The sequence below is a fragment of the Nodosilinea nodulosa PCC 7104 genome, assembly GCF_000309385.1.
In the GTDB taxonomy this organism is placed as follows: domain Bacteria; phylum Cyanobacteriota; class Cyanobacteriia; order Phormidesmidales; family Phormidesmidaceae; genus Nodosilinea; species Nodosilinea nodulosa.
In genome coordinates, this window is the sequence record NZ_JH976537.1 from 1,959,779 (window position 1) to 2,015,864 (window position 56,086).

Genomic DNA, 56,086 nt, shown 5'->3' on the forward strand with positions numbered 1-56,086 from the left:
GTCATTGAAGTAGGCAGGCACGGTAATCACGGCCTGGGTCACTTTCTCGCCCAGATACTTACCGGCGTCGTCCGCTAGCTTGCGCAGGATCTGAGCCGAAATTTCTTCGGGCGAAAACTGCTGACCCGCTTGGGGGCAGTCAATTTTGACGTTGTTGCCCACGTTCATAACTTTGTAGGCAACTTCGGTCGACTCGGTAGTCACTTCGTCGAAGCGTCGACCAATGAAGCGCTTGACTGAATAAAAGGTGTTGTCGGTGTTCATGACCGCCTGGCGCTTGGCAATTTGGCCAACCAGTCGATCGCCATTTTTGGCGTAGGCAACAACCGAGGGAGTGGTGCGAAAGCCTTCGGCGTTAGCAATAACGGTGGGCTTGCCCCCTTCCATGACGGCAACCACGGAGTTTGTGGTGCCCAGGTCGATTCCAACTACTTTTCCCATATTTTCTTTGCTCCGGCTTGACAGCTATATCTATAGTGCTTGCTCAAGCCATTTACCTGAAGGAGGGGATACCGAACCGTAGAAGGCGGGGTGGGGGGTGGGAGGGGAATGGGGGAGGTGAGGGGGATGAGGGAGGTGAGGGGGGTGGGGAAGATGAGGGAGGTATTCTGGCCCTGGGGTGGATTTATGAGTGGCTCTTGGGCCGATTAGTTCTTGGGCCGATTAGGATGGCTGCTCGGGCTCAGGGGAGGTGCGCGATTGAGTGGCGCTGAACGGGGATAGATCAGCTCAGCTTGATCTCAATTTATTGCAAGTAGCGATCGCCTTCGGGCGTGAGGTGGAGATTGACCACAGCCCGCTCGTACACCACAATCAACCCCTGGGCTGCCAGTCCCTCTACCAACCGCTGGCGATCGCCCACTGATACCCGCCGATGAATCTGTCCGGGGTGAATCCTGCCGCCCAAACACGATCGCAGAATTAGCAGCTCGTCTGGGGTGACAGGCCAAACCGACAGATCTAGCTTGAGCAGGGTTTTGCCGGTTAGGGTAAGGCCAAACTGGGCGATGTCGTAGTCGCAGGTAAGCCAGCCCCTGTCCTGGAGCTGCTGACAGGCTTTGACCCGCTGGCGCAGGGAACTCTGTCTCTTGACGGGCAGCGCGGTGAGGGCATCACAGGTGCCGCCAGCGGCCCTGAGCTGCCCTAAAACAGCCAGTTCCAGAGGAGATGGTGCTAGAGATGCCGTCCGGGAAGCGCTCATCGGGGCCGAAAATGATGCTGACGTCCTGAAACGATTGGCGTGGGGTGAAGTGTAATGGAAGGGGGCGGAGCGATAGCCTGGGAGACTGACTCCTTGCGATCGCAATCTAGTTCATAGTAACTAGTTTTACCATGCCGCCTGCATCTTATCCACGTGACCGCCGCCGTGTCTTTAAATTCTCAAACCTATTTAGGCCACAACCAGGAAGCCTACCAGGAGCTGCGCCTGGCTCTTCAACTAAATCTGCGGCGGCAGCTGCTGATTGCGGTGTGCGACGATGCGGCCCTGCAAGCACAGCTGGCCCAGCGATTGGAGGCCCACTTCAGTCCCCTGCCCGCCACGGTACCCCTGGCCCCGGAGGTGCGGGCGCGGCAGTTTACCCTGGTGACGCTGCGGCTGGGGGGCGATCGCCCCGATCTGGTCCGCGAAGTGCTGCTGTGGCTGAAGCAGCAGCGGCGGCTCCAGGGCAGTTTACCCACCGCGCCGGTCTTTCAAATTGTCGGTATCGAGCAGCTCACGCGCCAGTCACCCACGGTGCAGAATCGGTTTCTGGCTTCACTAATTCGGGTGGATGCGCTACTGACCCAGCTCGACTGTCGGCTGGTGGTGTGGGTGCCGCGCCCCTGGCTGGGCAAAATTCGCCAGTCGGTGCCGGGGTTTTGGCGATCGCGCAGCGGTCTATTTGAGTTCGTGGGTGAACCCAACCCCCACGCCCCAGCCCCGGCTAAGCCCAATGCCGCCCCCACGGGCAAAAGCCCAGCTGGCGAAGGCCCCGGCCTGTGGCGGGTGCTGCGCGATGACCTCGCCACCTTTGAGCAGCCCGAACCGCAGCCCGAACCGCCTAGCGCAGAGCACCCTTCGCCCGCTGACCCCGAAAAATCTGCAAAAGAGGCGGCTTCCCCCACTGCCAACCTCTCGGATCTGCTGGCCACGGCGGCGGCCAAAGTGCTCCCCCCGCAGGAATCGGCCTCGCGCTACGCTGGCCTACAGCAAGAGGGTCCAGGGCAGGGGACATTCTCAAGGGTTGTTATGCCGCCGACAGAGGCCACTGCCGCTGAGACTCTGGCGGCGCTACAGCGGCCAGCACCAGTCCCGCCTTCGATCGCCGCTCTGGCCACAGATGCCCTGGCCCCAGCTGTACCTTCACCGGAGCTGGGGTCGGCCTCGACGGCGGCTGAGCCGGGGCCTCGCTGGCCTGAGCCGGATCTGCAGCTGCCCCCCGACCTGGCCCAAGATACTGAAATAGCTAATCTATGGCGCTATATTCAGGGTTTGGTGGCCCAACAGGCCGGGCCGCTGACGCTGGCGCGCGCCTACCTGGCCCTGGGCCAGCTGGGGCGCGATCGCATGGCGGTCGATACCCCCGCCGCTGGGGTGCTGGGCTTTGCTACGGCGGTGTACGATCGCGCGATCGTCAGTTTGCCCGAGGGCAGCACCGACTGGTGTGACGCTCTCAACGATCTGGCCAGCCTCTACTGGCTCCAGGGCCAGCAGGAGGAGACCACCGATCCTGCCCCCTGGCTGCGGCACAGCGTGAGCACCTACAAAAAAGCGCTCAAGGGCAGTCAAGGAAGCATTCCCGCCGACACCCTGGGGCGCATCTACGGCAACCTGGGCACGGTTTACGGGCTGCTGGCCAACCTGGAAGATCCCGTGCCCTGTTTAGAGCAGGCGGCCGTGGCCTACCAGCACGCATTGGATTACAGTCCAGCGGCACGATCGCCCATCGACTACGCCAACCTGCAAAATAGCCTGGGAGCCATCCACTGGCGGCTGGCCCAGTACGATCGCCCCGGGCACCACCTGCCCCTGGCCATTGCCGCCTATGGCGAGGCCCTGGCCCACCGCACCGCTCAAGAGGCTCCGCTAGAGTACGCGATGATTCAGAACAACCTGGGCATCGCCTACTGGAGCCTGTCGCAGCAGCAGCAGCCGGTGTTTCTGCTCGAACGGGCGATCGCCGCCTACCAGGCCGCGCTCCAGTACCGCACTGTCGCCACCACGCCAGCGGGCTGCGCGGCCACCGCCAACAACCTGGGCACCGCCCACTGGGACCTGGCTCAACAGCCAGCGCTAGCAGGCAGGGGGCAACGTTCCGCCCAGGAGGGCGAGGGTCAACGTCCCGCCCAGGAGGGCGATCGCCGTCTCATCAACCTACAGCAGGCCGTCGCCGCCTACGAAACCGCCCTCGCCGCCGCTGAAACCGCCCTGCAAGAATCGCCTTCACAGGCCCTGGGATTTGATCTGTGGGCCACCTGCCACAGCGCTGGCGTTGTCCACGACCAGCTGGCCCAGGCTCTGTCCGAGGCTCAACTCGAAGACCGTCAGCGCCATCTGGATGCGGCCCTCGGCTACTATCTGCTGGCCTACCAGGGGTGGCACGACAGCCCCCGGCAGATGGACGTGCTGATCACCGCCCTGGTCTACAACGCCCACCTCACCTTTGAGATATTCGGTATTCCCGGTCAGCAAGCGGTGCTCTCTAAGCTGCCGGGCGAGCTGCTGCCCCAGGTGTTGCGGCGGCTTTAGGGGTAGGAGCATGGGGGCGTGGGAGCGTGGGGACGTGGGAGCGTGGATGAGGGGGTGCGTAGGAGCGTGGGGGGGTAAGGAGTGTGGATGGGGGGGGCGTAGGAGCGTGGGGGGGCGTGGCTTTGGAGTCGTCAATCCAAAATCTAAAATCCAAAATCGTTAAGAACCATCGCGCCAGCCTTCTCAAGGGCAAACCCTTGCATAACAATGGAGGGCGTACTTAACGGTTTGCAATATCCCGCCAGGGCGCTGCTCTCGCTGGCAAAAGGAAGACTATGGCCTACTACTGGTTCAAAGCGTTTCACATTATTGGGGTGGTGGTGTGGTTCGCCGGGTTGTTTTACCTGGTGCGTCTGTTTATCTACCACGTGGAGGCCGAGGCTGAGCCAGAACCTGCCCATAGCATTCTCAAGAAGCAGTACACCCTCATGGAAAAGCGCCTCTACCGGATTATCACGACCCCCGGCATGGTGGTGACGGTGGCCATGGCGGTGGGGCTGCTGGTGCTGATGCCCGAGTACCTCAAAGATGGCTGGATGCACATTAAGCTGGGCCTGGTGGCCGTGCTGCTGGCCTACCATTTCTACTGCGGGCGGCTGATGCGCCAGCTGCACCGGGGCGAGTGTAAATGGTCGAGCCAGCAGCTGCGAGCGCTGAATGAGGCCCCCACGCTGCTGCTGGTGGCGATCGTGATGCTGGTGATTTTTAAGAACAATTTTCCCACTGGGGCTACCACCTGGCTAATGGTGGGGCTGGTGGTGTTTATGGCGGCTACGATACAGCTTTACGCCCGCAAGCGTCGGCTTGACAAAGAAAGAGAAATCCTGGACACCCCCGCAGAGCCTCAAATTCTGCCAAATTCCTGATGGTGTCTGTCGGCCCCAGCCAGCCCGGTAACGTTTGGCCAACACACTAAAATCAGGGGAATCAATCAGGGGAGAGCCCAACAGTGGAGACCAATGAGCAGATGGGAGCGCTGGCTGTTACCAGGTATATTGGCCACGGTTGGAGTGCCGTTTCTAATTGCTGGGGGGGTGATTCGGGTCATGGTGCCCCAAACGATCGCCAGCCATGCCAGTGAGGTAGCGCGCCTGCGAGTCGCCACCGCCGACACGCTCAATGAGCAGGGTGCTCGGGTGCTGCTGGAGGGCTGGGTGAGCGATCGCACCTCCACCAGCGATCGCTCGCCCCTGGTAGCCTACAACCAATACCATCGGGTGCGCCGCGACGGGGAATGGGAGTGGGACAAGGTGCGCAGCTACACACCCACCCTGTGGGTGTATGTTCCGGGAGGGGAGGTCGAAATCGCGGCTGGCTACACCCTGCGCTCTACGCCTTCGTTGGTAGAGGCAGGCAGCGATGAGCGCTACGAAGGATTTCAGGTAGAGGATCCGGTTTTAGTGCTGGGCACCCTCGCTGCCGCAGGCGCTCCACCCGTGGTGGGCGAGGCCGAGATTGGGTTTGAAACCAAGCAGGCCTATCTGGCATCTCTAGATCGCGATCGGTCAACGGCCCGCTGGCTGGGCCTGCTGTTTCTGGTCTTGGGCAACCTGCTGACCCTGGGGGCGGCGGGGGCGGCCTATCTAATTTGGCGCGGTCGCATCAATCTCTTCGCCGATCCTTGAACCCGCCTTTAGGTGCAGGGCGTGGCTGAGACCACCGCAGGAAAACTACACCGAATTTCGATCGCCCCAATCCCAGGCAAATGTCGTCCCAGGCCCCACCTCCTGAGAGCATTCGGCCCCCCGATTCGCAGGGGGAATAGGCCTAGATCGGGGATAAAAAGTAGCGATCGCTACTTCCCACCAAACCCCAGGCCGTAGGAGTTGCCCCTGCGGGGAAAAGTGGGTATTCTCAGGCCCAAGGCGTTGGAGCAAACGCTCAGGCGGCGAGAGCAATGGGCCTGGGCGTGGTTTGGTCGCACTGCAAACGTGGGTGCAAGTTTTGAACAAGTTGAACACTGCTGGTGACTACCAGCATCCTCTCGGCCTAACGGCTCAGGTGTTTTTAGCCTATGCCGCCGAAGACTGCCCTCGTTTTGAGGGGGATGGTCAAGCCCTGCCAGGGCAGGGCAATGCCGCTACCGTAAATGCCCTGCGCCAGCTTCTGACCACCGCCCAAATACCGTGCTGGGAATTTCCGCGACCCTGGCCCAGCGCCGTCGATCCTGAGGCGGCTATGTCGCGCGCGACCGAGGGCTGCGACAACTACTTGCTGGTGCTGTCCCCCCACTGCCTGGCCGACGCGCTTTGCTTGCAGGGGCTGCTGTTTGCCCTCAGCCTGAACAAGCGCATTGTGCCAGTGCTGGCCGAGGCCGTACCGATGGCCCACCTGCCCGAGCCGCTGCAAACCCTCGCGGCCATAGACCTGCGCACTGCGGTACCGCCGCTGAAGCAAACCAGTGCGGGCCGCCAGATCCTGAAAACGCTGCGCCACGAGGCGAGCTACCACCGCGCCCACACGCAGCTGCTGGTCAAAGCCTTGCAGTGGGAGCGCCAGCTGCGCGATCCAACCCTGCTCCTGCGGGGAAACGAGCTGGCCGACTATCAGCGCTGGGTGGTGAGGGCAAGCGGGCGATCGCGCCACCAGTTCATCTATCTGCAAGTCCTGTACGTAGCCGAGAGTGCTCGCCAGTGGAGCAATCGGCAGGGGAACAACGGCAGCGATTTTGTCCCCCAGGGCATCGGCTGGCTCAAGCACTGGGTCGAGTAGCTGACTCAGCTCGCGGTCAACTCGCTTTCAGCTCGACGCGCTGGTGTAAAACCGCAGGGCAAAGCGCCAGATCCGATTCGCCATCAGCATCAGCGCTGCCGCCAGCAGGGCCGAGGCCAGCAGCCACCACCGCCCGCCCTGGCTCAGCATGGCCTGGGCGGGCACCGTGGTGAGAAAGGCCACCGGCACCACAAAGGTAAAAAACACCCGATAGGCCACGGGGTAAGCCGCGATCGGAAACCGCCCCGCCTCCAGCAGCCCCCGCAGCACCTCGGTGACGTTATAGATTTTGACAAACCAAATGCTGGTGGCCCCCAGCATAAACCACAGGCTGTAGAGGGTGACGGCCCCAAAGATTAGCGGCAGCAAGGCCAGCGCGTAATCGGCCCAGCCCAGACCCAGGCGGCTGCCGCCGTAGCCAATCATCACCAAACCAAACAGCACGTCGGGCAAACCCCAGGGCGAAATAATCCGGGTAGACAGCCAGAACTGAGAGCTAATGGGCTTGAGCAGCACAAAGTCGAGGGTGCCCTCCTGCACCTGGGTGACGATTTTGTTCAGGTTGGGAATCAGCACTGTGGCCGAAAACCCTTGCAGCACGGTAAACAGGCCCAGCACCAGCAGGGCCGCTTCCCAGCTCCAGCCCTCGAATTCGTAGCCGGTGCGGTAGAACAGCGATAGGCCAAACAAGCTGCCCGCCAGCCCTCCCAGACTGATCAGGGCGGTGACGATAAAGTTGAGGCGGTATTCGAGTTCGGCGGCGATCGCCGTGCTCCAAAACAGCCCCAGTACCTTCAAGTAGCGCTTCATTAAGCACCCATCCCCGAATATTGCTTCAGCCCCCGCCGCCACAGCCAGCGGTTGAGTCCCCAAAACAGCGCTGACCACACCATCATCGCCATGAATCCCTGGGCCACGTTCTGGGGCCGGTTAATCAGCAAACTGGCCGGAAAATAAATCAGGTAGGGAAAGGGCGTCCACAGCACTACCTCGCGCACCGCATCGGGGAACAGGGATAGCGGAGCCACCATGCCCGACAAAAAGGTGTAGAGCAAAAACCAGAACTGCTCCAGGGCGCTGGCTCGCTCCGTCCAAAAGGCGGCCAGGGCAAAAGTGTACTGCATCAAAAACCGCAGGCAAAAGGCCAGCACGATCGCCAGCAGCCCCAGCACCAGGTTGTCGAAGCGGGGCAGCCAGGCGGCGTAGGGGTAGAGCAGCAAAAACAGCCCCACCAGCAAAACGGCAAAGGGCAGCCGGGCAAACCGCTCGGAGACATGGCTAAAAAAGTGCCGCCAGGCCGGGTCGATGGGTTGCAGCAGGTAGGGCGACAGCTTGCCCTCCACCACCTCGCGCTCAAACTCCCAGATCACCCAGACCACGGTGAACTGGCGGACCAGAAACACCGCCAGGAAATACTGCACCAGCTCGGTGGGGGTCAGATCAAAGCGATCGCTCTGGGCCGCCTCCACCCACAGCCCCATCAGAATCAGCGGAAAGGTGCCAGAGAGCACCCAAAACACCAGTTCGGCCCGGTACTCCACCATGTAGGCGTAGTACACCGACAGCATGACGCGGGCAATTTTAAGAGCCTTCTGCACCGTAAACCTCTTGGGCGTTCAGCCCTTATCCTACCAAGGTGCAACTCTGCTGCTAGAGCAGGGAGATATCAGGTTCAGGTCAGCGGCTAGGCGGAGCCAAGATCAATTCCAGGGCGCGGCGAACGTAATCTTGCCAGGTCTCAGCGGCCGGCGGAAAGATAGTGGCGTAGAGCATGATGCCGCTCATGGCATCGAAGACTAAGCCGGGATCTAGATCGCTTGCAACTTCGTCCCTGGCCTTAGCCCGATCGATCACGGCAGCGAATGTCTGCCGCCGAGGCTCCAGGTATTTAGTCCAATAGATCTGCGCGAAGGTGGGATGACTGGTTGCGCTGCCAATAATCATAGCGACACTCTGCCGCCCTAGCGGAGTGAGAGTAATCTGGGCCGCATTTTCAATCAGGGCATCTATGTCAGCCCAGAGGCTGCCTGCATCGGGCAACAGCACCTCTTCTCGAATGCTTTCGATCGCATCGGCAACCAGTTCTTCCTTACTGCTGTAGCGGCGGTAGATAGTGGTTTTGCCCACCCCGGCCCGAGCTGCGATCGCCTCAATACTCATGGTTGCAAAGCCCACCTCAGCCAGCAGATCCAGGGTGGCTTTCAGCATGGCCTGGTGTGACTTGGCGCTGCGCGGTCTACCAGGGGATTTTTGATCGGCATCGGTCATATATGCCAGTATAATTTACGATACCGTACCGTATCGAAATAGAGGATGAGTCATGCATCAACGTCCCCTCTACACCAGCAAAGACAGCACCCAAACCCTGCGAGAGGGCCTGGCAGAATATTACGCCCTCAATCCGCACATTACGGTGCCCTCAACCCAGCCGCCCAGTTTTGGCAAAATTTTAGAGGCCCACGATGTTGGTCACGTCATCTATGGCTGCGATACCGGCATGTTCGACGAACTAAGGCTCCTACCTCTGTTTTGGTGGACTAGTGCCTGCACCTTCCAGCGGTTTCGAGAACTGAGAAGGCAAAATACCGCCGCCGTCGATGTCATGTACGACGACATGATTCGAGAAAAAGGTGCGCTTTGGCTTTATGGAGAAATCATCAGGGTGATTCCGCCGCTGATCCCAGAACTGGTGACTCTTTGGCTTAAGACCCGCAACCACCAAAAACGATTGCCCTTTTTTGACTTCCAACCACTGCTCGATCGCTCGCTGCACTCGATTCGCCAAGAGTTTGATCTGCTGCCGCTGATCAAGTAGCCCAGGATTGTCCAAAGATTAATGTCGCCATGGAAAAACTTTAACCTCAGCTGGCAAAGGGAAGGCTATATTTAGATAGCATTCGGTAACTTTAGATACAGTTTTTCGAGGTTCCCCATGATTTCTCCCCGAGACCAGGCTCGTCATCTTCTAGTACGCAACCGTCAGCAGCAGCAAAATCGCCGGGCAACCATGCTAGAGCGCTCTACCCGCGAAGTTTTGCCGCCCGACAATCATCAGGTTTAGTTCTAAAGGCAGTTTCCTATGGTGCTGTGACTGAGCCGTTGCTTTAGCGTTCCACGCCGCAGTGAGCTTGCCCGTAAAAGACTGCGTTTGGTCGGTTTGCTTTTCAATTCATCTGTGACTCAGGCTAGCTTAATCGGTCATTAACCCTAGCTATCGCCCCAGCGATCATCATGAAAATGAACCATTCATGCATTTTGTCATGCGGTTCGCACCTGACTCACATCCAAGAGGCCCGGCCAAGGTCGGGCTTTTTTCATGTCTGAAGTCGGCTGATGCCAATTTTGGCTTTTGGACTGGCGACTTATAGCTGTGGCTAGTCTGGTTAAGACAAGTCTCCTATGAACGTTCCAACGTTTGAACGTTCATAGGGTTTCTGGATGTCCTAACCAACGTGACTATGGCTATAAGATCCTCTCTGGTTTTAGTCGCGCAGCACGTAGCCAACCCCGCGCATGGTTTGAATCAGGCGGCTTTCGCCCTCGGCTTCGAGCTTGAGGCGCAGGTAGCGCACGTAGACTTCGATGATGTTGGAGTCGCCCATGAAGTCGTAGCCCCACACCTGCTCCAGGATGCGATCGCGGGTGAGCACCTGGCGCGGGTTGGTCATCAGGTAGTCGAGCAGGTCAAACTCCTTGGCGGTCAGCTCGATCGGGCGCTGGCCCCGGCACACCTCACGGCTGCGGCGATCGAGGGTGAGATCGCCAAACACTAAAATCTCGGCATCCTGGGGTTCGGTGCGGCGCAGGTGGGCGCGCACTCTAGCCAGCAGCTCTTCAATGCTAAAGGGCTTGACCACGTAGTCGTCGGCCCCGGCATCCAGTCCTTCGACGCGATCGCTGACGTCATCTTTGGCGGTGAGCAAAATGACCGGCGTGGTGGTGCCGGTCTGGCGCAGGCGGCGGCACACCTCTACCCCGGTTAGCCCCGGCATCATCCAGTCGAGAATGATTAAGTCGGGGATCTGGTCGCGGGCGGCCATCAGTCCCGAGAGTCCGTCGTGGGCTACATTGACCTCGTACCCCTCGTAGGACAGCTCCAGCTGCACAAACTTGGCCAATTTCTCTTCATCTTCCACAATTAAAATGCGGGCGCCCATGGGTGTCTCCAAATCAAATGGGTATGCGAAGGGTAAATACGCTGCCACAGTTCGGCTGTGACTGTACAGTAACCTGGCCCGCCATCGCTTCGACCAGCGATCGCACGAGCGTCAGCCCCAGCCCGGTGCCGCCGCTCGTGCGGGAGCGGGCCGCATCGACCCGGTAAAAGGGCTCAAAAATATCCCCCTGACAGGGCGCCGGGATGCCTGCCCCCTGGTCTTGTACCTGAATAGTAGCCCAGCCGGTCTCGGTTGTTAGCGAAACCTGCACCGGCTGCTGAGGATCGCCGTAGCGGAGGGCATTGTTGAGCAGCTCGATCAGGGCGGAGCAGAGTTTTTGGCGATCGACCTGAACCACGGTTGGGGCGCAGGCGTTTACCCGAACCCGGGCGGCGGGGCAGCCCTGGGTATCGATCGCGATCGCCACCGCCATGTGGATCACATCCTCCAGGTCGGTGGGTTCTAAATTAAGCCTGCCCTGACCATTATTGAGCCGGGCCAGGTCAAGAATTTCGGTCAGCAGTCGAGTGGTGCGGCTGGCCTCGGCGGCAGCAATTTCCAGCCCCTCCCGCTGGGCTTCGCTGAGGTTTTGCCCGCGCCGCAGGGTGCTCTCCAGGTAGCCCTGCACCAGCGACAGCGGCGTGCGCAGCTCGTGGGAAATGTCGTTGACCAGGCGCTTTTGCTGTCCCCAGGCCTTAGACAGACGGGCCAGCATCAGGTTGTAGCTGCGCACCAGCTCCTGTAGCTCGGTGGGAGCCGCCGCCAGGTTGAGGGACTGATCGAGGGTGTCGGCGGTGACCTGACCGGCCAGCCGATTGAGCTGACGAATCGGGCTGAGGGTGCGGCGAATGTAGAGGGCAAAAGCCACCGACAGCAGGCTGATCAGCAGCAGACTGGTGATCAGCAACATTCGCATCAGGCGCTGTAAGCCCTGGTATTCGGCGGTAATGTCGTCGGCAATGTAAAGCGTTGCGGGGGGCAGACCGGCCAAATTCAGGGGGCTGGCGCACACCACCAGCCGCCAGCCCTGCACCGGCAAAATTTTCACCCCCATGGGCAGGGGGGTGCTCAGCAGCGCTTCGCTCACGCCGGAGGTTTGCCACGATCCCATGGTCAAGGTCTCTGACTGAGCCAGGCGATCGCCCGTAGATGTCACGACCCAAATGGCCAGATCGCCCGTGGCGCGGTAGTCAACCACCCGGTCGAGGGCCTCCTGGGGCGTCATCGTATCGCTGTAGTAGCGCACGTCTTCTTGCAGGCGATCGGCGATCAGAGCGGTGCCCTGACGGTGGCTGTTGAGCATAATCTCCTGCATGCGCCAGCCCATCCAGGCGGACAGCGCACCCACCCCCACCAGCGATGCCAGCACAACTCCGGCGGTAAGGCGCGTTTGCAGCGACCCCGGATCGACGCGGTGCCCCCGCAGCAAATGGCGAAAGGGCGTTATGGGTTGGAGCCAAAAATGCGCCATAGCAAGGATGGGAGCCTACAGGGAAGGCCGGAGCAGCCGCTTAAAAACCTGATCTCGACTCTAGCAGCCCATTCTGAGAACAGGCTGATACCCGCCCTCAGCCATACTTACACGATTCTCAGGCCGGTCTCAGCGGGCCGGGCTTGAATGGGAATGGTAGCCCCGAAAAACGCTTCTATTCTAAAACCGGCTTTGCGCCAGCTCGCCCCACCAATCTCTCGCCCGACTACACTGATGGATACCAGATGGATACCAGACCCAAATCGCGCCCGGTATCGGCCCAAGCGCTGCGGTTTTTGCTGCGGCTAGGAATTGCCCTGGTGGGTGTGCCGGCGGCCCCGGCGGCGGCCCAGATGCTATTGATCGAGACGACCATGACTCCTTTGCTCCTAGCCCCAGAGGCCGTGACCCAGACGACGGTGATGGGCGCCGACCTCTCGCTGATTGCCTCTCTCCAGCAGCAGCTGGTGCAGGCCCTGGCTTGGATTGATGGCCTGGGGGCGATCGCGCCCCTGGCCTTTATCCTGCTCTACATTGTCATCACCGTGGCCTTTGTGCCCGCCTCGGTGGTTACCCTGGGGGCTGGGGTCGTGTTTGGCGTGATCAAGGGGTCCATGCTGGTGTTTGTGGGGGCCATGCTGGGGGCCACGGCGGCGTTTTTGGTGGGCCGCTACGTAGCCCGCGACTGGGTGGCCAGCAAAATCGCCCACAGTCCTCGGTTTCAGGCCGTTGACGACGCGATCGCCAAAGATGGCCGCAAAATTATCTTTTTGCTGCGGCTGTCGCCGGTCTTCCCCTTTAACCTGCTCAACTACTCCCTGGGGCTGAGCCAAATTTCGCTTAAAGACTACGTGATTGGCTCGGTGGGCATGCTGCCCGGCACCATTATGTACGTCTACCTGGGGTCGCTGGTGGGCAACCTGGCCACCCTGGGGGCGGGCGACGGCAGCCAAACTCCCGAGGCCGCCATGGTGCAGTGGATTATTCGCGTTGTGGGCCTGATCGCCACGGTGGCGGTGACCCTCTACGTCACCCGCATTGCCCGTCGGGCGCTGAGCGCAGCCCTGCCCGACGAAGCGATCGCCTCCGAGAAGCTTTAGCGCCGATCGCCAATCGGTTGATCTGGCGCGATGTCGTTCTCCAGCTTGTACTGGGTAATTAGCTGGGTCATTTTGTAGCGCATTTTGAGGTGGGTTTCGACCCCTTCGTAGGTGTAGCGGTTCAAGCCCCCTTGGTCGATCAGCTCCTTCAGGTAGCCGACGCGATCGCTCGGGTTGGGGTGCGAGGCAAACCAGCTCACCCCCTGGTTGCCGTACTCCTGCTCAAGGGTCAGCATCAGGTTGTGGAGGCCGTCGGCGGCGTAGTGGCCGTTGGCCAGCAGTTTGGTGCCCAAAATATCGGCCTGGCGCTCCATATCGCGGGAATAGCTCGACACCAGCAGGTTGGCGGTCAGGTTGGCGACTTCGGGCACGGGAATAAACGAGGCCAGGCTGGCGGTCAGGTTTCCCTGGGTCACCATTTGAAAGCCGTGGGAGAGCACCGCGTGGGACAGCTCATGGCCCATCAGCCCGGCCAGCTCGGCCTTAGAATGGCTCTTGGTCAGCGCCCCGGCGTTAATAAAAACCTTGCCGCCGGGCAGGGCAAAGGCATTCAGGCTGTCGTCCATAATCACGTCAAAGGTGTAGTCAAACTCGTCGCGGCCCGCCAGGGCGGCCAGCTGCTGGCCGATGTCATTTACGTAGGCGCGAATCTCAGGGTCGTCGACCATGGGCAGCTGACGCCTCACCTGTTCAGCCGCCTGACTGCCCAGGCCGCTTTCCCCCTGCATCAGCAAAATGCCCGAGTTGAGGGCGCTAAACGGCCCAAACAGACCGCCTGTGAGAAAGTATCCGGCGGCCCCGGTGATGATGTTCGACACCAGGTTGCGGGTCAGGGTTTGGTTCATCTCGCCGCGAAAGCGATCGAGGTTCTGCCGCGACAGAGCTTCCATGGCCTCCGCTTCCGGGTGTTCGGGGTTGAGAATGGCGAACTGTTTAGCGGTAATCGCCGCCTCGATCCACTGCTCGCGGGCCATTTGCACCTCGACCTGGGCCTTGAGCAAGTCGGGGTTATAGGGGTAGCGGGCGATCGCCGCCTCCAGCAGGCCCAGGGCCTCGTCAGCGCGATCGTTCTGCACCAGGTAGTGGGCGTAGAGGGCCAGGCCCGGCAGAAACTCCGGGTAATTTTTGACCAGCAGCTCCAGGGGAATCAACACCCGGTTGGGAAACTCTGACCCTGACTCGGCCCCGGCCTGGGCCTCGCGCCAGTAGACCTGCCCGGCGGGGGGCAGATCGGCAGGGTCGGTAAGCGGGGCGATCGCTTCCTCGGTTGTGGCCTCTGTCAGCCATTCGGGATCTTTGGCCGCCTGGTACAGCAGTTCGGCATCGGCGCGATCGCCCGCCTGGTAGAGGCGATCGGCCTGGATCAGCACCTCGCTGCGCTTGGCCTCCTCGGGCGAAAGCCCCGCCAGCAGCAGCGCTCGGCCCGCTGGTGAATCGGCGTCCAGCTCGGCGGCAGCGGGCTGGGTCTCCCCGCCCCCGTCGGGACCAAGGTCGGGCGTCGCGGGCTGCTTGGGCGGCAGCTTCAGCGTGCCGTCGGGCTGCTCTGGGGAGGGGGTGGGGAGGGTATTTTCCGGCAGCGTAGCCGGATCTACCCGGAGGGTATCCTCGGCGTTTGCCCCCGGGGTGGTTGCCGTTGCGGGTGGCTCGGCGGCCAGCCCAGCCGACCCGCCCAGCCCAACCCCCTGGCTCAGCAGTATCACCCCCAAAACACCGGCCAATACTGCCGCAAAAAATCGCTTTGGCTGCCGCATGACGCCTTCCTGCAACTGTTTTCTAGACAACTAGTGGGGCCATGCTGCCTGGGGCTAGGTCGTGGGGGGCAACGCCCAGGGCTATTCTGCATGACGGGGTTTTGGCCGTCAGGTTCCTGCCTGGCACCCTTCTATTCTGATTAAAGCTTTGCCAAGCCAGAATCGGTGCTTCTATAATTTCGTTAAATAAATGTAACAGTGAAGCCCCATGACCTTAGAAACGATTCAGCCCTGGCTCAACTTTGTTCACCCCGTGGTGATGTGGCTATTGCTGGCGACCACCCTCTACGCCCTTTACTTGGGGGTGCAGGCTCGCCGCACCCGCCTGGCCGATGCCGAAACCCGCAAGGAGCTGATCAAGGGCAAGTTTGCCCTCAAGCACCATCAGGTTGGCTCGGTGCTGCTGGCCTTTATGGTGATAGCCACCGTCGGCGGCATGGGGGTCACCTACCTGGAGGCGGGCAAGCTGTTTGTGGGGCCGCACCTGCTGGTGGGCCTGGGCATGGCAACGCTGATCGCCACCTCGGCGGCGCTGGTGCCCTTCATGCAAAAGGGCAGCGAAACGGCACGGCTCACCCACATCACCCTAAACATTGTTCTGGTGGGGCTGTTTAGCTGGCAGGCCTTCACCGGCATGAAGATTGTGCAGCGGCTGCTGTCCGACCTGCAGGGCAGCTAGGGTACAGGCGTGAGGCCAGGGTTCAGGGGTTAATCTACGGCCTAACCCCTGAATCGGGCATCTACAGGACGGAAAAGATAGGGATGGATAAGGTGACGGATTGAGATCAGCGCGGTTCGGCACCGCCCCCCGATCGCCGCCCCCAGCTTGACCAAAAGTAGTGGCCCCGGTAGCTCTCGGGCAGCGGCAAGTTGTGGCTGTGGTGAAAGTCGTCCTGCACCTTGCGGGTCAGCCGCTTGGAGACCTGGCGCACCACCTGGTTGAGCAGGCGATCGCCCGAGGTCTTGAGCAGCGATCGCGGCACCGAGCTCAGCATGCGCGGCATGTGAATCTTGACCGCCAGGCTGAGATCCCAGTCCACCTGTGTCATGGCTGTCGCCGGGGAGGCGGCCTCGGGGCACTCGTGCAGCCGCAGCACGGCGTGAAAGTCTACATCATAGCCGGGGGGCACATAGCCGGGCACAGGCATGGTGTCGATGCGGTAGACCTGGTGATCGAGGGGCGACAGATACAGCCCTACCTTCGGCTCCACCTCGTAGCTCAGCACCGAAAAATGGCCTACCACCAGGGCGTAGCCGTGGTCAGAAATAGGCTCCACCTGCATCGGCTGAGCACAGCGGGTAAACCAGCCCCGATGGCTGTTCAGGTAGCGACCGACCGTGTCGATGTCGGCGGACATGTCCATTTTGCCGGCGTAGTGCCCCTCCAGCAGCAGCGCTTCCTCGGCAGGAGACGGCGGGGGGAGTTCGTCGGCGATCGCCGATGGGGGCAAGTCCTCAGCCACCCCATGCTCCATGCCAGCATCCTCTGTCGCTGATGTCAGCGGTAGGGCACTGGTATTTCGAGCGAACGGCATGGATTCCAGAGTCACTGTGCAACCACTTGCTTAAACAACATCAGGCAATGTAATTGCGCCAAAGCCTGCATCTATCGTAAGGCCTTAGTATCTCAAGTGTGCCCCGCAGAACTGTCATGCCCATCACGGTTTGCCATTCCGCTTTGACGCAACCAGCCCTAGGGCTGGTTTCTTTTTGGGCCACCATTCCGTAGAATCAGGCCAGTTACAACAGGGAGGCAGTAGCGGTGAAAGCATTTGTTGCGGGAGCAACTGGGGCGACTGGCTCTAGGATCGTGGACCAGCTCGTCAGTCGCGGCGTTCCTGTGGTCGCTTTTGTGCGCGATGCCGCTGCGGCCAGGGCTAAACTTCCCATTGACGTCACGCTGAGGGAAGGTAGCGTGACAGATAAAGAGAGCATTCGGCGCGCAATGGCAGACTGCACTGTCCTTCTTTCCGCCACCGGAGCCCGCCCCGGCTTTGATCCCACCGGCCCCTACCAGGTCGACTACGAGGGCAACAAAAATTTAGTAGATGTAGCAAAAGAGGTCGGCATTGAGCATGTTGTGATGGTGTCGTCACTCTGTGTCTCTCGCTTTCTTCATCCCCTCAATCTCTTCTTTCTAATTCTCTACTGGAAACACCAGGCTGAGGCCTATCTGCAAGCCAGCGGGCTCACCTACACCATCGTCCGCCCCGGCGGGCTCAAAGACGACGACAGCGACAGCCGGGCGTTGATTATGGCCCCAGCCGATACGCTCTTTGAGGGCAGCGTGTCCCGGCAAAAGGTGGCCCAGGTGTGCGTCGAGGCGCTGTATCTACCCCAGTCGCGCAACAAAATTGTGGAAATCGTCGCCCAGGACAATGCCAATCCCCAGCCCTACGAGGCGCTGTTTGCCGGAGTGGCGTAGGAGCATCGACTGTTGATTTAGGCCTGTTTCTAGCCACTCCAGCCATTGACTCTGCCCGCCCAGGGTATCTACAATGTAATTACTTCACCTGAGCCGACATCCATGGGCACTGCTATTCGAACGCGCATTGTCAAAATCGGCAACTCACAGGGTATTCGCATTCCCAGGCTGCTGCTAGAGCAAAGCGGCCTTACTGCCGATGTAGAAGTGGTGGTTGAGGGCGACCACCTAGTCATTCGTACCGCATCTCACCAGCGCATGGGATGGGATGCCGCCTTTGCCGCCATGGCCGAGAATTGTGACGACAACCTGCTAGACGCCACCAGCACCACAGACTGGGACGACGCTGAATGGGAGTGGTAGCCGAACGCTTCGACGTTTTTTTGGTCAACCTCGACCCCACCGTAGGCAGCGAAATCAAGAAGAGTCGCCCCTGCGTCATAATTTCTCCCGACGAGATGAACCGCTACATCGCAACGGTGATCGTTGCGCCCATGACCACCAGGGGAAAGCCATACCCCACGCGGGTCGCCTGCCAATTTGAGGGCAAGCGTGGGCAAATTGTGCTGGACCAAATTCGCACGGTAGATAAAGCTCGGCTGGTAAAGCATTTAGGGCAGATTGCCTCAGAGGAACAGCGGCTTCTGCTGGCCATTCTGGCGGAAATGTTTGCACAGTGAAGGTGCGATCGCCCATATTTCTTGGCCACTTACGCTCCCACGCATCCGTTGCAGATATTCTCCATCAAAAAAGCACAGTCAAAAAATCACGGTGGCGGCGGTATTACGGACTCTAATCGGCCTCAAAAACACGCTGAACCTGTTCTAGAATTTGCTCAGACCAAGCCTCATTTTGAGAGATAGTCAGGATAATACGTTGATAGGGCGACTGCTTCAATTCTAGGGTCAGATAACCCCCAGTTTTTGTCGCATACCAAAACTCTTTGCCGCGCGGGGTGTAGTAGGTTCCCGCTCGAATGACACCGGGCAGTGCTGTTCCCGGTGCCCGTAAATCTCGCCAGGATGTTTGCGGTGGCGCTGTACTCACTCGGGTAATATGGTCGAGGGGAATCGCAAACGGATTGGTCAACGTGAAAGCCCAAAGTTACTCATACCATTTCAAATCAATGAACAAGGTGGTATCGGTCAATGTCAGGTGCATGGCTTCTGCCTATTCTGAACTGAACCAAAGAACTTGCAGCTAGAAGATGACTCGGACTGCTCGTATAGTACGCTACCATAATTCTATCTTTCAGTAGGGGACAGCGACGACTGTCCAGCCTAAGCTAGAATTCTCAATTTTTTAATAGCTCAGTTTTTCTTTAATAGTTTTTATTTAACAGTAATCAAAGTGCTGAGAAACTCCAGCAAGCAGTGGCGTCAAGAAATTCAAGATTTGATCCGGGGCGCATCGGGTGGTTTTTTGTTTGGCATTCCGCTGCTCTACACTATGGAGGTCTGGTGGATTGGCTCTTCAGTCAAGATGGCGCGGCTGCTGTTAGCTATGCTGCTAACTTTTTTTATTGTGCTAATGCTAAACCGGACGGCGGGTTTTAGAAAGGTAAACCAGGCGACTCTGCAAGATGAGCTGATGGATACGGTGGAGGCGATCGCGATCGGGCTAGTCTGCACAGGCTTCATGCTCATTTTATTGAGAGAAATCACCTGGGAAACATCGCTATCTGAATCTTTGGGCAAGCTGATTTATGAGAGTGTGCCGTTTACGCTGGGTGTTGCCCTGGCAAATCAGTTTCTGAGCGGCGAAGACGATTCTGAAGCCAACGCAGAGGACTCCAAACCCGCGTCACAACCCAAAAAGCAGGGCACCCTTTTCAATACGCTGGCCGACCTTGGCAGCACGCTCATTGGGGCCATGATTATCGCTTTTAGCATTGCCCCCACCGATGAAGTGCCGATGCTAGCCGCTGCGGTAGATGGGCTGTGGTTGCTTGGGGTAATGGGTGCGTCACTGGTTATTTCCTATGCGATTGTGTTTGCGGCGGGCTTTGCCAACCAGCCCAAACGGCGACAGCAGAAAGGGTTGTTTCAGCGTCCCCCCAGTGAAACCGTGATGTCCTATCTGGTGTCTTTGGGGGCTGCCTGTGTAATGTTAGTTTTTTTCGACAAATTACAGTGGGATGATCCCTGGCAGCTTTGGCTCAGTCATTCCATTTTGCTGGGTCTTCCCGCCACCGTTGGCGGGGCGGCAGGCCGCTTGGCGATTTAAACGCTCTTGTAATTTTAAGAAAGGCTAATCAAAATACCCGTGGAAACGATGCAGGAAGAAACCGGAGAGTCTATAGAGCTAGCTGAAGCACCAGATAAAATCGCGGATGCCATCAAAACGCACGTTCAGCAGCCTTCCCGCAGTGTCGCAGAATGGATTTCGTTTGGCTTTTCATTGTTAGTTGTGGGCGCGATCGCTGGACTAGTGGTGTTCAGTTGGTCAACCGAAGGCGATCGCCCGCCAAGTTTGACCCTCAAGCCAGGAGGCAAAATTCGCCAAGAGAATCAGCAGTTTTATGTCCCCTTTGAGCTGACCAATACAGGGGGAGAGACCGCTGAATCGGTGCAGGTCAGCGCCGAGTTAAAAATAAACGGCGAAGTAGAAGAATCGGGCAATGTTGAAATTGATTTTTTAGCCCGAGATGAAACGGCGGAAGGCGCATTTGTGTTCAACCAAAACCCTGACCAGGGAGAACTGGTTTTGCGGGTGAGTAGCTATAAAAAACCCTAAAGCGATCGCGGCAGGCTGGAGATTGACTTTCAAGGGTTAGCTCAATCGATGAGCAGCTCGATTGGCAATTGCACTTAAAAAGCCCTTGGCAAATGTGTATTTGCGCGGCTAGGCACCGAGGCCGGACGACGAAATTAGGCAGACTTCCATAGCTTGAATTAAGCCCTGCTCAATGGTGAAACGGTGGCCGACATGCTCATCGGCAAGCACGGCCCCGGCCAGATCGCGCACGACCTGATGCACCTCGACCAAGACCAGCCCAGCCCCCTCCGGGTGAAAGGCAACTGGCTCGACGTGTGGATCGATTTCGCTCCACTGCTCCGTCCAGTAAGCGCGGATTGCTTCAGGACCACGAACAAAACCGCCTTTAAACGCCTTCGGCCAGGCTACATCGGGCGTCATAAGGGCGAGGGCGGCATCAATGTCGCGCGCGTTGAAGGCCGCGTATGCTGCCCGTAGCAGCTCAATTTCTGGTGCAGGCTGATCTGGCATAGGAGATGAGGTCGAGCGATCGGGCAGGGTCTCACTAACATAGTGCCTAACGACCAAGTTAACCAGACGCAGATAGCCTTAGGGCTTGTCATCAATTCTGGCTAAAATCCTGATTCCGCCAGCCTTGTCACGCCCGACCCCAAAAACAGGCTAGGGGCTGTAACCGTCAACGCATAGCTGTTTCCTCAGCGGCTTTTCCGCCCGTCTCAGCGACATTCCGCAGGCCCTAACCGTCTGCCCACGCCTACAGCCAGCAGTAGCCAAGTGACTGGGTCACCCACCCCAAGCCCGCCCCTGTAAAAACTCTCCCTCTTTAGGCTTACATACTTGCCTCTGGCCCTCTCGCTATAGTTATGCCATAGCGGCTGTGGAGAGACCTTACAACATGACCGATCGCAATCGACCCGGTGGTGACGCGACCTCGCCTGCCGAAACTCACCTAGCTCCGGTAAATTCCGGCGTCGAAGACGAGGCTATCCACGCTCCCGAAGTTGGCGGCGGCTTGCCGGTCATCCAATACTGGGCCGAAAAGTCGCTGTCGCCCCAGGGACCGCAGATTTGGAAAAAGCTGTTCCACAAAAGCGCCTGCCTCTCCTGCGCCTGGGGCACCGGGGGGCAGAACGGCGGCTTTCAAAATGAGCTTGAGGAAACGCTCCAGCGCTGCATGAAAAGCGTACAGGCCATTTCATCGGAGCTACAGCCGGGTCTGAGCGATCACTGCTTCGATCGCCACACCATCCCCGAGCTGCAAGCGCTCACCTCCCGCCAGGCCGATCGCCTCGGTCGCCTCAGCTTTCCGGTCATTCGCCGGGCCGGGTCTGACCACTACGAGCGCATTACCTGGGAGGAGATTTACCAGATCACGGCCACCGCCTTTGCCCTGCCGCCTGAGCGGGTGGCCTCCTACAGCTCGGGGCGATCGTCCAACGAGGCGGCCTTTTTGCTGCAATTGATGGTTCGAGCGCTGGGGTCCAACAACCTGGCCGACTGCTCTGACCTCTGTCACGCCCCGTCTACGGTCAGCCTCAACAAAGTGTTTGGCACCGGCACGTCGTTGGTCAGCCTGGAGAGTCTGCGCCAGACCGACTGCGTGGTGCTGGTCGGCTCCAATGCCCCGGCCAACCACCCCCGCTTGATGAATGAGCTGATTGAACTGCGCGATCGCGGCGGCAAAGTGATCGCCATCAACCCGGTCAAGGAAGTCGGCCTGGTCAAATTTGGCTCCCCGGCGCACCCGCTGCGGCTGGTGCAGGGGGAAGACATCGCCTCGCTGTTTTTGCAGCCGATTCCCGGCAGCGACCTGGCTCTGTTCGTGGGCATTCAAAAGGTGCTGCTGGAGCGCGGCTGGGTGCAGCTCGACTACCTCAAGGCCTACACCGAAAACTGGCAGGCGGTGATCGACCAGGTCAACGCTACCGACTGGGAGGCGATTATCGCCACCTGCGGCCTGACGCTGACGGAGATTGTGGCGGCAGCGGAGATAATTCACGGTTCTAAGCGAGTCGTCTTTGCCTGGGCCATGGGCATCACCCACCAGGCCAACAGCGTAGACAACATCTTCAGCATGGCCAATACCGCCCTGATGACCGGCAACGTGGGCAAGCCCGGCGCGGGGATGATGCCGATTCGCGGCCACTCCAACGTGCAGGGGTTTGGCTCCATGGGGGTGACCGCCCACCTCAAAGACAAAATTCGCGAGGCGCTGGAAACCCTGCTGGGCAAATCGCTCAGGCGAGAACCCGGCTACGACGCCCGCGCCCTGATCGAAGCAGCAGACCGTGGCGACGTAGACACCTTGCTGTGCTTAGGGGGCAACCTCTACGCGGCGAACCCCGACCTGACCCAGGCCAAGCGCGCCCTGGGCAATATCGACACGATTGTCTACCTCGCCACCAAGCCCAACCAGGGTCACTTCCACGGGCTGGCCAGGCAGAACACGATCATCGTGCCGGTCTACGCCCGGTTCGAGAATCCCCACAAAACCACCGTCGAGTCGGGCAACAATTTTGTGCGGCTGAACGACCCCGGCAAAACCCATCTCAGTGAGGCCGACCTGGTTTCCGAGGTAGAATTTTTGACCGAGCTGGCCCACCGCCTCCACGGCGACCAGCCGATCGACTGGCGCAAGCTGCAAGACACCCGCTACGTGCGCCAGCTGATCGCCCAGACCATTCCCGGCTACGAAAAGATCGGCGATATCGACGACACCAACGCCGAGTTCACCATTGGCGGGCGAATTTTTCTAGAGCCGAAGTTCCCTACGCCCTCGGGCAAGGCCGAAATGCAGCTTACCCCGCTGCCCACCCTCACCCTGCCCACGCTGGCGGAATTTGGCCTGCCCAATCCCGCGCAGCCTGCCCTGGTGCTGGCGCTGATTACCGGACGCAGCTACGGCCAGCACAACACTGTGGTTTACAAAGAATACGACCAGTATCGGGGGATGCCCCACCGCCAGTGCATTTTGATGAATCCTGCTGATGCCAAGCGGGTGGGCCTGGCCCAGCACCAGCGAGTGAGCGTGCGGGGCGATGCCGGGCAGCTCGACAATATCGAGATTATTTTCGGGGAGGTGCGATCGGGGGCGGCGCTGATGTTTTACCCCGAGGCCAACGTGCTGATGAAGGCGCGCATTGAGCCCAGGGCAGGCACTCCGGCCTATAAGCGAGTGCCCGTGGCGGTGTTTGCCCAGCCTGCATAGGCTGGGAATATGGATTGACTCAGCATGGCTTGCTAGGGTAAGGCCTCTGTCTTACTTCCCTGGGCTAGGGTATTGGCGGTGAGCAGCGTCGTTGCTTCAGTCGCTGGCAGGGGTTTGGCCCAGTAGTATCCCTGCCCAAACTCGCAGCCCAGCGATCGCAGGGCTGCCGCCTGCGCCTGAGTTTCTATGCCCTCGGCAATTAAATCCATACTTAGGGTGTGGCCCAGGCCAATAATGGTGCGCACAATTTCGTGGTCTTCGCGGCTGTTTCCCATGTTGCGAATGAAGGACTGATCGACCTTCAGGGTGTCGATAGGAAAGCGCCGCAGGTAGCTCAGCGACGAATAGCCGGTGCCAAAATCATCCATCCCCAGCCGACAGCCCAGGGCCTTTAGTCCCAGCATTAGGTCAATGGCGGTGTCGACATCGCCCATCACCATGCTTTCGGTAATTTCAAGCTTGAGGCTGCGTCCGTCGAGGGCTGTCTCCCGTAGAATTTGCCCGAGCTGATCGGCCAGATGGGGCTGCTCAAACTGCCGCCCCGACAGGTTAATGCTGACCATCAGCGGGTGGTCAGGAAAATCTTGCTGCCACTGACGGGCCTGGCGGCAGGCCGTGCGGCAGATCCACTCGCCCAGGGGCAAAATCAGCCCAGTTTCTTCCGCCAGCGGAATAAATCGGGCTGGCGACACAAATCCCTGGTGGGGATGCTGCCAGCGCACTAGAGCCTCAAACCCGGCAATATTTTCAGTCTCCAGGTCAACAATGGGTTGGTAGTACAGCACAAACTCCTGTTGGGCGATGCCGTGGCGCATCTCGGTTTCGAGGGTAAACTGGTCGGCGGCGTTAGCCATGCTGGCCGCAAAAACCTGGTAGCGAGACTGGCCACCGCGCTGGGCACGGTACATGGCGGTTTGGGCATCGCGCAGCAGGTGCTCGGGAGTGCAGGCCTGCTGCGCCTGCGGCACGACGATGCCGATGCTGGCTGTGATGGCAATATCTTGACCGTTCAGGCTGAAGGGCTCGCTCAGCGCCTGCTGAATTGTATTAGCCAGGCTGGTTAGAAACTCCCGATCGCTCTGCCTGAGGGCCAGCGCAAAGTCATCGCCGCTGAGCCGACCGAGCTGTGCTGTGCGAGGAATGACGCGCCGCAGGCGATCCACAGTCATGAGCAGTAGGCGATCGCCCAGGGTCTGCCCCAGACCGGCATTGACCTGCTTAAAGCGATCAAACCCCACCACCATAATGCCGGGTGGATTCAAATGCTGCCGCCGAGCTGGGGGCATCAGGTGCCGGTGGAGGTGCTTAAGCCAGGCGCGACGGTTAAGTAACCCCGTGAGCGTATCGCGGCGGTGGGTGTAGAACAGCCGGTAGGCCATCGTCACGCCCAGGGCCAGGAAAAAAACCGCCGAGGGTTCGACCAACGGAATCCAGAGCATCCGGAGAAATAGTCCCCAGCCCAGAGAATACATCAGTCCCAGGGCGGCCAGCCCGCCAAGCCCCAGCCCCAGGGGATGGCTAAAGTTCCACGCCAGGACCGCTCCCAGAATCGCCCAGCCCCACAGCCACAGCACCTCTCCCCAGCGGGGCCAAAACCCAAAGACCGATCGCTGGTGCAGAGCTATATCCAGCAGCTGGCTGATAATTTGGGCGTGGATAACGACCCCAGGCGCGTTAAACGTTTCAATGTCGTCGCTGTAGGGGGTGTACAGCATATCTTTAAGGCTGGGAGCAGTGGTGCCAATCACCACAACGCGATCGCTAATCTGATCGGGTTCTACGGCCCCTGCCATGACCTGGCTCCAGGTCACCATGGGAGCCGGGCTATGGCGGCTGCGGTAGTTGAGCAGCGTTTGATAGCCGCGGGTGTCGGCTCGCTGGTAGCCTCCAGCGGTAGCTCGCAGGGGCCGAATGGGTGTTTGGCCCAGCCACAGGGCCTCAGTATCGTAGCGAAACCCTTTACCGATGGCAGCCAGGTAGCGCAGGCTGACCCGCAGGGCAAAGGAGTAATAGTCCTGATCGTCGCCAGCAACAAACAGCAAACTGCGCCGCAGCACTCCATCATCATCCAGGGCAAGGTCGTTAAAGCCAATCCGCTCGGGGGGCACCCCCGGTGGCGCGGCAATACCACTCGCAATATTGGTGATGGCCACCAGATTCTCGGCCTGCATCGCTGATTTTAGATCTGGTTCCCCAGGCGGGTGCGACAAATCGCGGTAGAGATCCAGGCCAATAACCCGTGGCCGATGGCGCTGAAGCTGGGTTAACCCCTGGGCCAATACCTGATCGCTGAGGGGCCAGCCGTAGCGGTGCAGATCGGTCTCACTGATGCCGACAATCAGTAGGCGACTGTCAATCGCGAGGTCGGCCCGCCGCTGCATAAACTGGTCGAAAACCTTCAGCTCCAGCGGCTCCAGCCAGCCTGGCATCTGTAGCCCTACCAGCAGTAGCGAGGTTAAAACGCTGCTCAGCAGTATCGCCTGTGCCCCCGCCCGCAGGCGACGGGGCACAGGGTAGAGCAATGGCCAACGGCGAAAAAACTCCATGCCCTACCGCTACTGCACAACGGTGATGAGATTGAGCGCTTCTAAGATCTGATTCCACTGAGTCTGTACCCCCTCGTTGCCAGGATAGGTTTGGCGTAGCTCTACCATCAGGGCGATCGCGTCGTTCCAAAGGCCCTCCTGCTGGTAGGTATTGACCAGATCAAGCTGGGACTCGACCAGGGTCGTATCGGCAGGGGCAGGGGTAACAGGCACGCGGCGCAGCCAGCCCTCTAGCACAACGTTCTGCGACAGATCGCGAGGGTTGCAGGCGACGACAAAGTACCAGTGATAGTCTTGGTCGGGAGCGACCAGATTGGCAGGCAGATGCACCCCAACTATAGGCTCAGCACCCGCGACCAAGCTGGTCTCGTAGAGGCGATTTTCATTGGCATCGCTGAGAATAAACTGGCCGTGGTAGGGGGTTTCTGCCGTAGGCATGGAAAAGTATAGCGAGGGGCGATCGCTGGCCGTTACCCCCAGGTTGCTAGCGGGGTTGAGTGCCGCCATAGCTCGGCTGTCGATGGCACAGGTGCCGCGGGTGCCACCGCCTACCCGGCGGCCCGGAAACTCATTCCGGGAGTTGCTGTCAGCCTGGGCCTGCCTAGGTGCAAAAATAGCCAGTCCGAAGACTATTCCCAGGATTAAAAATACTTGCTTTGGACCAACTCGACTCATCATGGGTTTTAGCTGTTATGAATGACGATTTTTCAGAGGTGTGCTAAACAAGCCACCTACCTATTGGTAGCGCCTAATACACCAAAACAATTCCGTTTAATCACGCAGGCCGCCCAAAAGGGCCTAATCTTTTCGTAAAGAAAGCAGACTGTGCGTAAAGCCGACAACCCTTCCCGGCTTGACGTACAGCTATACCAGGAAGGCATTGCTGAACTGAGGCCTGAATTTGGGTAGGGACAAATGGCCATTTGCCCGTACGAGAGGCGTGGCTTTTTGATTCATACCTGTTTTCAGCAGCCTTCTCTACCAGGGACTGCTGATCAGGCTAAAACTGGCCCAGTAGTAGGGGGAGGACAGATCGGCCTCGCCACTGGTGGCTAAGTCAGCAGGTATCGCCACAGCGCCCCGCGTCAGCAGCAGCTGATCGTCCTCAAACCGAACCTCGCCGTGCAGGAGGGCAAGCTGGGCCTGGCGCAGGGCTTCGGCCTTGGTGGTCGTCTGCCCCAGATAGCTGTAGAACTCATTCATCAGGGCCAGGGTACCGGCATCGTCCACATTCCACAGGCTGGCCATTGCTGACTTCACCCCCGACTGTAGAGCTAATCCGGCAAAGCCCAACTCAGCCTCGTCGTCCCCGATCGCCGTGCGGCAGGCGCTCAGCACCAGCAGTTCCAAATTGGGAGAGTTCCAGGGCACTTGGCCCATGTCATTGAGGTGGAGCTGACGATCCCAAAGCTGAATATAAGAATTGCTGGGATTGCCCGGTTCGAATACCGCATGGGTGGCCAAATGGACCACCGTAGGCGATTGCAGCCGCAGCCACAGCCGCAGATTAGGCAGCGTAAACCCTTGGTTAAGGAAGGATCGACCCCGCCAGGCCGTTTCCTCCGGTCGGGCTCCCTGGAGCTCCCATAGAATGCTGGAGATTTCTGTCGGCACCGCTGGCAAAGGTTCCTGGGTCTGAAATTCAGAGGCTCCCATGACCAAAATATTGCCGGGCCGTAGGGCGCTGTAGTCGGTCTGAATGAGGTTAAAGGCAGGAATGCGGGTAAGGCTGTACTTCTCAATTAAAAACTGATTGCCGTCGTAGAGCGCCGCCAGGGGCAGCCCCCGCACCCCATTGCCCAGGCAAAAGAGTATTGTGTCAATGCCCTCCGCGTCTAAAAATTCGCTTTCGTAGGGCTCAATAATCCACTGGTAAAGCTGCTGGGCGGCAGGGCGATTGCGGCGGGGAACCACGCTGCTGGTTTCGAGCATAAAGTCGTTGACCACCCGGCGCAGTTCGTCGTCGGGCACGTCGTGGAGATCGCGCACGATGGGCTGCCCCTTGGCGGTCAGCAGCACCAGGTGAAGATGGTCGCCGCGGGGCATAATCCACAGCACGGCAGGTTTGGTGTTTGTTTCAGCGCCCAGGCGAGCCAGTGTAGCGGCAATTTCCTCCGGCCCCTGGGTGACGTCCATGGGGCGATCGCCAAAGTAGTTGGCAAAGTCTTGCTCTTGGCCCTGCTCCATGGCCATCACCTTTTCCCGCAGGGTTTGAGCGGCGGCGGGTAGGGCACTGAAGGCTGCGATCGCCACCGCTAGGCCCAGCGAAGCTAGTTTCGAGCGCGATCGCGCTGCCTGGCTGATGGAAGTCTGTGTTAACCGCCGACGAAAGTTCACAAACACGCGTCTTATCCTAAATGCACGAGTGGGTAGCGCTTAGCGCTTTGGCCAAGGGTGCCCAGAGCAAATGGATAACTCCGCTGCAAACTATGTTATTTGGCAAACAATTTACATTGTGCGGATAGAGAGCCCTACCTCGCGAAAATACCCTAGCCAGCGGTGACGGCTGCTGCCGCTTCCGCGCTTTCTGGGGATACTTCTTCAAAGCGAATCACGTCTTGGCGGGGGCTGGCATGGCTGACCCGCACCTGGAGCTGTTCCCCAAGGGCAACGGCGCGGTTGAACCGCATGGCCAGCTCCAGGCCCAAATCTTCCACCATAATCAGCCCCAGGCCTTCGTCTTCGCGCAGCCAGCGCAGCAGCATGACATCCCAAACTCGATCCTGGTGGCGGCGCAGGTATTCTAAGGCCCAGTAGCGCTTAGTCTGACGCTCGACCAGGGTGGCTTCGTAGGCGGCAGAGCTGGCTCCAATGGCTAACTCCGTCACTTCTGTGGAAGAAAAGGGCAGCGGCTCGCCCCGCAGGTGAGCCTTGAGCTGAAAATGAGTGACCAGGTCCAGATAGCGGCGAATTGGCGAAGTCACCTGGCTGTAGCTCTCCAGCCCCAGGGTGGCATGGCGGCTAGGCGTGACACCTACCTCGCTGCGGGTCATGCAGCGGCGAATGGCCGAGTCGCGTACCCAGCCCGTGGGCAGGGAAATTAGCTCCTCGTCGGAGGGGAGTTCGGGCTGGGGCTGGCTGCGAAAGGGAATCGCCAGGGCGTGGGCTTGGCCGTAGCGGGCGGCCACCTCCCCGGCCAAAATCATCATTTCGGCCACCATCTGCCGGGCCATGGAGTCGTTGAAGACTTCAATTACGATGTCGTCTTCAGCTTCAGATACCTTAATACTCGACTCGGGCATGTTGATGCTGATCGCCCCCTGGGTCATTCGCCACTGGCCCCGCACCTTGGCCCAGTGGGCCAGCCCCTGGAGTTCTGGCTCGGCGGTAATGCCCAACTCCAGCATTTCATCGACATCGTCGTAGGTGAGGCGATAGGTAGGGCGAATCAGGGTGGGGTGAATGGTGTAGTCTCGAATGTCTCCATCGTCTGTGAGGTCGATGCCGAAGCTGAGGGCGCAGCAGATATGGCCTTGAATCAGGCTCATAGCGCCAGTGGCCAGCTCGACCGGAAACATGGGGATCATGCCGGTGGGCAGGTAGACCGTGGTGCAGCGGCGACGGGCCTCTAGATCTAGATCGTCTCCCGGCATTAGCCAGCGGGTCGGATCGGCGATGTGCACCCAGAGGCGATGACTGCCGTCTGCTAACGTCTCTAGGCTGAGACCGTCGTCAATTTCTTGGGTGCTGACATCGTCTACGGTGTAGACCTTGAGGTGAGTGAGGTCTAGGCGCTGGGCATCGGGGTCCGGTGGCGGAGACTGAAGACGCTGCTTCGCCATGGTAAGAGTTTCCTCAGAAAAATGACTGGGGACTTGGCTACGGCGCAGAGCTAGGTTTTCGTGGGCGCTCCATAGTCCCAGTGCCACTAGGGTATCAAATGCACCTGCTGCTGTCGGAGGCTGGCTCAGAGCATTGAGAATTTCTACCGCCTGGGTGCGCTGGTTTGACTCGTCTCCAAACAGGGCCAGGCGCTCTAGGGTTTCAATGCGGGGGCGATCGCCTTTGTCCCAGGCTACGGCCTCTCCTGCTAGCCCCTGCTGGGTCTTGGTTAAAAACGATTCCCACTCCTGCTGCCGCTGAGTCTCTCGCTCAAGCTGCAGCCGCAGTTCGCTGACCTGGGCCGCAGGGCGCGGTTCGTAGCGATCGCCCTTTTGTTTAAAGAAAATTTTGTCTTCGACCAGCAGCCGATGGGCCGCATAGCAGAATGTCGGCCCCTGCTCAGAAAATAGCAGCTGCGCCAAAGAAGCCGGGTCGGCAGTCTCCCCGGCTTCTGATAAGAACTCCCAGGCTATTTCTAGGCTGGAAGGGTCAATGTAGGGATCGGCCTCCGCCAAAAAGGGGCCGATATCCGTGGGCTTGTAGATCTCGCCATCGACCTCGTAGGTGAGGTCACGGGGGTGCAGGGTGTGGGCTTGGCCACGCTCATCGATAACGACCCAGTTTTTTTTGCCTTCGGGCCGGTCTACCACCCCTAAGCGGTGCTGTCCCTGGTGCTTAAATTCGACTAGCGTTCCTTTGTCAACCAAGCTAACACCCTAGCGATCGCCATCTTTAGCCTAGTTTAGCCTTCCCCATTCACATAGGGCAGCAGGGCAATAATGCGGGCACGTTTGATGGCGGTAGTGAGATCCCGCTGTTGCTTAGCGGTCAAGCCGGTGATGCGGCGGGGCAGAATTTTGCCGCGCTCGGTGATGAATTTGCGGAGCAAATCGACGTCTTTATAGTCAATTGGGTCTCCGGGCTTGATTGGAGATACTCGACGACGGAAATAGGCCATGGGTCTTACTTGATTTCTTTGTGGATGGTGTGCTTGTTGCAGTGGGTGCAGAACTTCTTCAGCTCAATGCGGTTGGTCGTGTTGCGACGGTTTTTTTGGGTGGTGTAGCGCGATACACCGTTAGAGCGCTTGTCCGGGTTAGTCCGGCACTCGGTGCACTCTAGGGTTATGACGAGGCGGACGCCTTTGGCCATGACAGGTCACCTAAAAATAGGGCGGGCACAAAATAAAACACAGTCTTTCATTATTTCACAGCTGCCGCCAAATCGCCAAGATAAATATGATGGCAGAGCTAGCTGGGTTATGTCGTTGATTCTGAGTCGTCTAGGCAAAGCTGTTTCTCCGTGGGGGCGTGGGGCTGACCCTTGGGAAACAACGTGTCATTAAAGTAATGATTCTTGGCGCGGCGCACAAGCTGGGATATAGGCCAGATCTGCTGCTGGGGCCATTTCGCTGGCCCCAGACCCCCATCGACAAGGACGTTCCGCCGTCCTTGACCTCACGGAAAGGATGGATCGATCATCGGTTTAAACCTCTGTCCTGCAAATGGGCCTGTGGGAAACATTTAACCCCCTCATCTCCCCATCCCCTCATCTCCCCATCCCCTAACCCACCTTTTGCTCTACCCCAAACCCTACCAAGGCCAGGGTATCCATCGCCTCTCCCTCGGCGGGGCGTTTGTAGTTGAGAATGCGGCGAATGCGCAGGGTGGGGTTGATTAGCTGGATGGAGTCGACGGAAACGACGCGGGTGTAGGGGGTGGTCATGAGCAGTTCGCGGTTGTTCTGGCTGTAGGTGAAGCCGGAAATAATTGGGCGGTCTTCTTCGTAGGCGCGATCGCGCAGATAGTCGCCGCTGAGCACGGCACCCTCCTGTGCTTTGGGCACAAACAGCGCCCGCAGCTCCTGGGAGACTTCTTCGCCCTGGTCGGAGATGGTGTGAAAGGCTAGCTGAAACCCTGGCAGCTGGTCGATGTTTTCCACCGGGCCGTAGCCGTTGTCGGCCAGCACCTTGCGCCGCAGCTCGGGGGTGATGGCATCGACGCGGAAATCGGTGTGCGATCGCTCAATTTCCTGATGGGTGAGGTAGTGGTAAGTGCGCTCGATCGACCACTGGCCAATGCAGCAGTCGAAAAAGTAGGTGATATCGGCTAAATCCATGGCGATCGCCCCAGGGCATACACGGCAACTCCTACGGTATCAGGGTTGATGGTGGCTCTGCTCGATCGATGTCAGCCCCGCCCCGGGCGCACCCCTGATTAAGTATTAATGCTTACAGAATCTTTGAGAGAACCGCGTAGGATGGGCGGCAGCTTGGCTAAATGCCCTAGAGGAGTGATTGTCGGACGGCCGCCCGCTCACTATCATAAAGAAAACTAAGGTTAAGAAAATTAACAAATCCATTTTTCTGGATTGACTTTCATGACCTTATACCCGTTGCCTGGATGGTTGCTATGCCCTTATCCGCTGATGTCGCTCAACTTTTGGCTGAACCTCTGGTGCAGGCTTTTTTTCAGGAAACCGCCGGAGAATGGCGATCGGATCGCCGCTACTACACCCTCAAAAGCGGAGAGACTCAGGAGGTTGTTAGCCAGATTAGGATTGAGTTCTTGCCTGCCGGGGCGGAGCAGCTGATCGAACTCGCTGAGTTGCACCAGCTCAGCCCAAGCCAGCCGCTGATTTGCGGTACGACGGTGGCCTGGGAAAGTGACTATGTGGGCACCGGCAAAAAGCCTGTGGTGGGCAGCACGGTTTTTGGGGTGCGGGGCACAACTTTGTACCGCGATCGCGGCTTTGCCACCCCCAAGCCCGTCACGGCTCAGTATCACTTCAACGACAGTCGTACCCTGGTGCTCAAAACCCAGTACAACGACTCGCGCTTTGAGGAAGAGATTCGGCTGATTGGTCAGCGCTACCGCACCCGCCAAACCGTGATCTCCCGCGCCGGGGAAGAACTCATGATTGGTCAATATTTGGAAACGCGGCGCTAGAAGAACGCTCTGGGCTAAAAACCCGGGGTGCTGGACCGATGGCCAGCATTCATAGCAATGCTGCAAAGACGTTCGGTTTCTGCCTCTAGGGCTATCGCAGTGCCTCTATTACGGTGGGGCTCACTAAGCCCCAGTGGGGGTTGCCCTCCCCCGTGGTGAGGCTGACCCAGCCCAGTCCTTCGCTGGTGCCAGCCCAAATTTTGTTGCCTGTGTTGGGAGAAAGCGACAGAATTTGCCCCGAAGGCAGCGAAGGCACCTGGCCCAGTAGCTCGCCACTGTCGGGCTTGAGCTTAAACAGGCCGCTGGTGGTGCCCACCCAAACATTTCCGGCCCGATCAAACTCGGTCGTTTTTACGTTTTTGCCCCGCATAGCCCCAACCGATCGCACCAGTTCAGCCCTTACTGGGTCCACCACCAGCAGGCTGCTGGCGGTGCCCACCCAAAGATTGCCGTTCGGGCCGAGGGTAAGCGACTGTACGGCTCCCCCTGGCAAATCGCCCACTTCGCGGATGGGAAAGGCGTTGGCGGTGTTGATCTGCACCAATCCATTGAGGGTGCCGACCCAGAGGTTGTTGTTGCCATCGAGGGCGAGGGCGTTGGCGCTTACCCCCGGCAGCCGCTGCACGGTGGTCATCAGCAGGCCGCGATCGGGGCTGATCATGACCAGGCCGCGATCGGTACCGGCCCAGAGAAAACCGCGACTGTCGATCAGCAGCGACAGAACTCGGTTTGAGGGCAGCTGGAAGTTTTGGGCCGTGATCGCATTGGTGCGCGGATCAACCCGCACCAGCCCGTCAAAGCTGCCGACCCAGATGCGGCCCACCCGATCCTGGGCCAGGGCTTCGAGGGTGCGGCTTGGTATTCTGACCCGCTGGAGTATTTGTCCCGTTTCGGGATTGATGCGCGCCAGCCCGGCCCAGGAGCCGACCCACAGGTCGCCGGTAAAGTCGGGTTGCAGGGCAGTAACGCGGTAATCGGCGCTGAGGGGAGCCTGGGCCAGGATAGACGGGGCCGGGGTGCTGGCGTACAACGAGGCGGGCAGAGGGTTGAGCTCTCCCATGGACAGCGCTAACGACGATAGAACCAGCAGGCTTAACATAATCTCTCCCCACGGTTGGCGATGGCGTGCAGCAGCCCCGAATAGACTGACCTTCAAGGCTTTAGAGCACCTCAAGCGTTACAGTATATCGGCAATCTCAGGGGTTGGAGTCCCTGGGCAGAATTTGTTGACCAGCACTCCTCGGGCGCAATCCAGAGGCTGCTTCAAGGAACTTGAGAATCCCTCACCTTGGTTCACGTTCATTCATAATTTTAAGTTATGAATGTATACAGATCTTCCAAAATTAAACTTATCCAATCGCTGATAGTATGCTAACCATACGGTAATTAAAAATACTGAAAGTGCTCGCAAGGCAGCCGTTTTGAAGGGTGCTTTGCGGTGTGGCTTGGGTATTTCTACTCGTCTCACATTGGCGTGGACTGACCGGAGCTTGGGCTAAACAGAGGCTTCCTTCGTTGAGGGAGTCTGCTTGTGTGCGGCTGGGCTACAGAGGTTCGCTCGAGGGATTTCTTAGATTCACAGGATAGGGAGATATGTCTTACTCTCAGACAACGACTCAATCGAAAGCTGGATACAGCGCCGGGGTTAAGGACTACAAACTGACCTACTACACGCCGGACTACACACCTAAAGATACGGACATCCTGGCGGCGTTCCGGATGACCCCCCAGCCCGGTGTGCCCCCCGAAGAGTGCGCCGCTGCTGTGGCCGCTGAATCCTCTACCGGCACCTGGACCACGGTGTGGACCGACCTGCTGACCGACATGGATCGGTACAAGGGTCGCTGCTATGACATCGAGCCGGTACCGGGTGAAGATAACCAGTACATTTGTTATGTAGCCTATCCCCTCGACCTGTTTGAGGAAGGCTCGGTTACCAACCTACTGACCTCTCTGGTCGGTAACGTGTTTGGTTTTAAGGCTCTGCGCGCCCTGCGTCTCGAAGACCTGCGCATTCCGGTGGCCTACCTCAAGACCTTCCAGGGGCCTCCCCACGGCATTCAGGTAGAGCGCGATCGCCTCAACAAGTACGGTCGTCCCCTGCTGGGCTGCACCATTAAACCTAAGCTGGGTCTGTCGGCTAAGAACTATGGCCGCGCCGTGTACGAGTGCCTGCGCGGCGGTCTCGACTTCACCAAAGACGACGAGAACATCAACTCTCAGCCCTTCCAGCGCTGGCGCGATCGCTTCCTGTTTGTGGCCGACGCCATCCATAAGTCCCAGGCTGAAACCGGTGAGATCAAGGGTCACTACCTGAACGTCACCGCCGCCACCTGCGAAGAGATGATCAAGCGGGCCGAGTACGCTAAAGAACTCGACATGCCGATCATCATGCACGACTTCTTGACCGGTGGCTTTACCGCCAACACCTCCCTGGCTCACTGGTGCCGCGACAACGGCGTGCTGCTGCACATTCACCGCGCCATGCACGCGGTAATCGACCGCCAGAAGAACCACGGCATCCACTTCCGGGTGCTGGCCAAGTGCCTGCGCATGTCTGGCGGTGACCACATCCACACCGGGACCGTTGTTGGCAAGCTGGAGGGCGATCGCGCCGGCACTCTGGGCTTCGTTGACCTGCTGCGCGAAAACTACATCGAGCAGGACAAGTCTCGCGGTATCTACTTCACCCAGGACTGGGCTTCCATGGGCGGCGTCATGGCCGTGGCCTCCGGTGGTATCCACGTGTGGCACATGCCCGCGCTGGTGGAAATCTTCGGCGACGACTCGGTGCTTCAGTTTGGTGGTGGTACTCTGGGCCACCCCTGGGGTAACGCGCCTGGTGCAACCGCCAACCGCGTGGCTCTCGAAGCCTGCGTTCAGGCCCGTAACGAAGGCCGCGACCTGGCCCGCGAAGGTGGCGACATCATCCGCGAAGCCTGCAAGTGGTCTCCCGAACTGGCTGCCGCCTGCGAACTGTGGAAGGAAATCAAGTTCGAGTTCGACACCGTTGACACCATCTAAGTGCCTGGCGGGTGCTGCGGTACCCGCTCCGGGGCGGTTTAGGGCGCGTTGGTCAGTTCACCGATTCGCAGGGTTCCAAAATTTTGGGGAATGCTGCACAAGTTACCGAATCTTCAACCCATTCGAGCTTAGATCAGGGCTACCAACCGCCACCATGGCGGGGTCTGCGTCAATCGTTTGAGAGACATCGATGGACCTTAAGCAAACGGCTAAAGACACCGCCAAGGTGCTCACTAGCTACCTGACGTTTCAGGCTGTGAAAACGGTGCTGAATCAGCTCAAGGAAACCAACCCCGCCCGGGCCTATTGGCTCAATGCGTTTTCCACTAAAGAAGCCCTTCAGGATGGCGAAGCCTACCTGAGTGCGCTCCTAGAAGAAAGCGCAGATCTGGCCATTCGAGTGATGACCGTACGGCAGCACATTGCAGAAGGTATCTGCGAGTTTTTGCCCGAGATGGTGGTCACGAGCATCCAGCAGGCCAATATGGAGCACCGCCGCCAGCATTTAGAGCGCATTACTCAGTTGGGGAATGCAGCGCACGTAGTAGATTCTGAACTTGTTGTGGACGCTGATGTGCCGCAGGAGTCTACTGCCGAGTCAGACCCTTCCTCTGAGTAAATGCCCTGGGTTCAACGCCGTTACTGTCTATCGATTTAGTTCACGGCACCAGCCGATCCTAAATTCGTTAAAACCACGAGGAATCATGAAAACTCTGCCAAAAGAGCGTCGCTTTGAAACGCTGTCTTACTTGCCTCCTTTGACCGATGCTCAGATCGAGCGCCAGATTTCCTACATCCTCAAGCAGGGCTATTTCCCCGCTGTTGAGTTCAACGAAGATTCGAATCCCGAGACTTACTACTGGACTCTCTGGAAGCTGCCCATGTTTAACGCGACCTCTACTCAGGAAGTGCTGAGCGAAGTGCAGGCCTGCCGTTCTGAGTACTCCAACTGCTACATTCGTGTGGTGGGTTTTGACAACGTTAAGCAGTGCCAGATCGCTAGCTTCATCGTGCACAAGCCCGGCGCTACTAGCAGCGGCTACCGCTACTAAGGTCTTACTTGTAAGGGGTTAGACAACGAGCTAAAGGGCGGCGAGGATATCCTTGTCGCCCTTTGTGTTTTGGGTTTGGGATATGCCAGGTGAGTTAGGCTTTTAACCCCGCTAGCACCATAGCGATCGCAGCGGCTTTATTACTATGGCTCCCGTAACTACTGCCCCGCGGCAAAAACCTGGTCGGTTGTTAGCTGCAAATTGGGAAATCCTGGCGAGCTGATGGTATCCCCCTGGCGAAAAAGCTGGGTTTCGTAGACGCCATCAACCCAGCGGCAGATGGTAATGGTCGGCTGCTTAGGATTGCCGATGTAACGACGCCCGCCTAGGCCCAAGTAGTCCACAATCCAGTATTCACAGATGCCCATAGCCTCGTAGTCTTCAAACTTACGGGCATAATCATCGGGCCAGTTAGTGGAGACGACCTCCACCAAGAGCTTGATCGAACTGGAAAGGGTAATTACCGACTCTCGCTTCCATAGCGGTTCTTGGGCTAGCGCAGCACTATCTACCAGCAGCACATCGGGCTTGTAGCCACTTTCATAGCCCAAAGGTTGAATCAGTACCGTGTTAGGGATGAAATAGTTGAGGTTTTCCTGCTCTAGGAGAACATTAAACTTGCGGTTCAACAATCCAACCACCTGCTCATGTGCCCCGGTTGGCTGCATTTCAACCACAACTCCATCGTGCAGCTCGTAGCGTCCGGATTCTGGCACCCAGGCCAAAAACTCCGGCAGGCTCATGTATGGCTGAGATAGCGCCTGAACCACTGATTTGCCCCCTAGATATTGTTAGAGGATGGGTGCGATCGCAAAAAGTCATAGCAGCTTCTCTTCAGCGATCGCCTTGCCTGTGGTCTGATTCTACAATCTGGTTCTAGCGCTGGGTGCAGGTGGCCAGCAGCTGCTGGTCTAGATCCGAGAGGGTGGCGATCGCGTACATGCCCTCCAGCTGTGCCGGGGCGCCCTCCCCAGCGGCGCTCGCTACGGTAGAGTTTCCCACCAGGGCGACCGAGTAGGGCGATTCGCTCTGGTCATAGGCGTCGGTGACCACCAGGTCGAGGGCCCCACTTCCCACGGTGCCGCGCACGCAGTCAAAGGAGGAGGAGGGCTGGTAGACAGCGCCGCTCAAGCGCCCTTCCTTGGCTTCAAAGACAAAATAGACGGCCCCAACGGTGTTGGCCACGGGCGATTCGCCGTAGAGGTAGGTGCCATTGGGTAGGGCAGAGGTGCTTCCCGATGCGCTGTGGGCCATGGCAGAAAGCCCAATGACGGCGGCGGCAGCGGTCGCCAAACGGAGGAGGCTGGTCTGTAGGCGATCGCCCCAGGGGAGGGCTGTGGGCTGGGTTAAAGCGAGGGAAGAAGAGGCCATGACGGGGGGATTCACGCGACATCATCAATATCCCTCGAAGGGCTGATGCGCGTGGTGATAGGCCCCCGCCGCAGGGGTGATGTCGATAGGAAGAGGGTGTGATCTAGATCAGTGAAAAAAGGAATAAAAAAAGGAAGGAGCCAGGCTCCTTCCCGTTGAGAATATTTGAGAATAACAGGAGTTCAGGTCAAGGCCGAACTTAAGCTTCCTCAAGGCGGGCATAGAAGACGCCTTGGACCTTGATATCGACGGGCTTAGCGGTACCCATATCGGTGTCAGAGGGCTGTTCTGCCTCAAAGGTGCCGCCAATTTCGCCGGTGGCACCGTCAATCTTGGAGACCCGCAGAGAGATGCGGCCCTGGCCGATGTCAAAGGCTTTGGTGTTTTCCTTGACGTATTCTTCGCTGTCACCGCTGGCGGGCAGGGCCACTGCGGTATCGTAGCCGGTAGCTAGACCGCGCCCCTTAGGATCTAAGAAGTTAGAGGTTCGGTAGGAAGGCACTTTATATTCGCCTTCAAAATCCGTGGAGGTCGTCAGGGCGCTCTGCCCAGGCTGCGACTCTGCCACCAGCCCCTTAACCGTAAACAGAAAAGGCTCCTGCTGTCCGCCGGGCAGCTGCACAGTAATGGCCTGGAAATCCATGCCGCCGGTCTCAGAGAAGACCAGGCTGCCGTCGGACTTGAGCGACAGGTCGCCGCGCACCTGATCTAGGCTAGAGGTGTAGCGGGTGAGAACTTTGCCAGGTATATAGGCAGCATCTTGGCGCTTGGAGGCTTCTTCTTTGACGAAGTAAGCGGTCGGCTCGATGCACATTCCTACCAACTGGTAGGTTTTGCCGTCTTCCAGGGCTATGCTGCCCCGGGTCATTTCGGAAAGCTGTGGGCACTTGTTGGCCAGGCCTGTATTGCGGATTTGGTCGTAGGTCAGGGGCACACTACTGGCGGCACTAGGCGCTTCGCTACAGGCTGTCAGTACACTCAGGCAAATGGCCAAGAATGCAACTAAGAGGGCGCGATACCTCATGGTCTACCTCAAAATTTAGTATGTAAAAGGCGCTGTCAAACTACTCAGATAATGCGACAGCCGTTGGCTCTGGGCTGCTATGGTGCTTGCCAGAATAGCCCTGGCGCAATTGCTCCTAGGGGCCGGTCTAACACCTCCGGAGAGGCGGCGCCAATGACCATTGCGAGCGACGGGAGTAACAATCTGCTCCTAAAGCCCGACAACAATACTGGGCTTGCCCTCAGCCAGTAAAGCCTCAAGTAAGCATTCTACATGGCTCTGGGCCTCTTTCCTACGATTTGAAACCCTGGCCTTAGACAAGGCTAAAATCGATCGGTCCAGCCGCACCAAGCCCAGGCAGGCAGGGCTTTACAAAAGTCTGGAGTTGGCGTTTACTACCAGGCAGCTAACATTAAGCTATTTAACAGATCTTTGGCTTTGCCCCATGACCGACTTTCCGCCTGGCGATCGCTGCGACAATCTACCGGAAGACCTTGCCACCCTGTCACACTTGATTGACCGAGCTGCCCTGGGGCGTCGAGGGCAGAGCCTGAACCTGTTAGCCCTGCTGCGGCTGCTAGAGCAGCAGCACCGGGACATCCGGGAGACCCTCTTTCGCGACGCCCTGCCCGACAATCGCCAGCACCTCTACGCTCTGCTCAGGGACATCGAAGTCAATGGGGGCTGGCCCTACATTCAGCGTATGAAGCTGAAAGCCCTGTTGGCTAACGTGCCCGACCTAGATTTTGCCTCCCTCTTTCCACCCCCTACGGCGACCATCGAAGAAGACAAGTTTCCGGGGGAAGAAAAGTAGAGCGTTTTTTCGTCTCAAACGTTACCCTAAACGTTCGCTGTGCAGCGCCCCGGTTGTCTAATGGCTCACTCTTTTTCTCCGGCTCGGTTTCGTGGCTCCCTACGGCAGCTAGCTAGGCCGCTGCTTTTGCAGGGGCTGGCTCTGGCGTCTGGGTTGGCCGGTTTGGGGATATTCCCCATCGCTGGCGCGAGGCCTGCCCTGGCTCTTAACGCCTACTGCCAGGTCACCCAGGCCGATGCCCTGGCCAAGGAAAACCTGCGCAAAGCTGCCCTGGCGGGAGATGCACCCTCCCAGCAGCAGTACCAGGCGATCGTGAACCAGCACACCGAGGCGCTGCGCCAGTGCCGCAGCCGCACCTGGCCCCAGCACCAGGCCGTGTGGGTGCGCCTCTACCCCTGCGATTTGCAGCCCGGTATTTTAGATGCCCTGTTCGATCGCATCGTCAACCTGGGCTACAACGAAGTCTATGTCGAAGTGTTTTACGGCGGCCAGGTGCTGCTGCCCCAGGCCGACAACCCTACGGTGTGGCCTTCGGTGGTGCAGGCCCCCGGCTACGAACGCCGCGACCTGTTTGCCGAGGCCCTGGAGAAGGGCCGTCAGCGGGGCCTTGAAGTAGATGCCTGGATGTTTGCCCTCAACTTTGGCTATTCCTACGGCCTCCGGAGCGATCGCGAGCAGGTGCTGGCCCTCAATGGTCGCGGCCAAACCACCTTTACCTACGCCAAAACTGGCTCCTCTAGCAACCCCGATGAAGTCTTTGTAGACCCGTATAACACCCAGGCCCAGGCCGACTACAGCCGCATGCTGGGGGCGGTGCTGCGGCGGCAGCCCGACGGCGTTTTGTTTGACTATGTGCGCTATCCCCGCGGCGTTGGCGCCAACTCCGTGGCCGATAGCGTTGACGATCTGTGGATCTATGGCCAGGCCTCGCGGGATGCCTTTTTGCGGCGGGCGGTGAACCAGCAGGGGCAAGAGCTGATGCGCCGCTACATCAGCCGGGGGTATTTGACCGATCGCGACATCGAAGACGTGCGCGATTTATACCCCAACGAGGCCGAGCCGCTGTGGCAGAGCCGCACCCCGTCTCCCCCTTTGGCAGCGGGCCAGGAACCACCCAGCCCGGCCAGCCTCAGGCCCCAACTCCAGGCCGAACTGTGGCAGCTCAGCGTGGCCCACGCGGTGCAGGGAGTGGTTGACTTTGTCAAGCTAATTGGGGAGCAGGCCCAGCGCACGGGCATTCCCTCGGGGACGGTGTTTTTCCCGGAAGGGAATCAGACGGTCGGAACCGGCGGCTACGACTCGCGCTTGCAGTACTGGGATCGCTTTCCGACCTGGATGAGCTGGCACCCGATGGCCTACGCGGTGTGCGGCAACACCGGCTGCATACTAGACGGCGTGCGGCGGGTGCAGACCATGGTGCCGAGCGGCACGTCGCCCGTCATCGCGCCGGCACTGGCGGGCATTTGGGGCCAGTCTACCTACAACCGTCCCGCCCTGGAAACCCAGATGGAAGCCCTGCGGCGGGCGGCACCGGAGATTACCTCGGTCAGTCACTTTGCCTACTCCTGGCAAGATCCGGAGTTCGATCGGGTGCGAAAGTTCTGCTCGCTCTAGCTGTTCGGCTGGCGTGAGCGCGGCGTGAGGCTGGACGGGCGCGGCCATTTGGCGTTTGTGGGCAGGTTCTGACCTGGCTTTGGGGCGGCAACCCGTCTTTCTGTATTCTTGAGGTTTCTCTTGAACCTCTCCACCTTGCCCCCCCTTGCCCCCCTTGCCCCCATGGAAGCGATACAGCAGCAGTCTGGCCCGGTTACGCTGGTGATCTCGGAGGTCGTTGACCCCAGCCAGGTACCGGCCTACGAGGCCTGGACCAAGGGCATCAACCGCGATGCCCGGCAGTTTGCTGGGTTTTTAGGGGTCGATATTATTCGCCCCCGCGACCACGCCCACCCCGAGTACGTGGTGATTGTCAAGTTTGAAACCTACGAGCACCTGCGCTGCTGGCTGATGTCGCCCACCTACCGCGCCTGGATGGATAAATCCTACGGTCTGGTGGCGGCCCGATCGCAGCAGCACCTGCCCAACGGCCTGGAACTCTGGTTTACTCTGCCCAGGGGGCTGGCCCAGGGGCGATCGCCTGTGACCAGCCCGCCCTACTACAAGCAAGTGGTGCTGGGCGTGCTGGCGGTGTACCCGCTGATCTTGCTGGCCAACTGGCTGCTGGGGCCGTTGCTGGTGGGGCTGCCCTCGCTGCTGGGGCTGTTTGTCTCGGTGATTTTTGTCTCGGCGTTGCTGACCTACCCCGTGATGCCGTGGTTGAGCAAGGGGCTAGCATTTTGGCTCTATCCCAACGCCCGCCGTCGCTAGCCCGGCGAGGCTGGGGCAACTCTGGCGGCCCAAATACCCAGGGGTTTTGATGCCTTTTAGGGGGTCAGGCATGGGGCCGATCGCGGGCGGGTCGTCTAGGCCTGGACCTGCTGCTCCGCGACGGGGGTGACGACACCGCCATCGAGGTCGATCGCCAGCAGATAGAGAATGCGGCGCAGGGGAATTTTGACGTGGGTGGAGCGCTCGACGAGTTCTTGGCCCAGGTTGTAGATGGCCTGCTCGATCAGGTAGTTGCCGAGCAGCACCTCTAGCTCCCGCTGGGTTTGGGGCAGGAAGCTGTCGCGGGCGGCGGTGGCCAGATAGGCCTTGGTAAAGGTGGTGCTGACCCAGCGGTACCAAAATTCGGCCCACTGCTGTAGCTGATGGCGTTGCTCGGGCTGGCTCATGCCGCTCTCGATTTCGTTGTCTAAGGCAATGGTGGCGGCGTAGTAAAACGATTGCAGCATGCTGGCCACGTCGCGCAGGGGCGATCGCTTCATCCGTCGCTCGCTCAAGGTGCGGGCGGGGTCGCCCTCAAAGTCAATGATAACGAAGTCTTTGCCCGTGTACAGCACCTGCTCCAGGTGGTAGTCCCCGTGGCAGCGGGTGCGCAGGGCCGTAATCTTGTGGTTCAAAACCGATTGAAACCGCTCCAAACAGGCATCGTGCTGACCTAACACAAGCGCCGCCAGCGATCGCGTGTCGGGGGGCAGCGTGCTGAGGCGGTTTTTCAGCAGCAGGAAGACATGGCCGATCAGGTTGCGGCTGTACTGGTAGATCGATCGCTGGTAGAGCGAGGTAAACGGCTCCGGCGCAAAGGCCGGGGTGTCGGCGTCGACGCTGAGGGCAATGTGCAGCTCGGCGGTGCGCTGCCCCAGCAGCTGTATGTTGGCCAGGTAGCTGTTGATTGCCTTGCAGGCCGGAATTTGGGACTCGACCGAGGGCAGCGGGCAGTAGGGCAGCGGAAAAAAGACTTCCTCAGGGGAGGCCTCGGGGTCGACCCCGGTCGCCGGTTCCAGAGCCAGGGGCGAGCCAACGGGCATGGGCGCTTCGGCAATGTCCGACTGATCCATCACCACCAGGTCGAAGTAGTCGCGCAGATGGTCGATGGTGTAGTCCCAGGCGCTGCGGGTATCGGGGATGAACTCTTGCAGCAGGCCGATCGTGATCGGTTCTGCGTCGGGGCGGTGGTAGTCCAGGGTGCCTGCGATCGAGGGAATGTGGCTGAAGTGCTGGTGCCGATCGAGAAAGCGGCGGACTTCTAAATCGGGGTGGAGCCCTTCTTCGACCTTCTGAAATAGCTTCAAAATCAGGCGGTTTTGGGGGGCAATGCTGCCGGGTTTGCCGTAGGCGATCGAGGTATTGTTGTGCAGGCCCTTGAGCAGGGTAGGCTCAAACGGCAGGCCGCCGCCGCTGCCCGCCCCAGGCTGGCCCCCGCTGGCGTCGCCCTCGATGGAGGTGCCGGGCTGGTCGCGGCTTAGCTCATCGAAGAGAGCCGTTTTGGTGGTCAACAGTTTCCCCGCCGCATTCTCGTAGATCTGGTGGCGGGCCATGCCCTCTAGCAGGGCGGTCAAAAACGCTTTGTCGGCGATCGCGTCAAACAGCACCGCTACATCGTCGCTCTGGGCCAGCTTGAGCCGGGCCACTACCGCCTGGGGCAAGTCTGCCAAAAGCTGAAGCGCCTGGTCTCCCTCGGCCATGGCCAGAAACAGCACGTAGGTCTGCGGGTCGCCCTGAATGTAGTCGACCTGTAGCTCAACCATCTGGGCGTGGCTGCTGCCGTAGGGAATGGCGATCGCCCCGACAATGTGCGCCGTTTGCACCGTGCGGGTGCGGCCCCCAAACCAGCGGTGGCTGGCCAGGTAGCGGGGCAGCAGGGTTTCTAAACTGGCGGCAAAGCTGCGGGCCTCTGCCGACTGGAGCCGGGCGAACGCCCTCTGCCAGGTGCTATCTAGCATCGGCAGTTCGGCCAGCGGCGCGGCCTCGGGCAGGGCCGCCACCTGGGGTTTGAGGGTAAACCAGTAGACGGCGTAGGCGCCAATGCTTAGGAAGTAGGGCGACTCATCGATGGGGGGAAACTCGGTGCGGCCAAAAATTTCGACGGGCATCCACCCCTTCAGCGCCGACAGCTCCAGCTCGACGGTCTGCACGAAGCGAGACAAATTCGCCACCACCAGAATTTTTTCGTCTTCGTAGGTGCGGGTAAAGGCCAGCACCTTGCGGTTTTCGGGGTGCAGAATCTGAAAGTCGCCGCTGCCCAGGGCTTGAAAGTGCTTGCGCATGGCGAGCAGGCGCTTCATGGCGTTCAGCAGCGAGGTGGGGTTGGCCCGCTGGGCCTCGACATTTACCGTGGCGTAGTGGTACTCGGCCTCGACAATCAGCGGCAAAAACAGCCGTTGGGGGCTGGCGCTGCTAAAGCCAGCATTGCGGTCGAAGTTCCACTGCATGGGGGTGCGCACCCCGTTGCGATCGCCCACGTAGACGTTGTCGCCCATGCCAATTTCGTCGCCGTAGTAGAGCACCGGGGTGCCGGGCAGCGACAGCAGCAGGCTGTTGAGCAGCTCGATCTGGCGGCGATCGTTGCCCAAGAGCGGGGCAAGCCGCCGCCGAATGCCCAAATTCACCCGCATCTCTGGGTCCTGGGCGTAGACGCGATACATGAAATCGCGGTCTTCATCGGTGACCATTTCCAGCGTCAGCTCGTCGTGGTTGCGCAAAAACAGGCCCCACTGGCAGTTGTCGGGAATGGCGGGGGTCTGCTGCAAAATATCTGCGATCGGAAAGCTGTCCTCCATGCGCAGGGCCATAAACAGGCGCGGCATCAGAGGAAAGTGAAAATTCATGTGGCACTCGTCGCCCTCGCCAAAGTAGGCGGCGGCATCCTCGGGCCACTGGTTGGCCTCGGCCAGCAGCATCCGGTTGGGGAAGTTTTCGTCTACGTGCTGGCGCAGCTGCTTCAAAAAGGCGTGGGTCTCGGGCAGGTTTTCGCAGTTGGTGCCCTCGCGCTCGTACAGGTAGGGCACCGCGTCCATGCGCAGCCCGTCGACCCCCATTTCCAGCCAAAAGTCCATCACGTCGAACACGGCCTGCTGTACGGCAGGGTTGTCGTAGTTCAAATCGGGCTGGTGGGAGTAGAAACGGTGCCAGAAGTAGGCGTTGGCCACCGAATCCCAGGTCCAGTTGGAGGTTTCAAAATCCTGGAAAATAATCCGCGCTTCCTGGTATTTCTCGTAGGTGTCGCTCCAGACGTAGAAATCGCGCTCGGGGCTGCCCTTGGGCGATCGCCGCGCCCGCTGAAACCACGGATGCTGGTCAGAGGTGTGGTTGACAATCAGCTCGATAATGACGCGAATGCCCCGCTGGTGAGCCGCCTGCAACAGCTCCTTAAAGTCGTCCAGCGTCCCATAGATGGGATTTACATTCATGTAGTCGGCGATGTCGTAGCCATCGTCGCGCAGCGGCGACGGAAAAAACGGCAGTAGCCAAATGGCCGTCACGCCCAGATCTTGAAGGTAGTCTAGCTTCCCGGTGAGGCCCCGAAAGTCACCAATACCATCGCCGTTGCTGTCGGCAAAAGCGCGCACGGGCACTTCGTAAATGATGGCGTTCTTAAACCACAGGGGATCATTCTTCAAAGTCAACTCGTCCATTTGGCACAATATCAGCCCCTACGCTAGCGGAAATGGTTTGCTCCGTCATCTTCCCGAGGTAAGAGCGATCGCGTCGCAGCGCCGCAGGACCGCCCGCTAAAAGAGATTTTGCCGGTTCCATCAGACTCGGGGCTGTGTGCTGGCCGAATAAAACACGGTGGGCCGACAGCATCGGTTCGCTCAACCCGGTCAGGGCACCCATCCAAGCCCTAGGGGGGATGCCACTGGCGGAGATTTTCTTTTATCAATAGCAAGGCAGATTCCGCTGATTCTCTCCACAGAGCCTATAGGAGCAGCGTTTGCCCTGCTGCGTCTTTGCCCGAACCCGCCTGACCGTGGCGGCGGAGGGGCAGGCGGCAGTTATCCTCAATCCCAGCGATTAATTCCCATGAGTTTTCAACGTGCCAGCGGTGTTCTACTGCATCCCACCTCGCTTCCAGGCCGCTTTGGCATTGGCGATCTCGGCCAGGCCGCCTACGCCTTTATCGATTTTTTGGCGAAAAGTGGGCAAACGCTGTGGCAGGTTTTGCCCCTGGGGCCTACGGGCTACGAGCATTCTCCCTACATCATGAACTTCAGCACCTTTGCGGGCAATCCGCTGCTGATCGACCTGGAGCAGCTTGCCGCTGAGGGGCTGCTAGAGGCCGAGGACTTAACGCCCCTAACCGACGTAGACCCAGAGCGGGTTGATTTTGAAAAGGTGATTGCCCACAAAACCCACTTTTTGCGGCGGGCCTGCGATCGCTTTTTCTCCATGCCCGAGCGGCAGGAAAACTTTCATCAATTTTGCCAGGAGCAATCCTCTTGGCTGGATGATTTTGCCTTTTTTATGGCGCTGCTAGAGGCCAACGAAGGCAAGAGCTGGAACTTCTGGGAGCCCGCGATCGCCCGCCGCGAACCGGAGGCGCTGCAAGCCCAGCGGGAAGCCCTAAAAGACCAGATTCAATACCACCAATTTGTGCAGTTTAAGTTCTTTGAGCAGTGGCAAAAGCTGCGCCAGTACGCCAACGACAGAAATATCAAAATCATTGGCGATATTTCTATCTATGTGTGCCACAACAGCTCCGATGTGTGGGCCGACCCGGAGATCTTTAAGCTCGATCCCAACACCTTTGAACCGGCCTACATCGCCGGGGTGCCGCCCGACTACTTCAGCGCCACCGGCCAGCTGTGGGGCAACCCGGTTTACAACTGGGAGAAAGTTGAAAAAACAGATTTTGCCTGGTGGATCAAGCGATTTCAGGTGACACTCCAGTACGTCGATATTGTGCGCGTCGACCACTTTCGCGGCTTTGAGGCCTACTGGCAGGTGCCCGCTGGCGAAGAAACTGCCATCGGTGGAGAGTGGATTGAAGCGCCCGGCGAACGGTTTTTCATTGCCCTCGAAAAAGCCCTGGGAACGCTGCCAATTTTGGCCGAAGATCTCGGCATTATCACCCCCGAAGTGGAGACCCTGCGCGATCGCTTTGACTTCCCGGGCATGCGAATTCTCATGTTTGCCTTTGGCGATGACCCCGACAACGCCTACCTGCCCCACAACTACACCCGCAACACCGTGGTTTACCCCGGCACCCATGACAACGACACGGCGATCGGCTGGTGGCAGCAGGCCAGTGACGCAGAAAAGTGGTTTCTCGCCCGCTATGCTGGCTATAGCTCGCCCGAGGCGATCGAAGACATCAACTGGCTGCTGATTCGCACCGCGCTGTCCTCCGTGGCCGATCTGGCGATCATTCCCTTGCAAGACCTGCTGGATTTAGACGGGCGATCGCGCATGAACGACCCCAGCCACAACGACGGCAACTGGCGCTGGCGCTACCGCAGCTCGACGCTGCTGACCCAGGCCTTGAGCGATCGCCTGCTGACCATGACTCAGCTCTACAGCCGCTCGGGGGGCTGAGGGGGAGTGCGATCGAACCCCTGGGCGATTTCATTGAGGATGCTCTCGATAGTTGCGGCTTTGTCAACGTGGCCCACCTCGCTGAGCATTTCCGCCAAGACGAGTAAATAAGTTTTCTCGGCAATCAAATGCTCATAGTCGTCAGGGGGGCCCCAGTAACCATAAATCGGTACAAAACCTTCTGGAATAACTGTGTTTTCTATTTCACGGTCGTATTCATCTAGAGCATCGGGATAGATAACGCCAAAGCCGCCATCACTATTGCCAAAACCTTGTTGTTTGACCGCATAAGCCGCTAGCTCAGTCAGCGATCGCCCACACCCATAGCCAGGAACGCTCGTTTTGCCTCAGCAAGCCTAAATTCTCAGCAGAAAAAAGTAATCTATGCTACAGTCAGGGCGTTGAGTATTTAAATTAGACTCAATTAAGGTTTGAGCTTTTCGCTACAAAGCACATAGGGTCTGGTCGCCTGAGAGAATTGCCGGATTCCACAGAGTTTATTGCACAGTTCCTTTGGCGAATGCGAAAAAATGGCGAAGCTTCAGCATGATGAAAATCATGCATTTTTTGCGTAGAAATTAAACCTGAGAACCCCAAAGGACCTGGCCAGTCTTTCGAGGATTTTTAAGACTAATTAAAAGAGATTTTTTTTCAATGGAAATGAAAAGACAAACAGCCCTAGTTTACTGCGAAAAACAATTTGGCTTGGTAGACGGCAAAACTGCTGCAGCGTTGGTTCGACATTCTGAAATTTATACCATTGTCGGAATTATTGACAGCTCACTAGCTGGCAAAGACGCCGGGGAAGAATTGGGGGAAGCTAGAAACGATATTCCCATATTTGCTGATCTCGGTGATGCTTTAAGCTACCTTTCAACGGTGCCAAGCTGTTATATCTATGGCAAGGCTCCCTTAGAAGCTTGTATCGCCAGCGATGAAAGGCTTTTAATTGTAGAAGCCATGGAGCACGGGATGGATATTGTCAATGGACTCCATCAGTTCTTCTCCGAAGACCAAGAGTTTGCCGATGTGGCTGTACAGCACAACGTTGAAATCAAAGACATTAGAAAATCGCCTCAGCTAAAAGACTTGCATGTTTTTACGGGGAGAATATCTGAAGTCAATGTTCCTGTCATTGCAATGCTGGGCACGGACTGCGCCTGTGGGAAAATGACCACTGCCGTAGAACTCAACAAAGCGCTCAATAAACTTGGCATTAAATCGGTATTGGTGGCCACCGGCCAAACCAGTCTGATGCAGGGCGCTATGTATGGCGTGTCGATCGATGCCCTGATTTCGCAGTTTGTAATTGGCGAAATAGAGCACGCCGTTCTTCAGGCAGTTGAGCAGGAAGATCCTGACATTATTTTAGTTGAGGGCCAAAGTGCCGTTAGCCACCCCGCGTTCATGAGTTCTCTGGGCATCTTAAAGGGAAGCATGCCCGACGGCATTATTCTTCAACACCCACCGGCTAGACGGTTCCGGTGTGATTTTCCTAATCTGGCGATGCCGAGTGTTGAGAGCGAAATTGCGCTAATTGAGGCCGTTTCTGAGGCTAGGGTAATGGCGATCGCCCTCAGCCACGAAAACCTGACCAATGAAGATATCTTGAGCACCATAAAGACCTACGAGCAGCAGTTTCAGCTGCCAACAACGGATGTCTTGAGCTATGGCTGCAATAAACTCGTTCAAGCCTTAGCCGACCGTTTTCCCGCGCTAAACCTCAAGATTCAGCAAACGCAGCTAGAAAAAATTCCTGTTTTGACAACGAGATAGGCATGGCTGTCAAAGCATAGAAAATGGATATTTTTCTGCCAAGGATAGAAATTTGCCTGTCAAAAATACGGGAGAATGCCAGGATTCTGTCTGAGTTGTATGGACAAAACGGCATTTCTCTCATGGGAGTTTCCAAGGCCGTGCTCGGAGAGCCTGCCATTATCGAAGCTATGGTTCAAGGCGGAGTAAAGTACATTGCCGACTCTCGCCTTGAAAACATCCAGAAGATGAAGGCAGCTGGAATCGCAGCCCATTTTGTGCTTCTGCGCACTTCCCCAAGCCAGGCGGAGGCGATTGTTAAGGCCGTAGACATTAGCCTTAACTCGGAGATTGAAACCCTAAGAAAGCTTTCTTACCATGCAAACGCCGATGACAAAACTCATCAGGTTATTGTCATGGTGGAGATGGGCGATTTGCGCGAAGGTGTACTCCCCTGCGATCTGTCTGAGTTTATTCGAGAAGCCCTTACGCTAACGCATATCAACATTGCTGGAATTGGCTGTAACTTAGCTTGCCATGGCGGCATCAAGCCAGACCGCAAAAACATGGACAACTTGTCCGAGCAGGTCAATAGCCTTGAAAGAGAATTTCAGTTTGGCTTAGGAATTATTTCGGGAGGTAATTCGGCAAACTATGAATGGTACAAGGCCGCCCAGGATGTCGGCAGAATTAATAATCTCCGCCTGGGTGAATCGATTCTTTTGGGCTGCGAAACCGTGCACCGAAAGGCCATTCCAGGTTTACACACCAAAGCATTTCAGCTCTTTGCCGAAGTGATTGAGTCGAAGCGGAAGCCATCCCTGCCGATCGGCGAGATCTGCCAGGATGCTTTTGGGAGAGTGCCTACTTTTCTAGATCGAGGCGTTCACCAGCGCGCTATCCTAGCCTTGGGAAGGCAAGATGTTCTGGTGTCTGGCCTGAAGCCGAATAGCGCGCTAGACATACTAGGTGCTAGCAGTGACCACATGATTATTGATAGCGATCGCCACAATTTGCAGGTGGGAGATGAGGTGAGTTTTAATCTGGATTATGGCAGCCTTCTCACCGCCATGACCTCTCCCTTTGTTCGAAAGGAGTTTATAAACTGTAGTGCGGCGATGGCATTGTAAGTAAGTTTGATAATCTATAAAACGCATTTCGACTCCGCTCAATGCTCGATCCGTTTCTGGGCAGAGAGTTGAGCGGAGTCGTTTTGCTCCGCAACGCTATCGCGAACACGAAGTGTCTCCCAAAGGGGAAAACCCAAAAACTCAAGCTGGGTTTAATTTGGCCCTCCTACTTAGCGCTGCCCATTAACCGCAGTACGAATCCCCGATTGCTTACAGATTGCTTACAGATTGCTTACAGATTGCTAATATCAAGTCCGGCTAATCAACCCTAGAATGGATGATGGAGTTGCAAAACAGGTATAACGCGAGATGGGGCGTCGACTGAAGCTAGAACCACATTTGACCATTGAGGAACTGGAACAGTGCTATAAATCGGCTAAGAGCGGGATTGAACGGGGACATTATCAGCTGATCTGGCTGTTGCAATTGGGCAAGAGTACCGCTGAGGTCTCTGAGGTTAGCGGCTATAGCCGAGCTTGGATTTATGAAGTGGTTAGAAGCTATAACCGCGAAGGCCCGGCGGCGCTGGGTGACCAACGACAGCATAATCCAGGCCATGGGCAGGTGATTCTCGATGATGAGCGGCAAGCCTTATTGTACCAAGCCTTGCAGGAGGAGCCGCCGGATGGCGGATTCTGGAATGGGCGCAAGGTGGCCGACTGGCTCAGTGAGCACCTAGGCCGTCCGGTTCACCGCCAACGGGGTTGGGAGATTCTCAAGCAGATGGAGTTTTCTCTCAAGGTGCCTCGTCCCGAGCATCAGCACGCCGCTACCGAAGAGGAGCAGCGGGTGTGGGAAAAAAAATCTGCAGGCTCAACTGGAGACGATCCAAACCGCTCATCCCGACGCCGACGTTCAACTATGGGCCATGGACGAACATCGCTTGGGACTCCATCCCATCCTGCGCCGGGTGTGGGTCGATAACTGGTTTGGGTCGCTCAGTGCTCCTGTCCACTGTCGCTATGACTGGTTTTGGCTCTATGGCTTTGTCCATCCTCGCAGCGGGCAAACCTATTGGTGGCTGTTGCCTCGGGTCAATGTCGATCTGTTTAATCGAGCCTTGGCTGATTTTGCCGAACACTTTGGCATTGGCCCCAACCACCGAGTCGTGCTGGTCATGGATCAAGCTGGGTGGCATACCTCAGAGCAGGTGGTCGTACCGGAAGGCCTACACCTTGCTTTTCTCCCGCCTTATTCCCCGCATATGCAACCGGCAGAGCGACTCTGGCCTATTCTCAACGAAGCCTTGGCTAATCGAGTGTTTGAGACCCTCGATGACCTCCTGGAAAAAGTGGAGCGACGCTGTGTACAACTCCTGAACCTGCCCGATTTTATCTCAGGCTTGACCCAGTTCCATTGGTGGAAGGTGTTTCAATGCTAAGTGTGGCTGATTAAGCGGACTTGATATTACAGAATGATTCTCCGGCAACCAATATTCACTGAATCTACTCTGCCCCCGCGGCATGTAATCGATCGGCAAGCTCAGTAATCTTGTCGCCCATGGTCAGCTTTTGGCGCCAGCGAGTAGGGATTCCCAGTTCTCCGTAGTAGGCTCCGGCTACTTGACCACAGATGGCGGCGGTTGTGTCGGCATCATCGCCCAGATTGGCAGCAGCAAGAATGGCTTGTGCGTAGGTTTCTGTGGTTAGAAAACACCAGAGCGCAGCCTCTAAACTGTCGACAACGTATCCCGAACCGCGAATGTCGTCGGCTGGCTTGTTCTGATACTCCCCCCGAGCGATGGCCTGCAGGGCCGGAGATGCAGCCATCTCCAGGTCATTGCCAAAAAGAATTTCTGTTTTACTGGCTCCTGAGAGGGCGCGGAACAGCATGTCCCCAAACAAACGGCTGGCATCGACACATTCGGCGGCGCCATGGGTTGTGCGAGAGCTCTCACCACAGAAGTGCAAAACGCGATCGCGATCTGAGGCATAGAACATGGGCACCGGGGCAAGCCGCATGAGGCAGCCGTTGCCAGCCGACCTGGGATGTGTGGAACCGCTAAATGGATCGCCAGAGATTTTGTACTGAGCCAGAGCCTGCCTGACGGTATTGCCGATGTCAAAGCAGTCGCCAGTGCTGCTGAGGTAGCCGGTTTCGTGCCAATCGCAGTAGCGATTCATTTGATCGACGGCATCAAATCCACCGATTTCAATCAGGCTGGTGGCTAAGCACAGCGCCATGGATGTATCGTCGGTCCACTGGCCAGGCTTGAGGTTAAACGGCCCGCCGCCGACCATATCGACCACCGATGAAAATGAACCACGGCGACGAAATTCGACCGTTGTGCCCACGGCATCGCCAGCGGCCAGCCCCAGTAAGCATCCTCGAAACCGTTCTGATGGATTCATAGAAATTTTTTTAAGCCGGGCGTCAGCGTTATTTTGCTCGATCTCTCTGAAAAATTAAGGGCTCTCTGAAAAATTTAAGGGATGTTGGGTTAATTTACGAACGGTTCCGGCGGCTCTCTTACTTGCGTGGGCTTGAGCCTGGAGGGATGCCCGATTGACTGACAAAACCCTAGAAACCCTTATGCTGCCGTAGGTTGGGTGAAGCGCCAGCGTAACCCAACAAAGCGATTACTGGTGTTGGGTTCTCTCCGCTGGAGACGCTACGCGAACGCTTTGCTCAACACCAACCTCCATCCGAACGTTTGTTGGTCAATCAGGGGGAGAAGCAGGCTGGGAGCTAGCTAACTCAGGCTCTGGCATACGGAAGCACTGTAGTGAGCATTACAACTCCCAGAGACAAACCCCGGCACCATCAGTGAAACGGTCTCCCGCAGCTGCACTGCTGCCCGGAACCGGCATTGGAGAGGCTGTCACCATGCGAATTCTGTTGGTTGAGGACGATCATCTCCTGGCGGTGTCGCTATCGGAAGCCTTGGAAGCTCAGCGCTACACCGTAGATGTTGCCCACGATGGTGAAATCGCCTGGCAGCAAATGAGTCTGTTGCCCTACGACCTGATGCTGATGGATGTAACGCTGCCCCAGGTGGATGGCCTTACCCTGTGCCAGCGCATGCGATCGCACGGCTTGGCGTCCCCGGTGCTAATGCTAACGGCCCGCGATACGAGTTCCGACAAGGTGGCTGGGCTCGATGCCGGGGCAGATGCCTACATGGTTAAACCCTTTGACCTGTCTGAGCTGATTGCCCAAATTCGCGCCCTGCTGCGGCGAGGGCACATGGCCCAACCCACGGCTTTACAGTGGGAAGCCCTGCGGCTGAACCCCAGCACCTACGAGGTGCTGTATCAAAATAATCCTATCTGTCTAACGCCGAAGGAGTTTGCCATTCTGGAGCTGCTGCTGCGCCACGGCCGCCGAGTGCTGAGTCGCCACTTTATTCTAGAGTCGATCTGGCACCTGGAAGATCCTCCGGGTGAGGAAACGGTTAAGGCCCACCTGAAGGCTCTGCGGCAGAAGCTCCGCAAAGCCGGGGCTCCTCGCAACTTCATTGAAACCATCCACGGCTTAGGCTATCGCCTGATGCCCTGCTGAGGCTTGCCCCCAGCGATCGCATCAGTGGACCCTGGGCAAAACGGCTGCAATGCAGGTTCCCCCCGTGGGTTCGCTTTGAACGGTTAAATGTCCTGCCATCAGCTCCACGCAGGTTTTTGCCACCGCTAGCCCCAGCCCCGTACCCTGCACCTGACCCACATTGTCGCCGCGATAAAACGCCTCAAAAATGTGCCCCTGGGCCGCCGTTGGAATGCCGATACCCCGATCGATGACCTGGAAGGTCCAGGTTTCTGCCGTAGCCGTGACCACCAGGCGAATGGGGCAGCCAGGGGGAGAATACTTAACCGCATTGGACAACAGGTTGGTGAGCACCGATTGCAGCAGCTTTTTATCGAAATAGACTTTGACTTCCAAATCCTGGCCCTCTAGCAAAAGGGTTTGGCCGGGCAGAAGCTGAATTTGATCGCACACCTGACGGCAAAACAGCCCCAGTTCTAAAATTTCGGGGTTCACCTCCAGCTTGCCTGCCTCGGCCCGCGTCAGCATTAAGATATCTTCGACCAGCTGCCCCATGCGGCGAGCCGCCAGCTGAATGCGCTCCACTACAGTGGTCTGCTGCTGGGGGGTCAGGCTGTCTCGATTGGCCCCCAGGGACTGGGCGGAAACGCTGATGACGCTGAGGGGAGTCCGCAACTCGTGGGAGGCCATGGAAAACAGGCGCAGTTTTAGATCGCTGAGCTCGCGGCTGCGCCGTAGTTCCGACTGCCAGCGCGTCAGGTAAACCAGCAGGACCGTTGTGAGCAAGAGACCAATTAGCGCCGTCGCCAGCGCGGCCCAGGGGAGGGCGGGATAGCGAGGCGGTAGAAACAAAAGCTGCCACTCCCGCTGACCCAGGCTCAGGGTTGCCGTGCAGCTGAGGCCGGGGGCGCAAAGGAGGGCGGGGCTAGGGATCTCTACCCCAGACCTCCCCACCGGGAATTGCCCTTTGCCCCAGTCGGAAACCACCTGCTGTTTCTCCGCATCGTAGAAACCCAGCAGCTGCTCATCGTCTTTAGCCGTCCGATCCAAGATGTAAAAATCGACGTCGTAATCCAGATCGGTGAGCGACTCTTCCACCACATCGGCGACCCGAAATACGCCCAGAATGTAGCCCTGGAGCCGCTGCCGCCGCTGGGTCAGGCTGATTGCAGATTGGCGATAGACCGGCAGAAACACCAAAAAGCTGTACTGGTTCTCGGCCCTGTCCTGCACCAGCTGAATCCGCCCCGTGGCGGCCATTTCCCCCGTATCCCTGGCGCGCTCCAGGGCGATGCGGCGCGTGCTGTCAGAGGCTAAGTCGTACCCTAACGCGGCCTCATTGGTCTGCCAGGGCTCTAAAAAGGTGACGGGCACGTAGCTGCTGCGCTCTGAGGCCCGCACCAGGTTGCCCGCAGCATTTCGCTCGGTGATGCCCAGCTCTGGCTGTCGGGTTCTGGTCTGGAGCCACTGCTCGTAGGCGGTGCGATCGCGCTGGCTGAGCAGGGGTGCCCACTCCAACGCCTGAATGCCCGGATAGGTCGCGATCGCCCGCTGGACAAATCGACTAAACGCTGGCTCAGTCACAGCTTGGGCATTGGCGCTATACAAGTCGCCCACCGACAGCAGCAGCTCGTTGTAGCGATTGGTGGTGCGCTGCAATGCGGTTGTCAGGTTGTTGATTTGCTTTTGAAACTCGCTTTGGCGAGACAGTCGCTCCCATCGACCCACCCAGAATGTGGCCGCCAAGGTTGTGCCCAGGCCCAAAGCCAGAATAAGCCCGAAGGGAAGATGGCGGGAACGGAAAGACATGGAAATAATCTGCAAGAATGCTTATTGTTGCATAGCTTTTGAAATTGGAAAAACGGCATGACTGAAATGCTTAAACTAGCCGTCAACGGCACTTTAATGCGCGGCCTAGAGCTGAATTCTAACCTCTTAAATGTGGGGGGTAGGTT

The 56,086-nt window shown here is 58.3% G+C and carries 51 protein-coding genes and 1 pseudogene (2 of these 52 cut by a window edge); 27 read left to right on the plus strand and 25 right to left on the minus strand.

The annotated features are described in order from the left end of the window. Positions 1-441 carry the 5' portion of a molecular chaperone DnaK gene (dnaK, locus tag LEPTO7104_RS0108870; protein ID WP_017298211.1) on the minus strand. The gene continues 1,467 nt to the left of window position 1, outside the view, so 441 of the gene's 1,908 nt are visible here — the first part of the coding sequence; the start codon lies at positions 439-441; the stop codon falls past the left edge of the window. Between the two features lie 304 nt (positions 442-745). Further along, positions 746-1,201: a hypothetical protein gene (locus LEPTO7104_RS0108880; RefSeq protein ID WP_017298213.1), complete on the minus strand. Its 456-nt coding sequence runs from the start codon at positions 1,199-1,201 to the stop codon at positions 746-748. 165 nt (positions 1,202-1,366) lie between these two features. Between LEPTO7104_RS0108880 and LEPTO7104_RS0108885 the strand changes: the two genes are divergently transcribed. The 4 genes from LEPTO7104_RS0108885 to LEPTO7104_RS0108900 all read left to right on the plus strand — a co-directional run bounded on the left by LEPTO7104_RS0108885 (position 1,367) and on the right by LEPTO7104_RS0108900 (position 6,442). After that, complete coding sequence (locus LEPTO7104_RS0108885; protein ID WP_155523572.1) at positions 1,367-3,730, plus strand: tetratricopeptide repeat protein; 2,364 nt, start codon at positions 1,367-1,369, stop codon at positions 3,728-3,730. Between the two features lie 275 nt (positions 3,731-4,005). After that, positions 4,006-4,596, plus strand: a complete 591-nt coding sequence (hemJ, locus tag LEPTO7104_RS0108890) for a protoporphyrinogen oxidase HemJ (protein ID WP_017298215.1) — start codon at positions 4,006-4,008, stop codon at positions 4,594-4,596. A gap of 144 nt (positions 4,597-4,740) precedes the next feature. After that, complete coding sequence (locus LEPTO7104_RS0108895) at positions 4,741-5,355, plus strand: hypothetical protein (RefSeq protein WP_017298216.1); 615 nt, start codon at positions 4,741-4,743, stop codon at positions 5,353-5,355. Positions 5,356-5,674: 319 nt separating this feature from the next. Further along, positions 5,675-6,442: a toll/interleukin-1 receptor domain-containing protein gene (locus tag LEPTO7104_RS0108900; RefSeq protein WP_017298217.1), complete on the plus strand. Its 768-nt coding sequence runs from the start codon at positions 5,675-5,677 to the stop codon at positions 6,440-6,442. A 27-nt stretch (positions 6,443-6,469) separates the two neighbouring features. Here LEPTO7104_RS0108900 and LEPTO7104_RS0108905 read toward each other — a convergent pair whose 3' ends face one another. From LEPTO7104_RS0108905 to LEPTO7104_RS0108915, 3 genes are all read right to left on the minus strand, one after another. After that, positions 6,470-7,252: an ABC transporter permease gene (locus LEPTO7104_RS0108905; RefSeq protein WP_017298218.1), complete on the minus strand. Its 783-nt coding sequence runs from the start codon at positions 7,250-7,252 to the stop codon at positions 6,470-6,472. Further along, positions 7,252-8,040 (minus strand): ABC-2 family transporter protein, encoded by a 789-nt coding sequence (locus LEPTO7104_RS0108910; RefSeq protein WP_017298219.1) that lies wholly within the window; start codon positions 8,038-8,040, stop codon positions 7,252-7,254. Before LEPTO7104_RS0108910 ends, LEPTO7104_RS0108905 begins: the two co-directional genes overlap by 1 nt. 79 nt (positions 8,041-8,119) lie before the next feature. Continuing rightward, complete coding sequence (locus LEPTO7104_RS0108915) at positions 8,120-8,710, minus strand: TetR/AcrR family transcriptional regulator (protein WP_017298220.1); 591 nt, start codon at positions 8,708-8,710, stop codon at positions 8,120-8,122. A 52-nt stretch (positions 8,711-8,762) separates the two neighbouring features. Here LEPTO7104_RS0108915 and LEPTO7104_RS0108920 point away from each other — a divergent pair, with 52 nt between their 5' ends. Together LEPTO7104_RS0108920 and LEPTO7104_RS42290 are read left to right on the plus strand one after the other, a co-directional pair. Then, complete coding sequence (locus LEPTO7104_RS0108920) at positions 8,763-9,257, plus strand: hypothetical protein (protein ID WP_017298221.1); 495 nt, start codon at positions 8,763-8,765, stop codon at positions 9,255-9,257. 117 nt (positions 9,258-9,374) lie between these two features. Continuing rightward, a complete protein-coding gene (locus LEPTO7104_RS42290) occupies positions 9,375-9,503 on the plus strand; it encodes a hypothetical protein (RefSeq protein WP_264308024.1) in 129 nt (42 codons plus the stop codon). 421 nt (positions 9,504-9,924) lie between these two features. Here LEPTO7104_RS42290 and LEPTO7104_RS0108925 read toward each other — a convergent pair whose 3' ends face one another. Both LEPTO7104_RS0108925 and LEPTO7104_RS0108930 read right to left on the minus strand, forming a co-directional pair. Next, positions 9,925-10,599, minus strand: coding sequence for a response regulator transcription factor (locus LEPTO7104_RS0108925; RefSeq protein ID WP_017298222.1), 675 nt, complete (start codon positions 10,597-10,599; stop codon positions 9,925-9,927). Positions 10,600-10,612: 13 nt separating this feature from the next. Beyond that, a complete protein-coding gene (locus LEPTO7104_RS0108930; RefSeq protein WP_071527202.1) occupies positions 10,613-12,070 on the minus strand; it encodes a sensor histidine kinase in 1,458 nt (485 codons plus the stop codon). 422 nt (positions 12,071-12,492) lie between these two features. On the opposite strand from LEPTO7104_RS0108930, the gene LEPTO7104_RS0108940 reads away from it, so the two are divergent. Then, the gene (locus tag LEPTO7104_RS0108940; RefSeq protein WP_051158580.1) at positions 12,493-13,170 is read left to right on the plus strand and encodes a TVP38/TMEM64 family protein; all 678 of its coding nucleotides are present in this window, start codon (positions 12,493-12,495) and stop codon (positions 13,168-13,170) included. On the opposite strand, the gene LEPTO7104_RS33275 is transcribed toward LEPTO7104_RS0108940, so the two are convergent. Next, positions 13,167-14,921 (minus strand): M48 family metalloprotease, encoded by a 1,755-nt coding sequence (locus LEPTO7104_RS33275; RefSeq protein ID WP_017298226.1) that lies wholly within the window; start codon positions 14,919-14,921, stop codon positions 13,167-13,169. The two genes, LEPTO7104_RS0108940 and LEPTO7104_RS33275, sit on opposite strands and share 4 nt — an antisense overlap. A 208-nt stretch (positions 14,922-15,129) precedes the next feature. Here LEPTO7104_RS33275 and LEPTO7104_RS0108950 point away from each other — a divergent pair, with 208 nt between their 5' ends. Then, positions 15,130-15,600: a DUF4079 domain-containing protein gene (locus LEPTO7104_RS0108950; protein ID WP_017298227.1), complete on the plus strand. Its 471-nt coding sequence runs from the start codon at positions 15,130-15,132 to the stop codon at positions 15,598-15,600. Positions 15,601-15,706: 106 nt separating this feature from the next. Here the strand turns inward: LEPTO7104_RS0108950 and LEPTO7104_RS33280 are convergent, their stop codons facing one another. Beyond that, on the minus strand, positions 15,707-16,456 hold the full coding sequence (locus LEPTO7104_RS33280; protein WP_225886951.1) for a DUF1997 domain-containing protein: 750 nt from the start codon (positions 16,454-16,456) through the stop codon (positions 15,707-15,709). Positions 16,457-16,683: 227 nt separating this feature from the next. On the opposite strand from LEPTO7104_RS33280, the gene LEPTO7104_RS0108960 reads away from it, so the two are divergent. The 3 genes from LEPTO7104_RS0108960 (at position 16,684) to LEPTO7104_RS0108970 (ending at position 18,026) form a co-directional block, all read left to right on the plus strand. Then, on the plus strand, positions 16,684-17,346 hold the full coding sequence (locus LEPTO7104_RS0108960) for an SDR family oxidoreductase (protein WP_026072506.1): 663 nt from the start codon (positions 16,684-16,686) through the stop codon (positions 17,344-17,346). A 102-nt stretch (positions 17,347-17,448) separates the two neighbouring features. Continuing rightward, positions 17,449-17,709 carry an AbrB/MazE/SpoVT family DNA-binding domain-containing protein gene (locus tag LEPTO7104_RS0108965; RefSeq protein WP_017298230.1) on the plus strand — a complete coding sequence of 87 codons (261 nt, stop codon included), beginning with the start codon at positions 17,449-17,451 and terminating at the stop codon, positions 17,707-17,709. Continuing rightward, the gene (locus LEPTO7104_RS0108970; RefSeq protein WP_017298231.1) at positions 17,697-18,026 is read left to right on the plus strand and encodes a type II toxin-antitoxin system PemK/MazF family toxin; all 330 of its coding nucleotides are present in this window, start codon (positions 17,697-17,699) and stop codon (positions 18,024-18,026) included. The genes LEPTO7104_RS0108965 and LEPTO7104_RS0108970 overlap by 13 nt, the downstream gene beginning before the upstream one ends. A 112-nt stretch (positions 18,027-18,138) precedes the next feature. Here LEPTO7104_RS0108970 and LEPTO7104_RS38065 read toward each other — a convergent pair whose 3' ends face one another. Next, on the minus strand, positions 18,139-18,435 hold the full coding sequence (locus LEPTO7104_RS38065) for a hypothetical protein (protein ID WP_225886952.1): 297 nt from the start codon (positions 18,433-18,435) through the stop codon (positions 18,139-18,141). Between the two features lie 261 nt (positions 18,436-18,696). On the opposite strand from LEPTO7104_RS38065, the gene LEPTO7104_RS0108975 reads away from it, so the two are divergent. Next, a complete protein-coding gene (locus LEPTO7104_RS0108975; RefSeq protein WP_017298232.1) occupies positions 18,697-19,572 on the plus strand; it encodes a TIGR02587 family membrane protein in 876 nt (291 codons plus the stop codon). Between the two features lie 48 nt (positions 19,573-19,620). Beyond that, positions 19,621-20,082, plus strand: a complete 462-nt coding sequence (locus tag LEPTO7104_RS0108980; RefSeq protein WP_017298233.1) for a TIGR02588 family protein — start codon at positions 19,621-19,623, stop codon at positions 20,080-20,082. A 108-nt stretch (positions 20,083-20,190) separates the two neighbouring features. On the opposite strand, the gene LEPTO7104_RS0108985 is transcribed toward LEPTO7104_RS0108980, so the two are convergent. After that, positions 20,191-20,574 carry a nuclear transport factor 2 family protein gene (locus LEPTO7104_RS0108985; protein WP_017298234.1) on the minus strand — a complete coding sequence of 128 codons (384 nt, stop codon included), beginning with the start codon at positions 20,572-20,574 and terminating at the stop codon, positions 20,191-20,193. A gap of 385 nt (positions 20,575-20,959) precedes the next feature. Here LEPTO7104_RS0108985 and LEPTO7104_RS0108990 point away from each other — a divergent pair, with 385 nt between their 5' ends. Then, entirely contained in the window at positions 20,960-23,272 is a 2,313-nt protein-coding gene (locus LEPTO7104_RS0108990; protein ID WP_017298235.1) for an FdhF/YdeP family oxidoreductase, read from the plus strand. Between the two features lie 32 nt (positions 23,273-23,304). On the opposite strand, the gene LEPTO7104_RS0108995 is transcribed toward LEPTO7104_RS0108990, so the two are convergent. From LEPTO7104_RS0108995 to LEPTO7104_RS0109025, 7 genes are all read right to left on the minus strand, one after another. Further along, the gene (locus LEPTO7104_RS0108995; protein WP_017298236.1) at positions 23,305-25,818 is read right to left on the minus strand and encodes a putative bifunctional diguanylate cyclase/phosphodiesterase; all 2,514 of its coding nucleotides are present in this window, start codon (positions 25,816-25,818) and stop codon (positions 23,305-23,307) included. Positions 25,819-25,827: 9 nt separating this feature from the next. Next, positions 25,828-26,496, minus strand: coding sequence for a DUF928 domain-containing protein (locus tag LEPTO7104_RS0109000; RefSeq protein ID WP_083887038.1), 669 nt, complete (start codon positions 26,494-26,496; stop codon positions 25,828-25,830). A 300-nt stretch (positions 26,497-26,796) separates the two neighbouring features. Further along, complete coding sequence (locus LEPTO7104_RS0109005; RefSeq protein WP_017298238.1) at positions 26,797-28,161, minus strand: CHAT domain-containing protein; 1,365 nt, start codon at positions 28,159-28,161, stop codon at positions 26,797-26,799. A 146-nt stretch (positions 28,162-28,307) separates the two neighbouring features. Beyond that, on the minus strand, positions 28,308-30,347 hold the full coding sequence (locus LEPTO7104_RS0109010) for a ribonuclease catalytic domain-containing protein (protein WP_017298239.1): 2,040 nt from the start codon (positions 30,345-30,347) through the stop codon (positions 28,308-28,310). A 35-nt stretch (positions 30,348-30,382) separates the two neighbouring features. Further along, positions 30,383-30,598 carry a 30S ribosomal protein S18 gene (gene rpsR, locus LEPTO7104_RS0109015; protein ID WP_017298240.1) on the minus strand — a complete coding sequence of 72 codons (216 nt, stop codon included), beginning with the start codon at positions 30,596-30,598 and terminating at the stop codon, positions 30,383-30,385. Between the two features lie 5 nt (positions 30,599-30,603). Further along, complete coding sequence (rpmG, locus tag LEPTO7104_RS0109020) at positions 30,604-30,792, minus strand: 50S ribosomal protein L33 (protein ID WP_017298241.1); 189 nt, start codon at positions 30,790-30,792, stop codon at positions 30,604-30,606. Positions 30,793-31,203: 411 nt separating this feature from the next. Further along, on the minus strand, positions 31,204-31,758 hold the full coding sequence (locus LEPTO7104_RS0109025; RefSeq protein WP_017298242.1) for a phycobiliprotein lyase: 555 nt from the start codon (positions 31,756-31,758) through the stop codon (positions 31,204-31,206). A 293-nt stretch (positions 31,759-32,051) separates the two neighbouring features. Between LEPTO7104_RS0109025 and LEPTO7104_RS0109030 the strand changes: the two genes are divergently transcribed. Beyond that, positions 32,052-32,588, plus strand: coding sequence for a phycobiliprotein lyase (locus LEPTO7104_RS0109030; RefSeq protein WP_017298243.1), 537 nt, complete (start codon positions 32,052-32,054; stop codon positions 32,586-32,588). Between the two features lie 91 nt (positions 32,589-32,679). On the opposite strand, the gene LEPTO7104_RS0109035 is transcribed toward LEPTO7104_RS0109030, so the two are convergent. Then, positions 32,680-33,687 carry a ligand-binding sensor domain-containing protein gene (locus tag LEPTO7104_RS0109035; protein WP_040695350.1) on the minus strand — a complete coding sequence of 336 codons (1,008 nt, stop codon included), beginning with the start codon at positions 33,685-33,687 and terminating at the stop codon, positions 32,680-32,682. Between the two features lie 494 nt (positions 33,688-34,181). Between LEPTO7104_RS0109035 and LEPTO7104_RS0109040 the strand changes: the two genes are divergently transcribed. From LEPTO7104_RS0109040 to LEPTO7104_RS0109050, 3 genes are all read left to right on the plus strand, one after another. Then, the gene (locus LEPTO7104_RS0109040; protein ID WP_026072509.1) at positions 34,182-35,612 is read left to right on the plus strand and encodes a form I ribulose bisphosphate carboxylase large subunit; all 1,431 of its coding nucleotides are present in this window, start codon (positions 34,182-34,184) and stop codon (positions 35,610-35,612) included. A gap of 190 nt (positions 35,613-35,802) precedes the next feature. Next, a complete protein-coding gene (gene rcbX, locus LEPTO7104_RS0109045) occupies positions 35,803-36,231 on the plus strand; it encodes a RuBisCO chaperone RbcX (RefSeq protein ID WP_017298246.1) in 429 nt (142 codons plus the stop codon). Between the two features lie 85 nt (positions 36,232-36,316). Next, on the plus strand, positions 36,317-36,664 hold the full coding sequence (locus LEPTO7104_RS0109050) for a ribulose bisphosphate carboxylase small subunit (RefSeq protein ID WP_017298247.1): 348 nt from the start codon (positions 36,317-36,319) through the stop codon (positions 36,662-36,664). A gap of 158 nt (positions 36,665-36,822) precedes the next feature. Here the strand turns inward: LEPTO7104_RS0109050 and LEPTO7104_RS0109055 are convergent, their stop codons facing one another. The 3 genes from LEPTO7104_RS0109055 to psbO form a co-directional block, all read right to left on the minus strand. Then, on the minus strand, positions 36,823-37,407 hold the full coding sequence (locus tag LEPTO7104_RS0109055) for a Uma2 family endonuclease (RefSeq protein WP_017298248.1): 585 nt from the start codon (positions 37,405-37,407) through the stop codon (positions 36,823-36,825). Between the two features lie 133 nt (positions 37,408-37,540). Then, complete coding sequence (locus LEPTO7104_RS33285) at positions 37,541-38,035, minus strand: hypothetical protein (protein WP_155523575.1); 495 nt, start codon at positions 38,033-38,035, stop codon at positions 37,541-37,543. A 199-nt stretch (positions 38,036-38,234) separates the two neighbouring features. Beyond that, positions 38,235-39,059 (minus strand): photosystem II manganese-stabilizing polypeptide, encoded by an 825-nt coding sequence (gene psbO, locus LEPTO7104_RS0109065; protein ID WP_026072511.1) that lies wholly within the window; start codon positions 39,057-39,059, stop codon positions 38,235-38,237. Positions 39,060-39,483: 424 nt separating this feature from the next. Here psbO and LEPTO7104_RS39330 point away from each other — a divergent pair, with 424 nt between their 5' ends. The 3 genes from LEPTO7104_RS39330 to LEPTO7104_RS0109080 all read left to right on the plus strand — a co-directional run bounded on the left by LEPTO7104_RS39330 (position 39,484) and on the right by LEPTO7104_RS0109080 (position 42,216). Next, positions 39,484-39,852, plus strand: coding sequence for a hypothetical protein (locus LEPTO7104_RS39330; protein WP_017298251.1), 369 nt, complete (start codon positions 39,484-39,486; stop codon positions 39,850-39,852). Positions 39,853-39,912: 60 nt separating this feature from the next. Further along, a complete protein-coding gene (locus tag LEPTO7104_RS0109075; protein WP_017298252.1) occupies positions 39,913-41,466 on the plus strand; it encodes a glycoside hydrolase family protein in 1,554 nt (517 codons plus the stop codon). 162 nt (positions 41,467-41,628) lie between these two features. Further along, on the plus strand, positions 41,629-42,216 hold the full coding sequence (locus LEPTO7104_RS0109080) for an antibiotic biosynthesis monooxygenase (protein WP_017298253.1): 588 nt from the start codon (positions 41,629-41,631) through the stop codon (positions 42,214-42,216). Positions 42,217-42,311: 95 nt separating this feature from the next. On the opposite strand, the gene treS is transcribed toward LEPTO7104_RS0109080, so the two are convergent. Further along, on the minus strand, positions 42,312-45,866 hold the full coding sequence (treS, locus tag LEPTO7104_RS0109085; protein WP_017298254.1) for a maltose alpha-D-glucosyltransferase: 3,555 nt from the start codon (positions 45,864-45,866) through the stop codon (positions 42,312-42,314). Between the two features lie 388 nt (positions 45,867-46,254). Here treS and malQ point away from each other — a divergent pair, with 388 nt between their 5' ends. The 4 genes and pseudogenes from malQ to LEPTO7104_RS39335 all read left to right on the plus strand — a co-directional run bounded on the left by malQ (position 46,255) and on the right by LEPTO7104_RS39335 (position 52,032). Further along, on the plus strand, positions 46,255-47,766 hold the full coding sequence (gene malQ / locus LEPTO7104_RS0109090) for a 4-alpha-glucanotransferase (RefSeq protein WP_017298255.1): 1,512 nt from the start codon (positions 46,255-46,257) through the stop codon (positions 47,764-47,766). A gap of 654 nt (positions 47,767-48,420) precedes the next feature. Further along, complete coding sequence (locus LEPTO7104_RS0109100; RefSeq protein WP_017298257.1) at positions 48,421-49,542, plus strand: N-acetyltransferase DgcN family protein; 1,122 nt, start codon at positions 48,421-48,423, stop codon at positions 49,540-49,542. Between the two features lie 23 nt (positions 49,543-49,565). Next, a complete protein-coding gene (locus LEPTO7104_RS0109105; protein WP_017298258.1) occupies positions 49,566-50,651 on the plus strand; it encodes an alanine/ornithine racemase family PLP-dependent enzyme in 1,086 nt (361 codons plus the stop codon). A 309-nt stretch (positions 50,652-50,960) separates the two neighbouring features. Further along, positions 50,961-52,032: pseudogene (locus tag LEPTO7104_RS39335) on the plus strand (IS630 family transposase). Positions 52,033-52,096: 64 nt separating this feature from the next. On the opposite strand, the gene LEPTO7104_RS0109120 reads toward LEPTO7104_RS39335, so the two are convergent. After that, the gene (locus tag LEPTO7104_RS0109120; protein ID WP_017298261.1) at positions 52,097-53,002 is read right to left on the minus strand and encodes an ADP-ribosylglycohydrolase family protein; all 906 of its coding nucleotides are present in this window, start codon (positions 53,000-53,002) and stop codon (positions 52,097-52,099) included. Positions 53,003-53,477: 475 nt separating this feature from the next. Here LEPTO7104_RS0109120 and LEPTO7104_RS0109125 point away from each other — a divergent pair, with 475 nt between their 5' ends. After that, on the plus strand, positions 53,478-54,152 hold the full coding sequence (locus tag LEPTO7104_RS0109125) for a response regulator transcription factor (protein WP_017298262.1): 675 nt from the start codon (positions 53,478-53,480) through the stop codon (positions 54,150-54,152). Positions 54,153-54,173: 21 nt separating this feature from the next. Here the strand turns inward: LEPTO7104_RS0109125 and LEPTO7104_RS0109130 are convergent, their stop codons facing one another. After that, complete coding sequence (locus LEPTO7104_RS0109130; protein WP_026072514.1) at positions 54,174-55,940, minus strand: CHASE domain-containing sensor histidine kinase; 1,767 nt, start codon at positions 55,938-55,940, stop codon at positions 54,174-54,176. A gap of 57 nt (positions 55,941-55,997) precedes the next feature. Here LEPTO7104_RS0109130 and LEPTO7104_RS0109135 point away from each other — a divergent pair, with 57 nt between their 5' ends. Further along, a protein-coding gene (locus tag LEPTO7104_RS0109135) for an allophanate hydrolase-related protein (protein ID WP_017298264.1) crosses the window boundary here: on the plus strand, positions 55,998-56,086 show its 5' end (the start). 310 nt of this gene lie beyond the right edge of the window; the window shows 89 of its 399 coding nt (coding positions 1-89); its start codon is at positions 55,998-56,000; its stop codon lies off the right edge, out of view.

Coding starts and splice junctions, on each gene's coding strand:
- rcbX (WP_017298246.1), top strand. CDS start 35,803: ATGGACCTTAAGCAAACGGCTAAAGACACCGCCAAGGTGCTCACTAGC.
- psbO (WP_026072511.1), bottom strand. CDS start 39,059: ATGAGGTATCGCGCCCTCTTAGTTGCATTCTTGGCCATTTGCCTGAGT.
- LEPTO7104_RS0108980 (WP_017298233.1), top strand. CDS start 19,621: ATGCAGGAAGAAACCGGAGAGTCTATAGAGCTAGCTGAAGCACCAGAT.
- LEPTO7104_RS0109125 (WP_017298262.1), top strand. CDS start 53,478: ATGCGAATTCTGTTGGTTGAGGACGATCATCTCCTGGCGGTGTCGCTA.
- LEPTO7104_RS39330 (WP_017298251.1), top strand. CDS start 39,484: ATGACCGACTTTCCGCCTGGCGATCGCTGCGACAATCTACCGGAAGAC.
- LEPTO7104_RS0108965 (WP_017298230.1), top strand. CDS start 17,449: ATGGGCACTGCTATTCGAACGCGCATTGTCAAAATCGGCAACTCACAG.
- LEPTO7104_RS0109105 (WP_017298258.1), top strand. CDS start 49,566: ATGGATATTTTTCTGCCAAGGATAGAAATTTGCCTGTCAAAAATACGG.
- hemJ (WP_017298215.1), top strand. CDS start 4,006: ATGGCCTACTACTGGTTCAAAGCGTTTCACATTATTGGGGTGGTGGTG.
- LEPTO7104_RS0108880 (WP_017298213.1), bottom strand. CDS start 1,201: ATGAGCGCTTCCCGGACGGCATCTCTAGCACCATCTCCTCTGGAACTG.
- LEPTO7104_RS0109055 (WP_017298248.1), bottom strand. CDS start 37,407: ATGAGCCTGCCGGAGTTTTTGGCCTGGGTGCCAGAATCCGGACGCTAC.
- LEPTO7104_RS0108950 (WP_017298227.1), top strand. CDS start 15,130: ATGACCTTAGAAACGATTCAGCCCTGGCTCAACTTTGTTCACCCCGTG.
- LEPTO7104_RS0108930 (WP_071527202.1), bottom strand. CDS start 12,070: ATGGCGCATTTTTGGCTCCAACCCATAACGCCCTTTCGCCATTTGCTG.
- LEPTO7104_RS0109000 (WP_083887038.1), bottom strand. CDS start 26,496: ATGATGAGTCGAGTTGGTCCAAAGCAAGTATTTTTAATCCTGGGAATA.
- rpsR (WP_017298240.1), bottom strand. CDS start 30,598: ATGGCCTATTTCCGTCGTCGAGTATCTCCAATCAAGCCCGGAGACCCA.
- LEPTO7104_RS0109075 (WP_017298252.1), top strand. CDS start 39,913: ATGGCTCACTCTTTTTCTCCGGCTCGGTTTCGTGGCTCCCTACGGCAG.
- LEPTO7104_RS0109050 (WP_017298247.1), top strand. CDS start 36,317: ATGAAAACTCTGCCAAAAGAGCGTCGCTTTGAAACGCTGTCTTACTTG.
- LEPTO7104_RS42290 (WP_264308024.1), top strand. CDS start 9,375: ATGATTTCTCCCCGAGACCAGGCTCGTCATCTTCTAGTACGCAACCGT.
- malQ (WP_017298255.1), top strand. CDS start 46,255: ATGAGTTTTCAACGTGCCAGCGGTGTTCTACTGCATCCCACCTCGCTT.
- LEPTO7104_RS0108940 (WP_051158580.1), top strand. CDS start 12,493: ATGGGCGCCGACCTCTCGCTGATTGCCTCTCTCCAGCAGCAGCTGGTG.
- LEPTO7104_RS33285 (WP_155523575.1), bottom strand. CDS start 38,035: ATGGCCTCTTCTTCCCTCGCTTTAACCCAGCCCACAGCCCTCCCCTGG.
- LEPTO7104_RS0108920 (WP_017298221.1), top strand. CDS start 8,763: ATGCATCAACGTCCCCTCTACACCAGCAAAGACAGCACCCAAACCCTG.
- LEPTO7104_RS0109100 (WP_017298257.1), top strand. CDS start 48,421: ATGGAAATGAAAAGACAAACAGCCCTAGTTTACTGCGAAAAACAATTT.
- LEPTO7104_RS0108970 (WP_017298231.1), top strand. CDS start 17,697: ATGGGAGTGGTAGCCGAACGCTTCGACGTTTTTTTGGTCAACCTCGAC.
- LEPTO7104_RS0108905 (WP_017298218.1), bottom strand. CDS start 7,252: ATGAAGCGCTACTTGAAGGTACTGGGGCTGTTTTGGAGCACGGCGATC.
- LEPTO7104_RS0109080 (WP_017298253.1), top strand. CDS start 41,629: ATGGAAGCGATACAGCAGCAGTCTGGCCCGGTTACGCTGGTGATCTCG.
- LEPTO7104_RS0108990 (WP_017298235.1), top strand. CDS start 20,960: ATGACCGATCGCAATCGACCCGGTGGTGACGCGACCTCGCCTGCCGAA.
- treS (WP_017298254.1), bottom strand. CDS start 45,866: ATGGACGAGTTGACTTTGAAGAATGATCCCCTGTGGTTTAAGAACGCC.
- LEPTO7104_RS0109040 (WP_026072509.1), top strand. CDS start 34,182: ATGTCTTACTCTCAGACAACGACTCAATCGAAAGCTGGATACAGCGCC.
- LEPTO7104_RS0109025 (WP_017298242.1), bottom strand. CDS start 31,758: ATGGATTTAGCCGATATCACCTACTTTTTCGACTGCTGCATTGGCCAG.
- LEPTO7104_RS0108985 (WP_017298234.1), bottom strand. CDS start 20,574: ATGCCAGATCAGCCTGCACCAGAAATTGAGCTGCTACGGGCAGCATAC.
- LEPTO7104_RS0108915 (WP_017298220.1), bottom strand. CDS start 8,710: ATGACCGATGCCGATCAAAAATCCCCTGGTAGACCGCGCAGCGCCAAG.
- LEPTO7104_RS0109030 (WP_017298243.1), top strand. CDS start 32,052: ATGCCCTTATCCGCTGATGTCGCTCAACTTTTGGCTGAACCTCTGGTG.
- LEPTO7104_RS0108925 (WP_017298222.1), bottom strand. CDS start 10,599: ATGGGCGCCCGCATTTTAATTGTGGAAGATGAAGAGAAATTGGCCAAG.
- LEPTO7104_RS0109120 (WP_017298261.1), bottom strand. CDS start 53,002: ATGAATCCATCAGAACGGTTTCGAGGATGCTTACTGGGGCTGGCCGCT.
- LEPTO7104_RS0109130 (WP_026072514.1), bottom strand. CDS start 55,940: ATGTCTTTCCGTTCCCGCCATCTTCCCTTCGGGCTTATTCTGGCTTTG.
- LEPTO7104_RS0108995 (WP_017298236.1), bottom strand. CDS start 25,818: ATGGAGTTTTTTCGCCGTTGGCCATTGCTCTACCCTGTGCCCCGTCGC.
- LEPTO7104_RS33275 (WP_017298226.1), bottom strand. CDS start 14,921: ATGCGGCAGCCAAAGCGATTTTTTGCGGCAGTATTGGCCGGTGTTTTG.
- LEPTO7104_RS33280 (WP_225886951.1), bottom strand. CDS start 16,456: ATGCCGTTCGCTCGAAATACCAGTGCCCTACCGCTGACATCAGCGACA.
- rpmG (WP_017298241.1), bottom strand. CDS start 30,792: ATGGCCAAAGGCGTCCGCCTCGTCATAACCCTAGAGTGCACCGAGTGC.
- LEPTO7104_RS0109035 (WP_040695350.1), bottom strand. CDS start 33,687: ATGTTAAGCCTGCTGGTTCTATCGTCGTTAGCGCTGTCCATGGGAGAG.